General features: G+C 62.4%; 46 protein-coding genes and 4 pseudogenes (1 of these 50 only partly in view). 32 read left to right on the top strand and 18 right to left on the bottom strand.

All coding sequences use genetic code 11. From position 1 onward, the window contains the following. The 3 genes from CK218_RS15655 to rlxS form a co-directional block, all read left to right on the top strand. Window positions 1-419, top strand: partial view of a S26 family signal peptidase gene (locus CK218_RS15655; protein ID WP_095828269.1) — the 3' portion only. The gene continues 130 nt to the left of window position 1, outside the view; only the last 419 of its 549 coding nucleotides appear in the window; its start codon lies beyond the left edge, outside the window; its stop codon occupies window positions 417-419. Then, window positions 407-1,090, top strand: coding sequence for a lytic transglycosylase domain-containing protein (locus CK218_RS15660; protein ID WP_095828270.1), 684 nt, complete (start codon window positions 407-409; stop codon window positions 1,088-1,090). Before CK218_RS15655 ends, CK218_RS15660 begins: the two co-directional genes overlap by 13 nt. Window positions 1,091-1,282: 192 nt before the next feature. Continuing rightward, window positions 1,283-3,253: a relaxase/mobilization nuclease RlxS gene (gene rlxS, locus CK218_RS15665; RefSeq protein WP_095828336.1), complete on the top strand. Its 1,971-nt coding sequence runs from the start codon at window positions 1,283-1,285 to the stop codon at window positions 3,251-3,253. Between the two features lie 62 nt (window positions 3,254-3,315). Here rlxS and CK218_RS15670 read toward each other — a convergent pair whose 3' ends face one another. From CK218_RS15670 to CK218_RS15685, 4 genes are read right to left on the bottom strand one after another with little or no spacing between them, the layout of a single operon-like run. Next, window positions 3,316-4,875: an E2 ligase fold family C protein gene (locus tag CK218_RS15670; RefSeq protein WP_095828271.1), complete on the bottom strand. Its 1,560-nt coding sequence runs from the start codon at window positions 4,873-4,875 to the stop codon at window positions 3,316-3,318. 2 nt (window positions 4,876-4,877) lie between these two features. Beyond that, window positions 4,878-5,366 (bottom strand): Mov34/MPN/PAD-1 family protein, encoded by a 489-nt coding sequence (locus CK218_RS15675; protein ID WP_095825973.1) that lies wholly within the window; start codon window positions 5,364-5,366, stop codon window positions 4,878-4,880. Next, window positions 5,363-5,989: a putative metal-binding protein gene (locus CK218_RS15680; RefSeq protein ID WP_245418786.1), complete on the bottom strand. Its 627-nt coding sequence runs from the start codon at window positions 5,987-5,989 to the stop codon at window positions 5,363-5,365. The genes CK218_RS15675 and CK218_RS15680 overlap by 4 nt, the downstream gene beginning before the upstream one ends. Then, window positions 5,973-6,269 (bottom strand): DUF2604 domain-containing protein, encoded by a 297-nt coding sequence (locus CK218_RS15685; RefSeq protein WP_095825972.1) that lies wholly within the window; start codon window positions 6,267-6,269, stop codon window positions 5,973-5,975. Before CK218_RS15685 ends, CK218_RS15680 begins: the two co-directional genes overlap by 17 nt. Before the next feature lie 551 nt (window positions 6,270-6,820). Between CK218_RS15685 and CK218_RS15690 the strand changes: the two are divergent. Then, window positions 6,821-7,788 (top strand): annotated as a pseudogene (locus tag CK218_RS15690) (DUF1403 family protein). A gap of 2 nt (window positions 7,789-7,790) precedes the next feature. Next, window positions 7,791-8,489 carry an SMC-Scp complex subunit ScpB gene (locus CK218_RS15695; protein ID WP_095776579.1) on the top strand — a complete coding sequence of 233 codons (699 nt, stop codon included), beginning with the start codon at window positions 7,791-7,793 and terminating at the stop codon, window positions 8,487-8,489. Between the two features lie 239 nt (window positions 8,490-8,728). Here CK218_RS15695 and CK218_RS15700 read toward each other — a convergent pair whose 3' ends face one another. Further along, window positions 8,729-9,025, bottom strand: a complete 297-nt coding sequence (locus CK218_RS15700; RefSeq protein ID WP_095776578.1) for a hypothetical protein — start codon at window positions 9,023-9,025, stop codon at window positions 8,729-8,731. Next, window positions 9,024-9,406: pseudogene (locus CK218_RS15705) on the bottom strand (damage-inducible protein); the annotation flags it as partial. The pseudogene CK218_RS15705 and the gene CK218_RS15700, both read right to left, overlap by 2 nt. Before the next feature lie 246 nt (window positions 9,407-9,652). Between CK218_RS15705 and CK218_RS15710 the strand changes: the two are divergent. Further along, complete coding sequence (locus CK218_RS15710) at window positions 9,653-10,927, top strand: DUF4238 domain-containing protein (protein WP_095776577.1); 1,275 nt, start codon at window positions 9,653-9,655, stop codon at window positions 10,925-10,927. Window positions 10,928-10,929: 2 nt separating this feature from the next. Here the strand turns inward: CK218_RS15710 and CK218_RS15715 are convergent, their stop codons facing one another. Both CK218_RS15715 and CK218_RS15720 read right to left on the bottom strand, forming a co-directional pair. Then, a complete protein-coding gene (locus tag CK218_RS15715; RefSeq protein WP_141245928.1) occupies window positions 10,930-11,805 on the bottom strand; it encodes a hypothetical protein in 876 nt (291 codons plus the stop codon). 42 nt (window positions 11,806-11,847) lie between these two features. Then, on the bottom strand, window positions 11,848-12,576 hold the full coding sequence (locus tag CK218_RS15720) for a DUF2971 domain-containing protein (RefSeq protein WP_095776575.1): 729 nt from the start codon (window positions 12,574-12,576) through the stop codon (window positions 11,848-11,850). Between the two features lie 151 nt (window positions 12,577-12,727). Here CK218_RS15720 and CK218_RS15725 point away from each other — a divergent pair, with 151 nt between their 5' ends. The 3 genes from CK218_RS15725 to CK218_RS30165 all read left to right on the top strand — a co-directional run bounded on the left by CK218_RS15725 (window position 12,728) and on the right by CK218_RS30165 (window position 14,250). Then, window positions 12,728-12,979, top strand: a complete 252-nt coding sequence (locus CK218_RS15725; RefSeq protein WP_170954332.1) for a helix-turn-helix transcriptional regulator — start codon at window positions 12,728-12,730, stop codon at window positions 12,977-12,979. A 93-nt stretch (window positions 12,980-13,072) separates the two neighbouring features. Then, window positions 13,073-14,038, top strand: coding sequence for a HipA domain-containing protein (locus tag CK218_RS15735; protein WP_245420464.1), 966 nt, complete (start codon window positions 13,073-13,075; stop codon window positions 14,036-14,038). 74 nt (window positions 14,039-14,112) lie between these two features. After that, window positions 14,113-14,250 (top strand): type II toxin-antitoxin system HipA family toxin, encoded by a 138-nt coding sequence (locus tag CK218_RS30165; protein ID WP_141245929.1) that lies wholly within the window; start codon window positions 14,113-14,115, stop codon window positions 14,248-14,250. A gap of 1 nt (window position 14,251) precedes the next feature. Here CK218_RS30165 and CK218_RS31130 read toward each other — a convergent pair whose 3' ends face one another. Beyond that, window positions 14,252-14,494 (bottom strand): hypothetical protein, encoded by a 243-nt coding sequence (locus CK218_RS31130; RefSeq protein ID WP_245420466.1) that lies wholly within the window; start codon window positions 14,492-14,494, stop codon window positions 14,252-14,254. A 15-nt stretch (window positions 14,495-14,509) separates the two neighbouring features. On the opposite strand from CK218_RS31130, the gene CK218_RS31135 reads away from it, so the two are divergent. Further along, a complete protein-coding gene (locus CK218_RS31135; protein ID WP_245420468.1) occupies window positions 14,510-14,836 on the top strand; it encodes a hypothetical protein in 327 nt (108 codons plus the stop codon). Window positions 14,837-14,946: 110 nt separating this feature from the next. On the opposite strand, the gene CK218_RS15745 is transcribed toward CK218_RS31135, so the two are convergent. Continuing rightward, a complete protein-coding gene (locus CK218_RS15745) occupies window positions 14,947-16,128 on the bottom strand; it encodes a hypothetical protein (protein WP_095802356.1) in 1,182 nt (393 codons plus the stop codon). A 266-nt stretch (window positions 16,129-16,394) separates the two neighbouring features. Between CK218_RS15745 and CK218_RS15750 the strand changes: the two genes are divergently transcribed. From CK218_RS15750 to CK218_RS15770, 5 genes are all read left to right on the top strand, one after another. After that, complete coding sequence (locus tag CK218_RS15750) at window positions 16,395-17,450, top strand: hypothetical protein (RefSeq protein ID WP_095776570.1); 1,056 nt, start codon at window positions 16,395-16,397, stop codon at window positions 17,448-17,450. Window positions 17,451-17,523: 73 nt separating this feature from the next. Then, complete coding sequence (locus CK218_RS15755; RefSeq protein ID WP_095828272.1) at window positions 17,524-20,817, top strand: NERD domain-containing protein; 3,294 nt, start codon at window positions 17,524-17,526, stop codon at window positions 20,815-20,817. A 284-nt stretch (window positions 20,818-21,101) separates the two neighbouring features. Beyond that, window positions 21,102-22,019, top strand: a complete 918-nt coding sequence (locus CK218_RS15760; RefSeq protein ID WP_095776568.1) for a hypothetical protein — start codon at window positions 21,102-21,104, stop codon at window positions 22,017-22,019. 219 nt (window positions 22,020-22,238) lie between these two features. Further along, complete coding sequence (locus tag CK218_RS15765; protein WP_095776691.1) at window positions 22,239-25,529, top strand: AAA domain-containing protein; 3,291 nt, start codon at window positions 22,239-22,241, stop codon at window positions 25,527-25,529. Continuing rightward, the gene (locus CK218_RS15770; protein ID WP_095776567.1) at window positions 25,526-27,265 is read left to right on the top strand and encodes a phospholipase D-like domain-containing protein; all 1,740 of its coding nucleotides are present in this window, start codon (window positions 25,526-25,528) and stop codon (window positions 27,263-27,265) included. The genes CK218_RS15765 and CK218_RS15770 overlap by 4 nt, the downstream gene beginning before the upstream one ends. 18 nt (window positions 27,266-27,283) lie before the next feature. On the opposite strand, the gene CK218_RS15775 is transcribed toward CK218_RS15770, so the two are convergent. Continuing rightward, complete coding sequence (locus tag CK218_RS15775; RefSeq protein WP_245420472.1) at window positions 27,284-27,709, bottom strand: topoisomerase DNA-binding C4 zinc finger domain-containing protein; 426 nt, start codon at window positions 27,707-27,709, stop codon at window positions 27,284-27,286. A 4-nt stretch (window positions 27,710-27,713) separates the two neighbouring features. On the opposite strand from CK218_RS15775, the gene CK218_RS30620 reads away from it, so the two are divergent. Together CK218_RS30620 and CK218_RS15780 are read left to right on the top strand one after the other, a co-directional pair. Continuing rightward, window positions 27,714-27,884, top strand: coding sequence for a hypothetical protein (locus CK218_RS30620; RefSeq protein WP_179294521.1), 171 nt, complete (start codon window positions 27,714-27,716; stop codon window positions 27,882-27,884). 339 nt (window positions 27,885-28,223) lie between these two features. Continuing rightward, window positions 28,224-29,240 carry a restriction endonuclease gene (locus CK218_RS15780; RefSeq protein WP_170954334.1) on the top strand — a complete coding sequence of 339 codons (1,017 nt, stop codon included), beginning with the start codon at window positions 28,224-28,226 and terminating at the stop codon, window positions 29,238-29,240. 130 nt (window positions 29,241-29,370) lie between these two features. Here CK218_RS15780 and CK218_RS15785 read toward each other — a convergent pair whose 3' ends face one another. The 4 genes from CK218_RS15785 to CK218_RS15800 are packed head-to-tail and all read right to left on the bottom strand — an operon-like array spanning window position 29,371 to window position 36,424. Beyond that, window positions 29,371-32,679 (bottom strand): UvrD-helicase domain-containing protein, encoded by a 3,309-nt coding sequence (locus CK218_RS15785; protein ID WP_095802354.1) that lies wholly within the window; start codon window positions 32,677-32,679, stop codon window positions 29,371-29,373. Beyond that, window positions 32,676-35,321, bottom strand: coding sequence for a PD-(D/E)XK nuclease family protein (locus tag CK218_RS15790; RefSeq protein WP_210201064.1), 2,646 nt, complete (start codon window positions 35,319-35,321; stop codon window positions 32,676-32,678). The genes CK218_RS15785 and CK218_RS15790 overlap by 4 nt, the downstream gene beginning before the upstream one ends. 6 nt (window positions 35,322-35,327) lie before the next feature. After that, window positions 35,328-36,032: an RES family NAD+ phosphorylase gene (locus CK218_RS15795; RefSeq protein WP_095776562.1), complete on the bottom strand. Its 705-nt coding sequence runs from the start codon at window positions 36,030-36,032 to the stop codon at window positions 35,328-35,330. Between the two features lie 2 nt (window positions 36,033-36,034). Further along, the gene (locus CK218_RS15800; RefSeq protein ID WP_095776561.1) at window positions 36,035-36,424 is read right to left on the bottom strand and encodes an antitoxin Xre/MbcA/ParS toxin-binding domain-containing protein; all 390 of its coding nucleotides are present in this window, start codon (window positions 36,422-36,424) and stop codon (window positions 36,035-36,037) included. Window positions 36,425-36,580: 156 nt separating this feature from the next. On the opposite strand from CK218_RS15800, the gene CK218_RS15805 reads away from it, so the two are divergent. From CK218_RS15805 to fni, 14 genes and pseudogenes are all read left to right on the top strand, one after another. Then, on the top strand, window positions 36,581-37,288 hold the full coding sequence (locus CK218_RS15805; RefSeq protein WP_095776560.1) for a multiubiquitin domain-containing protein: 708 nt from the start codon (window positions 36,581-36,583) through the stop codon (window positions 37,286-37,288). Between the two features lie 112 nt (window positions 37,289-37,400). Then, window positions 37,401-37,607 carry a hypothetical protein gene (locus CK218_RS15810; RefSeq protein WP_095828275.1) on the top strand — a complete coding sequence of 69 codons (207 nt, stop codon included), beginning with the start codon at window positions 37,401-37,403 and terminating at the stop codon, window positions 37,605-37,607. After that, window positions 37,604-38,122: a hypothetical protein gene (locus CK218_RS15815; RefSeq protein ID WP_095776558.1), complete on the top strand. Its 519-nt coding sequence runs from the start codon at window positions 37,604-37,606 to the stop codon at window positions 38,120-38,122. The genes CK218_RS15810 and CK218_RS15815 overlap by 4 nt, the downstream gene beginning before the upstream one ends. Beyond that, entirely contained in the window at window positions 38,109-39,005 is an 897-nt protein-coding gene (locus tag CK218_RS15820; protein WP_095828276.1) for a ThiF family adenylyltransferase, read from the top strand. Before CK218_RS15815 ends, CK218_RS15820 begins: the two co-directional genes overlap by 14 nt. A gap of 1,438 nt (window positions 39,006-40,443) precedes the next feature. After that, window positions 40,444-40,797: a hypothetical protein gene (locus tag CK218_RS15830; RefSeq protein ID WP_141245930.1), complete on the top strand. Its 354-nt coding sequence runs from the start codon at window positions 40,444-40,446 to the stop codon at window positions 40,795-40,797. A 1,776-nt stretch (window positions 40,798-42,573) separates the two neighbouring features. After that, window positions 42,574-43,776 (top strand): cytochrome P450, encoded by a 1,203-nt coding sequence (locus tag CK218_RS15835; protein ID WP_095828277.1) that lies wholly within the window; start codon window positions 42,574-42,576, stop codon window positions 43,774-43,776. A gap of 91 nt (window positions 43,777-43,867) precedes the next feature. After that, complete coding sequence (locus tag CK218_RS15840) at window positions 43,868-45,157, top strand: cytochrome P450 (protein WP_095776553.1); 1,290 nt, start codon at window positions 43,868-43,870, stop codon at window positions 45,155-45,157. A gap of 1 nt (window position 45,158) precedes the next feature. Continuing rightward, window positions 45,159-45,467 carry a ferredoxin gene (locus CK218_RS15845; RefSeq protein WP_095776552.1) on the top strand — a complete coding sequence of 103 codons (309 nt, stop codon included), beginning with the start codon at window positions 45,159-45,161 and terminating at the stop codon, window positions 45,465-45,467. Continuing rightward, on the top strand, window positions 45,454-46,299 hold the full coding sequence (locus tag CK218_RS15850; protein ID WP_095776551.1) for an SDR family oxidoreductase: 846 nt from the start codon (window positions 45,454-45,456) through the stop codon (window positions 46,297-46,299). Before CK218_RS15845 ends, CK218_RS15850 begins: the two co-directional genes overlap by 14 nt. Then, complete coding sequence (locus CK218_RS15855; RefSeq protein ID WP_095776550.1) at window positions 46,299-47,642, top strand: cytochrome P450; 1,344 nt, start codon at window positions 46,299-46,301, stop codon at window positions 47,640-47,642. Before CK218_RS15850 ends, CK218_RS15855 begins: the two co-directional genes overlap by 1 nt. Before the next feature lie 136 nt (window positions 47,643-47,778). Beyond that, window positions 47,779-48,786 (top strand): polyprenyl synthetase family protein, encoded by a 1,008-nt coding sequence (locus CK218_RS15860; RefSeq protein ID WP_170954335.1) that lies wholly within the window; start codon window positions 47,779-47,781, stop codon window positions 48,784-48,786. Window positions 48,787-49,095: 309 nt separating this feature from the next. Further along, entirely contained in the window at window positions 49,096-50,646 is a 1,551-nt protein-coding gene (locus tag CK218_RS15865) for a hypothetical protein (protein ID WP_095776548.1), read from the top strand. Continuing rightward, a pseudogene (locus CK218_RS15870) lies at window positions 50,643-51,544 on the top strand (hypothetical protein). The gene CK218_RS15865 and the pseudogene CK218_RS15870 overlap by 4 nt, the downstream one beginning before the upstream one ends. An 85-nt stretch (window positions 51,545-51,629) precedes the next feature. Continuing rightward, window positions 51,630-52,679 (top strand): type 2 isopentenyl-diphosphate Delta-isomerase, encoded by a 1,050-nt coding sequence (gene fni, locus CK218_RS15875; protein WP_095776547.1) that lies wholly within the window; start codon window positions 51,630-51,632, stop codon window positions 52,677-52,679. 110 nt (window positions 52,680-52,789) lie between these two features. Here fni and CK218_RS15880 read toward each other — a convergent pair whose 3' ends face one another. Then, window positions 52,790-53,716, bottom strand: coding sequence for a dihydrodipicolinate synthase family protein (locus CK218_RS15880; protein WP_095802376.1), 927 nt, complete (start codon window positions 53,714-53,716; stop codon window positions 52,790-52,792). Window positions 53,717-53,734: 18 nt separating this feature from the next. Then, window positions 53,735-54,373: a LysE family translocator gene (locus CK218_RS15885; protein ID WP_095828278.1), complete on the bottom strand. Its 639-nt coding sequence runs from the start codon at window positions 54,371-54,373 to the stop codon at window positions 53,735-53,737. Window positions 54,374-55,120: 747 nt separating this feature from the next. Here CK218_RS15885 and glmS point away from each other — a divergent pair. Beyond that, the gene (gene glmS / locus CK218_RS15895; RefSeq protein WP_095828279.1) at window positions 55,121-56,944 is read left to right on the top strand and encodes a glutamine--fructose-6-phosphate transaminase (isomerizing); all 1,824 of its coding nucleotides are present in this window, start codon (window positions 55,121-55,123) and stop codon (window positions 56,942-56,944) included. A gap of 199 nt (window positions 56,945-57,143) precedes the next feature. Here glmS and CK218_RS15900 read toward each other — a convergent pair. Next, a pseudogene (locus tag CK218_RS15900) lies at window positions 57,144-57,416 on the bottom strand (coproporphyrinogen III oxidase); the annotation flags it as partial. Between the last annotated feature and the right edge of the window lie 255 nt (window positions 57,417-57,671).

Consider the following 57,671-nt stretch of genomic DNA (forward strand, 5'->3'; position numbering starts at 1 on the left):
GGCTGGTCTGGAACGCCTCGGCGAGCGCGCCGATCGGCCTCTATCGCATCGCTGCGGGCACGCCGGCGCTGGGCGATCTGGTGCTCGTCCGCCCGCCTGATTACGTGGCGTATCTGGCGGCCCAACGCGGCTATCTGCCTGTCAATGTGAAGCTCGTCAAACGCCTTGCCGCACTGCCCGGCGAGCATGTCTGCGCCTTCCATGACGCCATCATCATCGGCGGCGACATCGTCGCGCGCCGGCTCAAGATCGACGCCCAAGGCCGGCCCTTGCCATGGTGGAACGGCTGCCGGGCACTCACGAAGTCCGAGGTGTTCCTGCTCGGCAGCGAGACCAGTCGCTCCTTCGACAGCCGCTATTTCGGGCCGGTGCCGGCCGCCAATGTCATCGGGAGGCTCGTGCCGCTATGGACCGAGTGACCCTCCTGGTGTTAGGCATGATCGCCATTGCGCCATGCGCCTGTTCCGCCTCGACCGGCGCCGAGCCGGTCGCCATCTCCCTAAGTCCGCAGCTTCGAAACTGGCAACAGTTCGTAGCGGAAGCGAGCCGGCGTTTTCGTGTTCCGCAGGCCTGGATCTACGCCGTCATGGATGCCGAAAGCGGCGGCAACACCATGCGCGACGGCCGCCCCATCACCTCTCGCGCCGGCGCCATTGGCCTCATGCAGGTGATGCCCGCCACCTATGCGGAGATGCGCGTGGCCCATGGTCTCGGCCCAAATCCGCACGATCCGCGCGACAATATTCTCGCCGGCGCCGCCTATCTCCGGGCCATGTATGACCGCTTTGGATTCCCCGGCCTGTTCGCCGCCTACAACGCAGGCCCCGAGCGCTACAAAGGGCATTTGAAGCACGGCAAGCCATTGCCGAAAGAGACCGTCGATTACCTCGATCAGCTCAGGGCGGCGGGGATTTCGGCCACCGACATGAAACAATTCAAGGGCGAATCTGTCGCCCCGGAGAGGCGAAAGGCACCCTCGGGGCGCTCGCTGTTCTTCCTCCACGACCGTGTTCGCGCCGGCACGCAAAACGGCGATCTGCTCGTGCCGCTTCGCAAGGATGACATGCGGCCGAAGGAGCCGGATGGCTAGGAGTTTGGAGGCGGTGCGCGCTGACAAGGGCAGTGGCGTAAGGCAAGGCCGCGTAAGGCAAGATAAAGGCACCGCCTCCCGGAGGCGGCCAAGTGTCTGTCTGCACATCGTTTTTCGAGGAGGCAGCTGGCGGGGCCAGGAGGCTGCGGCGCCTAAACCGTTGATCTGGCTTTGGATTATCCGGAGGCCGACATGCAGGACGATGAATTCAGGCCGAAGCTCGGCAAGATCGGGTCGCGCGGATCGAAAGCAGGCAAACGCTTCGCCAGCCAGATCCGGACAGCGATCAACAGGGCCGGCGGCCGGCTGCAACGCGATGGTCGCTTCACCGGAAGCCGGGCAGGGCGGGGAGGGGCGGCCGCAGCACTCCTCAAATCCCGCGACCGGTATGCCGCCTTCCGCCAGCGGCGGGTCGTCGTCAAGGCCCGCTTCGTCAAGCTCGCCGGCAAGGGCGCGGACGGGGCGCGTGCGCATCTGCGCTATCTTCAGCGCGACGGCGTCACCCGCGAAGGCGAACCTGGCGACCTCTATGGCGCCGATAGCGACCGCATCGATGGTAAGGCGTTTGTCGATCGCACTGATGGCGACCGCCATCAGTTCCGCTTCATCGTCGCAGCCGAAGATGGCATCGAGTATGAGGACCTCAAGCCGCTGACTCGGCGCCTCATGGCTCAGATGGAAGAGGATCTCGGCACCAAGCTCGACTGGGTCGCCGTCGACCATTTCAACACCGGTCATCCGCACAGCCACATCATCGTGCGTGGCAAGGACGACCGCGGGGAGAACCTCGTCATCGCCCGTGAGTATATTTCGAGCGGCATCCGCGAGCGCGCTGCCGAGCTGGTCAGCCTCGATCTCGGTCCACTCACCGATCGCGAGATCGAGCAGCGCCTGCGCCAGGAAATGGAGCAGGAACGCTTCACCAGTATCGACCGGCAACTGCTGCGCACGCGTCACGATGACGGTCTTGTTTCGACAAACGGCCGCGACACCTTTCGCCAGACGCTGCATCAGGGCAGGCTTCGCAAGCTGGAGCGCATGGGTCTGGCCGTGGACGTCGGCGCTGGCTCCTGGCGACTCGACGGCGAGCTGGAAGCGACCCTGCGGCGTATCGGTGATCGCGCCGACATCATCAAGACCATGCATCGCGAGCTGGCCGGCAAGGGGCTCGCGCGCAGTGCCGCCGACTGCGTGATCCACGATCGATCCGGTGAGCCGGCCCAGCCCGTCGTCGGCCGCGTCGTCGCTCGCGGGCTCGCCGACGAAATCAATGACCGGCAATATCTTCTCGTCGACGGAGTTGACGGTAAAAGCCATTGGATCGACGTCGGCAACGGTGAGGCCACCGAACCGATGCCAGAAGGCTGCATCGTGCTTGCCACCCCGAGGAGCACCGAGCCGAGGCAGGTCGACCGTACTGTCGCCGAGATCGCCGCAGCCCATGGCGGCCGTTACGACGCTGATATCCACCTGAAGCATGAGCCATCCGCCACCCAGAGCTTTGCGCAAACGCATGTCCGGCGGCTGGAGGCGATCCGCCGCTCGACCGGCGGCATCGAGCGAGAGCCGAACGGCACCTGGCTGGTCGCGCCGGACCATCTCGATCGTGTCGTGGAATACGAGCGCCAGCGGGCCAGGGTCGAGCCTGTCGTTGTCGACAGGCTGTCAACAATGCCGCTGGAGCACCAAGTCAGCTTTGAAGGTGCCACCTGGCTCGACCGGGAACTGGTTGCCGACGGACCAGAGCGGTTGCGCAACTCAGGCTTCGGGCATGAGGTCCGGGAGGCGCAAGCCAGCAGGCGGCAGTGGCTGATCGCGCAAGGCCTCGCGCGCGTAGAGCAGGATCGGATCGTCTACCGCGCCAACATGCTTTCGATCCTGCGGCAGCGTGAGTTGAACCGTGTTGCCGGCCAACTGTCGGAGGAACTTCGTCTGCCCTATGCTGAAGCGCGATCCGGAGAACGAGTACAGGGTACGCTCCGCCGTTCCGTCGAGCTTGCCAGCGGCAAATATGGCGTGATCGAGAAGTCGCGCGAGTTCACACTGGTGCCATGGCGACCGGTGCTAGAGCGACACATCGGCAAGGAGGTGTCCGGGATCATACGCGGGGACGGGATTTCCTGGGCGATCGGCCGGCAAAGGAGTGGGCCAAGCGTGTCATAGTGGCGCCGACATCTCACGCGCACAAGCCGCCGCTCTGGGGCAAGGGAGACGTCCGCGTCTGCTTAGGAGCCGGAGACATAGCTTAGCTGCTCAACGTTCTTGCTATATTTGCGCCTGTAACCGGCGATGAAATCGCCGTCGCTACAGATGCAGCGGCCGCTGGAATCTTTGGCCTTCGGATCATGCAAATGAGAGCCAAGGGGGCGCAGAAGATTCACCCGAGTGCTCGTCGTAGCGCTCATGGGAAAACCCGCACTATGTTTGACCAGCTCCGCGGCAAGCATAATCCCGGCAAGCGCTGACTGAAAGGCCATCGGAACCACGGTTCGAACGAGGCGATTTCCATCGCTAAGGTCGAACACCAGACCGCCGCAGATCGCTTGCTGATAAAAGGAGCGCAAGGGCTGGCCAACAAACGGGGCTAGCGGTTCAAACGGCACAGCCATCGCAGTAGCCACCCGAACTACAAAGTCGTTGGGAACTCCGGCATTGGTCTGCAGCAGCGTTTTTACCTGCTCGTGTGCTTCCGGTATTCCGAGTTCCTCGGCAATCAGCTGGTGCTCGTCCTTGGATTTCCCGGACGGCATGTACATGCAACAAAGGCAAGCCTGGCCGTCATCGAAACCGTGCCGCGAGATTCCGAGATCGTGCTCCTGGGTCCAGGCATTCGCGATCCATCGGGGCAGAGCACCTTGGACAGCGAGACGGTCGGCGGCGGTGTCAAGCGCCACACCCACTTGGTCGAAGACCCAATTGCCCCTGCGCGCAACATATTCTGCCCACTTCACCGGGTGCGCCTCGACATCGAGGGCGGTCGATCGAAGGACGGTGGTTGCAAGGACCGCCTTGGACATGCCTATCTCCGCCTGGCCGGCTAATGCGTAGCGCTGCAGGTTTGAGAGTTCGATCGCTTCGGGATCGATTACATGCAGGCGACCCGAGAGGCCGGGGTGTCTCGCTAGCGTCCAAAGCGAGCCGTGGCCTATCGCGCCGAGCCCAACGAGGTGCGTTTCGCCAAGGTCGACAGGGAAATCGATCGGGCCGGCCTCGCCGGCTTTGCTCTTGTCGTAGCTGTATAACGAGAGGTCGATGGTTTCGTCCAACTCGGCGCCGGTCAGTTGGGCGGCGAAAATGGTTCGAAAGACATTGGCGGCGCCGAAGCAACCGGCGGCGCCAGCTCCATAGGGCAGCAAACTTGAGCCAGAGCCCACCGGGTCCGTAAGCGACAGCTTGGCCGACCAACCGTCCGATCCCATGAAAAAGGTTGGGCACCGGAGTGATGGGCGCGTTACCCCTGCAACTACGCAGACGGTGGCAGATTTGCCGGAACGCCGGATGCCGACTTTTGGATTGATCGACTTTGCCAAGCGCTCCAGCGCTTGGGTTTGACAGCTTGCCGCGCTGTCCAGCGGGAGTATCGCCAGAACTGGGTAGAGCCTGGCGAGCAATCTCACCGCAAGATCCAGCGTCGCCTCGCCTTCGGCGCAGGAAGCCGCCTGATTGTCGAACGCGACTGCCACGACCTGCTTTTCAAGAGCGGCTTTAAAGTCGCACAGATGAAAGTCGGCCAGCACCTGAGATGCCGCCGTGGCAGCGCGGTCGATGAAGTTTGCAAGGGCCATCGTCAGCTCGTTATCGTGATCATTCGCATCAGGGCCGTGGACGCGACCTCATTCCAGTTCGCCTTCGCGTCAAGTCGGTAGGCAGCGACGCGAGCAAGATCGAAAGGCTCCCGGGCGAAATTCGGCACTACCAGCGACAGACACCCAACCGTGCTAGCAACCGCATAAGCGTCGTCGGTCGTCGAATGGTAGGCGCGGCCCGGATGGCTGTGAATCTGGGCCAACAGTTTCAGGCCGCTTTTGTAGAGCCAGACATTGAGCCGGTGCAGTTCTTCGGCCGGAACTATCACGCAAACGCCATCGCTTGTCCGAATGTGACGCTGCGCCGGGATAACCGTCTCTGTTACGGCAAACTGCCGGTCTTGCTGAACGCCGACCCAGAGCGCCATCCCCTCATTGCCCTCGCGACCAACTGAGCGCAGATGCGCATGCGTGGTCGAGATGCAGCCGCGCGGGAGAGTCACGGTCGCTACATCTTTCAATTCAGTCATTCCGGTATCGCCTGAGGCGACACCGCCATTCCCACGACGGTCGGTTGGAGATGAATCTGCAACTGCTCTACAGGATTGATTCCGTATTTGATGATCTTGTCCAGAATGAAGGCCAAACAGCCTTCGCCAGAACCCCGATGAAGTAGCCATGGGTCACCTGAATGGGCTGGGTTATCGTGGTATTCGCGGATACCCGCCATGCACAGGAATGGGGGGTCTTCGGGGCCGTTGGCCTGGATGAAGTCCGTCAAGGCCACAGCATTCTGCTGGATCAGGGCTGGGATCATCCCCGGAGGAGTTCCCGGCAACGCAGGACGTCTCAGCATTCTAAGCATCAAATCCTTCCGGGCAACTGGCTGACGGGTAAACGGGTCTACGAAGACCACCGAAGGAGGTCGAAGGTCGAAGTTGGAGAAGTCGATCTCGACAGCTGCACCGATCATCTGTGGCTTTATCTTCGGCGGTGCAAATATGAAGAAGGCGCTCGGGAAGCTCGCCTCGATCAGGAAGCAGCCTTGAGCACGATAGGCATCTGCATATGGCCGGAACCGGCCCATCTCACGATCAAACTTCGCTCGGGAGACCTCCGGGTCCACAGTTTGGAGTTCAGGCACCTGCAACACCCGCCTTCAGGCTTAGGAACAGGGTCACAGGATTCGCGAAACCGAGATCGCCAACTTTTTTGTCGACGTCGAGCAAGTTGCCGGCCTCATCCTTGAATTCCCAATTCTCGGCCGGTTGGGCGACGTTCTGCGTGTTTTCAAGGGCTTTGGTACGAACGACGTGCAGCGGCTGGTTGGGATTGGCTTCGACCTGCGTGGGCTGGCCGTTCACGACCACCGTGATCTCGATCTTGCCTGGCCCGCCGCCGTGATTATCGGTCTTACCTGAATCCTTCGACATTGTCCTACTCCTGTGGCTTGCCAATCCCGCCCCCTCGTGCCCACCTGCTGGTGAGACCGTCGGTCTTCAATCGTCCACGCGGCGCCACGACCGCGAGTACGCGAAAGACAGGGGATAAGCTACCGAATCGGTGCTACCTCTTTTATCCGCGACTTGAGCAGCAAGTAAACGGGCTGAAATTGCTCTTCACAACTATAATCGATTAAAGCAATGCCAAAATATTGGAGCCCCCCGATTCATGTGCGCTTTCACTCGCCTGCTCCAGTTGCAGCGTGCAACGTTGGCCCACCCCGTGCAAGTACGCCGCCCGGTATGATTTCATGTTCGATTGGGCGGGCGCTGTGATGATTTGGCTGGGGCGGCTTCCGGCCGCTGTCATCTACGGACGTCCGGATGCGCCCGGAGAACGATGCTAACCTATTGCGAGTGGAAGAAGTAGAGTTAAACGACTGGTAAGGCAACATTATCATTCGTTTTGTCGCGCCGACAGGCTGTGCGTTTTGGTGCGAATTTCATGGCGCAAAGCGCACGAGCACTTTACCCTCGAACACATGATTGGCCTCGATCCCCTCGCTGCCAATCCCTTGCCCGCCAGCCCCATCGCGACGCCGACAGTCCCGGCCTGGGCGCTCGCTGGCGGCAGCGGCCCGAGCGACGCCGACGCCGCCTTCCTGGCCGGCGCCGCCTTGGCTTCGCTCGACCCGCTTGCCCGGGCGCGGCCCGCCTGGGCCGGCGCCTGGCGGCAGAGGCTGGCGCTAAAATGCGCGGCCGCCAGCATGCGGCTCGCCGGCCGCGCCGAGGACGAAGCCGCCTTGCGCGACGCCTGGCATCTGCGTCCCGCCGGCGCCGATCCCGGTCCGGCCGGCGCCGTCCTTGGGGCTTGGCGGCAGTTGGCCGTGCAGCCGGCCCTCGCCAGCGCCGGTCGGCTCGAAAAGATCGTCGACCTGCTTGGCCTCCATTGGGAAGGCGCGGCGCTCGCCGATCTTGGCACGGAGATCGAAAAACTGGCGGGCTCGCAGCGGCCGGCGCCATTCACCGCCGCGGCGATCGCGACCCACGTTGTCGCCATGCGCCCCGACGCCGAGCTGCTTGCCTGGTGGCTGGCCGACCTGGTGCTGGCGCAAAGCCTGCGCTGGCCGGAGCCGCCGCCGCTGCTGATGGCCCAGGCTTTTGCTCCAGCCTTCCGCACAGGGGCCGGTGGCGGGCGCGCCCGACCCGGCGAAAAGAGTTTTGAGCGCGCGGTCTACGTCGCGCTGGTTCAAGCGGCGGCGGATGCCTGCCGGCTGGCCGGCGAGGTTTCGCGGCGCGCGGAAAAACTCTTGTCGGTGGCGCCAAAATGCGCGCCAAGGGCGCCGGCGACGTGATTTTTTTGCTTCTGAATGAAGATGCTGTCGCCGGATCGCTGACAACGAAAAACATGTCGCGTTTTGCGGCGCGACGCCTGTTCGAGCGCTTGCAACAACTGGACGCCGTGCGCGAGCTCTCCGGCCGTCCCAGCTTCCGGCTGTTTGGGCTGTAGCGATGAGCGAAGCGTCCGCCCGCCGCAAGCCGAATGATCAGCCGACGCTGCTCGACACCGAGTTGGAGCATCTGCCGCCAGAGCTGCGCTGGCGTGAATGGATGGGCCGCGTCGAAGCCGTGGTCTTTGCGGCCAGCGAACCGGTGACGCGTAGTGTCCTCGCGCGGGTGGTGGGAAGAAACTGCAACATCGAGCTGATCATCGACGACATTCGCGCCGAGCTCGCCGGCCGCCCCTACGAGCTGGTCGCGGTCGCCGGCGGCTGGCAGCACCGGACCAGGAAGGCCTTTGGAGACACCATCCACGCCGCATTCGGCCAGCAAGGCGGCAGGGGCGAAAAAGAGCTGTCGCAATCCGAGGCGCTCGTGCTGATGTGTATTGCGTACTTCCAGCCGATCACCCGCGCGGAACTGTCTTCCTTCTTCGGCAAGGAGGTGTCGCGCGACCTGATCGGCGTGCTGCGCGCGCAGGAGCTGATCGCCTCGGGGCCGCGCAGCCCGCAACCGGGCGCGCCCTACACCTATGTGACGACGAAGAATTTTCTGTCGCGGTTCGGGCTCGACACGCTGCGCCAGCTGCCGGATTTCGAGGCACTGGAAGACGCTGGACTGCTGTCAAAAGAAAAGCTGCTCACAGGTAACGTCATGCCAGGATTTGCCGACGACAGCGATCTCGAAGCTGTCGCCGTCACGGACGAATAGCACACCCGCGCTAGGACAGATGATCGAGTTGCACGAATACGCGCGCGGGACGCTTCAATCGTGCGAGCTGTAGTCTCCGACGCGATGCCACAAAGGTGTCGACCTCGGACCGGCGACGTATGGCGCGATCATGGTTCTCTGGAAGTAACCAGCAAGGGGATGTGTCGAAATCTATGCTGACGTTCGACAACTGTGTGTCGGCGATCGGTAAAGTTGTTTCCTTGAAGCCGCAGGAACGTTCATAAATCTCCCGACGCCGACGCGTGGTTAGTGAGCCGGGCAAGGTTCGCATTTAATCGGTCCATTCCCTCGCAAACGCTTGCGGCGATTCGCTTTTGCCACTCAATTGACTCTCGATCAGCATTGAATAGCCGATGAATATCGGCGCGGACGCAGGATTTTCCGAAGGAGCCGAATACAGTCTCATGCAGGATGCCGACGAACTCTCGATTGCGTTCGTCATTGCTCATGCTGCCGAGCGCGGCGTCCAGGCCGGCAAGCAGTTCTTCGACATCAGCAGCGGTTGCCTCGAACATGGCGAAGCCCTTCCTCGAAGCAGGCGAGCACCGAGGCCTCGTCGCCGGCCTCGACATAAACGACGCGGCCGGGCAGCAGCCCGGCCTGGGCCAGCGCCGGCGCGAAGAGATCCTGCCGGGTGACGCACCAGAGCACCTTGCCCCTGGTGCGCGCGGCGATGCCGGCGGCAAAGAGCGCTGCGGCCGCCCCATCGATCGCCCCGTTGAGGCCGCCCGCCACCTAATGCAGCGCCCCGAGCGCCAGCCCGCCTCCCGGCAGGACCTTGTCGATGGAGGCCCCGCCGAACGGCAGTGTTGTACGATTGCGCGCCGACCCACCTTCGAGGCGTGCGATTCGCTCGCGAGCGCAGCGATGGCAGGGCTGGCGGCCGCCTGACCAATGGATAATCACTCTCAAACAGTCCCCAATGGATTTTCGGGTTGATATGTTCCCTATGTGTTCTATTCGATGGGAATGAGTCAATCGGATTCGCGGCGCGGCCCCAAACTTGATCGCGGCTGCCCGTTCCAGATGCGGCGTGACATTGCCGGTCATCGGCGGCAAAACGGAGTTTAGCGCTATTGAGGGCTTCCGAAGGCCTCTGAACGATCAATTGCGCTGAAGACCGCGCATCACGGCAGAGAACGATGAGTCGACCATCCAAAAAGCATCACTTCGTTCCGCAGGCCCAGCTTCGGCACTTTGCCGCCGATCCAGAACGGCGCTCCATCTATGTTTTCGCCAAGCGGTCCGACCGGTCGTTTCTGACCTCGATTGCCAATGCCGGTTCCGAGAACGACTTCAATACGGTGAGCCTGGGCGATACCAAATGGAACTTCGAGGACCTGTTCCAGGAGGTCGACGCGCGTTCGGCCCGCCTCGTCGCCGAAATGGTATCGCGACGCTCGCTGGCATGGATGACGGCGGATGATCGTATTGCCCTGGCTGATTTCTTCGCGACCCAGATGCTGCGGACGCATTTCAGCCGCACGGGACCAAAGCATTTGGCAGGCCAATTGCGGGAGATGACGCGCCAGGTCGGCTATGACCCGGATGCCGATCCGCACATGGCCATGCCCTCTGACGCGGCAGTGAGGCTTGGTGCCGTCAAGGCGTTCCTTGAACGAGAAGGTCACACCGTGGCGCTGCTTGGTCTTCATCCCGCCCTCTACGCGAGCGACGGAGAGCATCGCTTCATCATCTCGGACCATCCGGTCAGCCGCATCAACGCCTTCCCTTATGGAGATGTCGGGCTCAAGTCGCCGGGCGTTATGGTGATGCTGCCGGTTTCGCCTGGCCTGACGCTTGCCCTGCATTGCCCGACGATTGTCCAGCGTTACGAACTGGCTGCGAGCGCGGATCTCGAGCCCGAGCGCAGGGCAAGAATGATCCGCTATCGGGATGGCCTGCGGTCCGGTGAGCCGATCGCCATCGATGGCGACATGGTGCGCTACCTCAATGGCCTCCAGGTCTCGCAAAGCGCCGGCTATCTTTATGCCGACACCGATGCGTTCGACTTCGCACGCGAGATCCTAGGGAAGGATGAGGACCTGCGCAGCGTCGAGACCCATGTCGAGCTCGGCCAGATGGGGAACGCGCCTCCACCGCGATCGGGCATGCCCGCGGGGACGCACCTCGTCATCTTTGGTTCCCTCGATCACTGCACACTGGCGATTGAAGAGATCGACGAGAGCGGCGAAGGCCTGACGGCAAGAACCGGGCAGGTCGATCTGCTGGCCCAGGTCGCTGGCGACACCGGGATGTTGCGGGTCGAACTCTATGTTGATCGGCAGGTGAGGCGTGGGATGAGCCAAGTGATGGTGGAGCGCTTTGGCGAACGGTCATCCGGCTGGTTTCGGGTCGTCCATCGCGATCCGAGCCTGAGATCGCTCAGCGCTCAGCTTGATGCCAGGCGCGGCTGAGATTACCGGGCGCGGACAGAGCGCTTCAATATCCGGTCGAGATCGGCGTAGCTGAAGGCCGGCGCGCGGCCGACCAGGAAGGATGGCGCGAACACATCGATCACCTTCTGGCCTGGTTTGAGAGCTTCGCGTATCTCGCGCCGAGCCCGTTTCAGTTGCGCGCTGGAAGGGTTTGCGATGCCGTCACGTTGCAGAACGGCCGTGACCATGCGCTCCAGCCGATCCTGCCGCAGGCGCCCGATGCAGTAGGTTCGGATGTATCGCAACAGCGATTGCAGGAACAAACCCTGGCAATGGAACGACTGCATGCCCCCGCCGAGAGTTGCGGCGAATGCGGCCGTCACATTCGAGGTGCGGTTCATCTCCCGATAGAAGGCCAGGGTTTGCGCCTCGAGGAAGCCGACGCTGATTTCCTCAGCCGGCGCGCAGAAGAGATAGGCCGGCACGGGTCGCTTCAGGCTCACCTGCTTGTAGAGATGCAGGCCGAAGCACAGTGCGAAGATGGAGGTGAGATTGTTGGCTGTTGCAACGTTGAGGGCCCGCAGATCCTCGATGATCTCGCTCCAGCCAATACGATCGCCGCTCGGCGCAAGCAGGAGGCCGTCGGCAACCGTTCCGTGAGCATCGACGTGGAGCACGGGCCTCAACCCCTGCTCGGCCTCCGTCGTCAGCTGCCTGAACAGATCCTTCAGTTCGGCGCGGTCTCGGACGGCACACGCGATGACGGGGAAACCGCCGGCAATGGCGAGGCCCTCAAGGTCTTCGAGGATGCGCCGGCTTGGCCCCATCTCCTGTTCCGGCAGCGAGTGGATCCACACGATCGCGTTGGTCTGCAACGTTTCCGAGATCGTTAGAGCGGTGTCTGAATAGAATATCATTCTGGTGGGTCTCGCCTCGCCCCGACTCCCGTTCGCTGGGTTTCAGACATAGCGGGGTTTGCCCAGAAGGGTGGAAAGCTCAAGGCGATCGCTGAGCCCCGCGGCTGCCACATGTTGAGCGACGGTGGCGCGCTCGGTTTCGGTGATGGTCGAGCCGAGCACGATGCGGTCGATCAGGGTGGGAAGATCGACGTCGACAAGGATGCCGTGTTCGGGAACCCGGACGCCAAATTCCTCGGCCATGCGAACGGAGATTGCGAGCCGATACTCCCGCTCCCATTCAAAGGCCCTGTGCTTAAAAAAGAACCGGTCGAGCATAGCGACGCCGCGCATCCGAATCTGGGTCAGGTCGACATATTGGACCGGACCACTCCACAGATCTTCGACGCCATATTCCGGTTTGAGACGGAAGGGCTTGAAGGCGGCGCGCATGCGATCGGGCGTCGTGCAGATGGCGATACCCTTGTGCTCTCCGGCGTAGAGCTTCCACATCGCATCGCTCTCGTAGGCGGCGCGGTGCCAGCAGCTTATCTTGGTCAACCGCTTCAGTTGGAAGAAGGCGTGCTCCACGCTTTCCATTTCGGCATAGCGCGGATCAGGCGGCGGCACGTTCAACTGGACGGCGACGGCGCCTTCGAACGGATCGATGAACTGGTTGGCCGATGCGAAATAGAGCCGGCTCTCGGCGAGCGTTGAAAGGAAGCGCTCGAGACGGAAGTACTTCCAGAGCGTCTCGTTGCCCTCGACAGCAATGTCGCCAACCTTGCGCATGATTACCCCACAGCGACGTTCATAGCCCGGTTGGTGCGGAGAGATACCACCGAACGGTTATTTTTCCGCTCGTTGCCTTGAAATTTCACCAGTCGGTGATATTTGTTCGATACTAACCGCTTTATCACTGAGCGGTCATAGGATGTCAAACATGCACATTCGGAGCGTCGACGACGTTCGCCGTTTTCTGCGGGAGGAGCGCAAGCGTCGCGGCCTGACCCAAGGCCAGCTCGCTGACCTTACGGCGACCTCGCAGAAATGGGTCAGCGATTTCGAGCGTGGCCGCGTCGATCCGCCAATGTCGATCGTGCTCAAGGTGCTGGTGTTGCTGGGCGTGACGATCGCGTTCTCGCCGGCGACAATCTCGGCGAGTGACCCGGCAGACGCAGGATCCGAATTCTGATGCCCGCATCCATCCGCCTTTACGGTCTTCCTGTTGGCGTCCTCGACGTTGCCAGGGATGGCGATTTGTCCTTTCGCTACGAGCCGGGCTGGCTTGAGCGCACGCAATTGCCGCGCCATCCGCTTTCTCTGGCGCTACCTCTCTCGCCAGATCCCTACAACCATGATCGCGCCGGTCCGTTTTTCGATGGGCTGCTGCCGGACTCTCAGCAACGCGCGAGGCTCTGGCTATCTGCAGGTCGATGCCACCGACGACTACGCGCTGCTCTACCAGCTCGGCCGCGATTGCCCGGGCGCGGTCACCGTTATGCCGCTCGACGATGAGGTGATCGCCGACGAGAATGTCGAGACGAAGTGGGACGTGCTGGACGATGATCGGCTTGCCGAATACATCGAGGCCCTGCCGCGGCGGCCGCTGTTCATCGACGCCGACGGGGAGCTGCGGCTGTCCCTTGCCGGCGTCCATCACAAGGCGGGGGTCGGCGTCGTCGATCGCAGGATCGCGCTGCCGAGAGGGCGCACGCCGAGCACTCACATCCTAAAGGTCGACATTGACGGTTTGCCGGATTCGATCCGCGTCGAGCATTTTTGCCTGCGCGTAGCCGCGGCTGTCGGCATTCCGGTGCCGTTCTCGACCATCCGAGTGGTCAAGGACACGCCCTATATGGTGATCCGGCGATACGACCGTGTCGGCGTGAATGGGCAAGAGGTTTTCCGTCGCTTGCATCAGGAGGATTTCTGCCAGGCGCTCGGGCGGTTTCCACGGCAGAAGTACGAAAAGGATGGCGGGCCGGGCTGGCAGGAATGCTTCGAGCTGATGAAGAAGGTCACCGATGTCGTCACGGCCCGCACGCAACTTCTTGATCGCGCGATCTTCCAGTTCCTGGTTGGCAACCCGGACGCCCACGCCAAGAACTACTCACTGCTCTATCGGCTCGATCGCATCGAGCTCAGTCAGCTCTATGATGTCAACAACGCCGCCGCCTTCCGGTCCTTCTACAAGGAGCAGCGTCCGCGGCTGGCGAGTTCGTCGGGGGCAATCGTGATCCGCTCACGCTGACGCCGGAAAACTGGGAAGCCTTCGCCAAGGATACCGACTTCCGTCCCCGCTTCGTGCTTCGGCAATTGCTCGATATGGCCGAGCGCATGATCCCGGCAGCCGAGAAGGTGCTCGCGGAAATGAAAGGGACCGAGGCCGACAGCAAGCTGCTCGCGCTGGCAGTCGAGGACATCGTGCAGCGCTGCACCGCAGTGCGCGCCTGGAGCGCATAGTTCAAGGATTCCCAGCCGCGTCGCGGCTCGGCGTGGATTTCATAATGTCCGTCAGGAGCTGGTCGATGCTGCCAGCCGATGCAGCAAGCCTGCCGTCGACAACATGTGGAAGGTCGTTCTCTTCTTCATAGCAATAGCTGGCTGCGAATTCCTCAACGGCTTCCCCCGCCAGGGGGACGCCTCGATCCCTCAGGCGCTCATAGGCAGCGACGACAAAGTTGAACAGAGCGCGGTTGATGTTCACGACCGGACCATACCAATGGAACATCTGATGGCAGGCCTGCCGAGCCTCCTCATGATATCGCTTTGTCGTCTGTATCGCCGCGACGACGTTCCCGCGTGGGACGAGGCACATCGTCATCAGATCCGTCGTTATCGGGTAGCCGCCGATCGGAATGAGTCTGACGACGTGCCGCAGTTCCTGTTGATGGTGGAAGTAGTTGCGGAGGCACTTGAGGGCAGCAAATTCCTGGACGTCAAGAAATCGACGGCCGCTCCGACCTTCAGTCAATCATTGAGACTGTGTGCCGCCTCAAGGAGCGAGAACAGTGTGTCGCGGCTCGGCGAAACGCAATGCGTCCGGTAGAGCCGAAAGAACCTCTCGGACGCTGCGCCAACATTGGCCAGATCGACATCTTCTGTCACAGCGAACCTCCAATCCAATATGCGCGTGTCGAAGCCGTCATCTATGGCGTTCTAGCCCGAAGCCTGCGACGAACCGCGCTGCAATAGCTCGTTCAGGAAGGCATCCTGGTTTTCTGGAGGCGACGGTGAGGTTGCTGCGCCGATCAAGGCACACACGCATCGACGCGCAAGCCGTCGAGCGTCCAGTCGCACTTGGCTTGGTATGTCCTGCATCGCCTGGCCATGGAGGAAGTCGCTCCTCTCCTTGAAAAGCGCGAGGTATCGCTCGCCGGCGGAGGCGTCGTCCAGCAGCGCCGCCAAGCGCCATGCGACCCGGGCGGTCGCGCCCTGACGCCGTTGTCCGCTGATTTTCGGGCGCTTCCTGGAGTCATGATCGATTGGTTGTCCTAGCGCTGCCTCGATCACGGTGACATGCGCGAGAAATTCGTCGATCCCATCGCTCGCGAACGCCCGGATCACGAAGTGCTCGATCGGGCGATGAAAGAGCGGGGAACGTCGAGCTTCCGAGAGTTCAGTCCAGGCTGTATCATCCAGATAGGCTGTTTGGGGGATCGCAGCGTCGGTCAGGGGCAACCGCGCAGGTCGTTCAAGCTCCACCATGGCACCGTCCTCATCTTCGTAGAAGTCCGGTTCCCACGACAATGTGTCGGCATCGGGCGGCGTCGCTCGGCGCGCAAACAGGTCGTCCGACAGCGTATGGACCCATGGCACGCGAAAGGGACGCCAATCCAAGTCGGAATAGCTGGTGACTTCCTCCCAGGAGGCCGTCAGTAGCGCGAAGAGCGCGGCTTCGACCGGAGCGGGAAAGTGCCTTTTGTGCGGTCCGATCCGCCCGAAATCCTGTCGCAGATCGGCGAACAGTCCGGGGAGGACGCGGCCGCCAGATTTTCCGGGGAGGACCACGATCTCTTCGACGACAAGCCAGGCAAACCGGCTGAAGCGCTGGCTGTCGAAACGCCAGCCGGGCCGTTTTCGCGACAACCCATCGGTGTCGAGGAGATCGTCCAGCTCTTCTGCCGTGAAGTTTCGAATGGCATTGGGTCCAAAACGCAATTCGGGGACCTCGTCGCCGAGATCAAGCGGACAGAGATGGACCAGGCGCGCTTCGGTTTGCCTGAAGGCTTGGTCAAGGCGGGCCGCTGCGATAGCCGGGGAGACAGCAAAGCGAGCTGGTGCGCCATCGCTCCAGCGATAGCCGAGGCCGTGGAGGGCGTGGCTGAGGGCGAAGTTCACGGCGTCCTTCGATCCCGCTGACTGATAGAGCCGTTGGCAGGTTTCCCGAAGCCTCACAAAAGCGGGGGAGGCATATAGATTGCCTGCTACCGGACCATCGTGACGCCACAACGCGTCGACGGCGGATACTAGCTCAATTGGGAGCGGGTTGTTCAGGACGCGAACTCCTTTTGACTATCTGAAGCTGTCCGAATGCGACGGGTCAAATAATGTAAGGTGCGGCGAGCCGTAATGTCACGGTTGCGGGGCGCGTTAGGAGAAGATCCGTGCGATCGATCGTTCCCATTGCAGAACAACTGGACCGCGCACTTGCCGAACTGACAATTGATCACCCGCTCAATGAACGGATCGCACTGATCCTCGTCGACAATGGCGTTGAGCTGATGTGCCATCAAAAATGCGCTGACGTATTGTTCGAAGACCGGCACGGGAACTCCCACCGGCTCACGCCGGAACAGCGCAGCGACGCGCGTGGCCGCGCCTTCGACAGGAAGATCCAGTTTCTAAAAGAGCTCGGTCACATTCCGCCCGATCAGGTCCGGGCGATGGGAATCCTGCACGAGTATCGGAACCAGCTCTATCATGTCGGGCTCCGCGACGATCCGATCATCGGGCAGCTCGCACACGTCTATTTCCGCCTAGCTGCTGGGCTGCTCGAGTCGCTCCTCGGTGCACAGCGTCATCTGCGCTGGGAACCTGAAGTAGTCAGTGATGCGGCACGTCGACTTTTGCCTGAGTTGGTAACCACTAAGTACCGCAGAGCCAAGGTCGATATGGCTGGACTACGCGATCGGCTGCTCGCGGCTTGTCCGCAACCACCAATGTCGGTCGAGCGAGCGTTGAGCGCGCATTTGTTGTTTCGGGTCGAGCAGGCGGAATCGGCCTTCGAGATCATCGCCAGGGGACGCTCGGGAACAGACGACCCTGTCGATACGCTGCGGACGATCCAACTCGAAGCTGACACGATCGCCGAAATCGTTCGTTTTCGCCGCGATGGCGACAAGGCACTGAAGGCAAAGGGCCTCCCGCCCAAGCCGCTTGATGTGGACGCGCTTGGGATGGCGCGAGGGACGAAAGTGTTGGTCGATCTCAATGCGCGCCTGCTGCCTAAATGGAAGCCGAGATACCCGCAGTTGCCGTTCGAGAGCTGGAGAAAGCGGGCCGGCTCGCTTAGCGCCAAACGGGCGGCCCTGGCCGCACTGGAGATGTTTGATCAGATCAGGAAAGAGATAGACCAGCTGGAAGAAATCATGGCCGAACCCATCGAGAATATGCACGGGTGGCACCAGTACCTCGAAGATGTCGCCATGGACAGCCGATAGCATTCGGTCGGTGCGGTCATGATGGCCTGCATCGAGGAGTGCTTTTCAGCAATGAAGCTGTAGAATCCACATCATGAACCCGACACGCCCACTGACGATCTTCTGCGGGGGACCGCTGGAACATGACTCGGAACGTATCTTCCTGCGCGCCCTCGTCGACCATCTGGCGCGAGGCGCGGCGGCGGCAGTCGTCCTGTGCAATTTCCAGCTCAAGGGTCGACAGATCGACTTCGTCGTGGCGACGGAGGATGCCGTCGCCCTTATCGAAGCGAAAGCCACCAAGCTTCCGGTTCGCGGCGAGATCAATGGACCATGGGAGCGGCTGTCGCCGTCCGGCGAGTGGACGCCGTTCCGCAACCCCTATCAGCAGGCGCTCGACGCCAAGAACCGTTTGCGTGATGCCATGGCTCAGGCGGCGCCCATCGGCGATTTCTACCCGGATGGGTTGGTCGCGATGACCGGTGACCTCCCTGCTGGGTCAACCATCACTGCGGGCGACTTCAAGGTTCGGATCGGGTCGACTGCCGAGGTGCTGGCTGCCTTGGCAGCGAGGGGAGACAGTGTATGGTCACTGGCGGCCTGGCAGGGCTTTGCGCGGTCCTTGAAGTTGACCGCTACGACGGTGGACGCCGCGCTGGCAGCCGAAAGTTCCTGGACATTTAGCGAGTGGGCGGAACGCTATCGGCGGGCATTCGCTGCAGAATACCAGCCCGATGCCGATCTATGGATCCCGGAAGATGATGAGCAAGCAGAGGCTCTCATCGCATTCACCAATGAGCAGGCTGGCAGCTTTTTGTGGGGACCCTCCGGGTGCGGCAAGAGCCTGATGGCAAAGTGGCTGGGAGTCCAACTGACAGCGACGGGCGCCATATGCCTCTTCGTTTCGGCAAAGCTGTTTTCGGGCTCGTGGGCGGAGGCGGTTCAGCGCGAGATTTCTCTGCTTGTTGATTCCTATGATCCGCGATTCCTGCGCCGGGCTACGCAATTGGGGATACCGGTCATCCTGATCTTCGACGGATTGAACGAGCTGTCGGCCGACAATGCGCGACAAGCGCTGCGGGGACTCAAGGCTCTCGCAAGGCGGTATGAGGCGCGGGTCGTTGTGACGAGCCAGGAGTCCCGTCCAGAAGGTCTGGCTGGCCTGAGCAGTGTCAGGGTCGGGAAGCCCTCGGAGATTTTGAAGGCACGCATCGCCGAACGGGGACATGGAGTCTTGACCTCGGCGGCAAAGGATGTGCTGCGCGGCGTGCGGAGCGGGCTCGAGGCGGGCATCGTGGGTGAAATCGGCAACGAGCTGCGGCCGAACGTTACCCGCCTTGAACTCGTTGACCAATTCATTCGCACGCGACTGGGTCCACATGCGCGTTCGGGTTCGCTGGGCCTTCGACGGCTCGCGGCGCGCCTCACCGACGAAATGGCCTATTCCCTATCGGAGATTGCCTTCGATGAGTTCATGCTGGCACAGCGCCTGACGTTCGACGATTGCGAGGCAGTTCTGCGGGCCGGCGTTCTGGAAACTCGAAGCGGCAGGGTGTCGTTCAGTCACGAAATCTTTCAGAGCACGTGCGCCGCTCAAGAACTGGTCAGGCTGGCGCAGACGGATCCCGCGAAACTTGGCGTCCAGTTGGGCACGCCGCTCTTTCGTCCACTGGCCCGCGACATCATCGCCGCTCTCGACACGGAGCCCGCTTCCCGTGCGGTGCTGGATGAAATCACGGACGCAGACATCATTGCCGATGCCGCCGACGGTGAACTTGGTAGCGTGGCGACCGTGACCGCCTGGGCTATTCTTGAGACCAGCCACGCTAGTCTTCTCGCCCAGATCGCGCAGTCCACGCTGGTCCTGACGAATGGTGAGGCCTTCAAGCGCCTCGAATGGGAAGGGCACATCGAGCCTCCGCCGACGAGTCGAGCCCGCTATCAGGCCTTGGGCGTTCGCGCGGCCAAGGGCACGGGCATCGAGGAATACCTGGTTCTGTGCCGAGCAATGAACACAAAACTGCACGAGGAACGATCAAGGCTTGCCGAGGCGGCTCGTGAGGGCAACGTCGCCTTGCGTAGTGAAGCGTTCGCACTGGCCTATTATGGCTTCGGATCGCGCCACAACTTCACGCTCGCCGCGACACAGGCTGACGCAACGAGGTTCACCCATATCATCGGCAATCGGCCACCGAAGATCGCGATGCGATCTCTTGTCGGGTTGACCTCCGGCGAGCTCCTGTTCGTTCTCAAGCAGCGCCATGAGCTGTTTGGCAAAGCGGATGTCACGCGATTCACGCTTGAGCTGACCGAGGTATTGCGCACGCGGTGGAAATACGAGCCCTATCATGTTCGGCTCGAACTGCTGCATATCGTCGGGTTCGTCCGGGACGCCAAGGAGACGGCGAGAGCTGGTCTTGTCGAGGCGATCAACGCCCTCGAGATTCATCCTTCGAACTGGGCGTTGAATTCGAGCGTGATCGATGCCCTCAAGATACTGGGAGCGCTTGACGACGAGGGCGAAGGGCAGCGAGCTGCCATTCACGACGAGGTTGTGGCTGTGATTGGGGAAGCGGACAGCGACGAGATCCGCGAGCAGGCTCTCAGCGTCTACACGCGGATGTTCGATCACCCGTTTGACTGGATTTATGCCGAGGAGGTCTACGGGCTGCCGGAGGAGACACAGCGTCTGCTCTACCGTCGCGCCTTTCAGGCTGATGGAATCGGCGATTCCATGAGCGTGAGATACTTGGCGCAAAGGATCGCAGAATACGAAGAGCCTTCAGACGCTCCATTGTTCTCGAACCTGGCGCGACTTCCGTCGCAGACGAATCCGATGAGCCAGGACGAGTTGGCGGCCTTCGTCCTGGCGGTTCGCTTCCTCGCACGGCACGCCGCGCCGCTTCCGGTTGTGGAGGCTGAGAACGATGCACAACAATGCATGGTTCTCATCAGAACGTTGGTCTATGCGGCCGAGTCCGGCCGCGACGTCGACAGGGAACAGGCACGTGCGGCCTGGGAGAAACTGCACGCGCTCCCTGCGCAACGTGTTATCGGCTGTCTCGCAGAAATAAACGAGCCGCTGGCGGCAAGTCATGTGGCGGAACGACCACCTAACTATCTAGCTCTCAACCTGGTGGATGTGTTTCCGGTCGACCTGCTCGCGGTCAGCCGGAAGTTGGTTGATGAGGGCTTGCCCCCGACATCGTACCATCGGGTAGGCTTTCGTGATCGGGACCTGCATTTCGCCTTTGGCGTGATTGCGAAACACGGCGACCGCAGCGACCTTGGCAGGCTGCGGCGTGTAACTGCAGATCAGCCGTTTGCGCAAAAGGCCATTGAGGTCATCCGCGCAATCGAGACATCTGCAGCCGCCGTCAGCGGATAGCCCAGACTCGCGGACTCACGGTGCTCCACAACGGCCGCGACAATGCGCGGACCCGCCTCGTCGATTAGGGCGGCGCGCTGCTCCTCACCAAGATTGGTTGCCCGCGCCACCGGCGTAGCTTGCGGACAGGTTCGAATCGCCTATGCTGGAGCATGGCTGATCCGGCCATGCCGTCCACATTGGCGAAGCCCGCGGGCAGGAATGAACGATCACCCCGTATGAACCTCTCTCCAAGGTGCGCGGGCCAAGTGGACACGCCATTGAAGCACCGCCGGAGCGGTTCCATGCGAATGCATTTTCCCGATCTCACTCGGCCGAAACAGGCCGCAAAATATCTCGTTCGCGCGTCGACCGGACTGAAGCTCGCAACGGTGCACGAGGCGCTTGCGCGGGCACTCGGCTATCGAGACTGGCACGAGCTTTCGATCACTAGTCACCCAAACGCGCTCGCTGCTCATGATGGTCCAGATCTCGATGCCGCGCTTCTCACGATCCTCGATCTGGCTGATGCCCTTGGCCTTCCGGACGGCCATGTCCAATATGCCGTTTCGAGGGCCCGTCTACTGCGAGCGACGCCGTGGTCGATCGATGAGCATATGGTCCTGCGCGCCTCCATCTGGCGGCGACGTGTTTTCGGGCCGCCGGGCCGCGGCAAGCCTGGAACCGTCGTGAAATACAAAGCCTATGACTCCGCCGCCCTGGCCTACCTTCGCTATCCCGGCCGGCCCACCCACCTGCTCTTCGACACGGGATTTGGTATGCGGGCCGACTTCGAGGTCGCCACTCCGCGCACTGCGCTTCCGGACTTCGTGCCATCGCGCATCTGGTTGCCCTACGGGCTCTGGCAATTGACGGACGGATTGGAAGTCGCCTTCTCGCGCGACTATCTTCCAATGTGGCGCATATCGAACGATGGAACTGAGCGCCTTGCTCCCTGGCTATGGATCAAGGACATCGCGGAAGAAAAACACTTCGCCAGTGGTGGAACCGCCATCTGGGCCTCCGGCGCTGCTCGGGACAGTGCCGTCGCCTACCTTCAGCAACATCGCATTTCCGAGTTGCCGATGCTGACCGACATCATGCCTCACCTGTTCGAGCCCCAGGTCGAGTCCCTGCAGGACGGCGTTGCCCGCCTCTGTGGCTCCCGAGGCGATGCAGGAGCCCCGCCCTACGCTAAACTGAACGATCGTGTGTTGGCATGATCCCCAGCTTGTTGCCATCTCCCACGGCAAGTCGCCCCCGAATCTGCTAAGCGGTAAGTATTGATGGGCTCGGACTATATGGCTGCAGTCAAGAAGAAGACTTATCCGCCACTAGATACACGTTTCAGATTTGCGGAAGACTCGTTTGCCCGATTGGCGGGCGGGTGGGACTCTCACCTGCGCCCTGCTGTGGGGGTGGCGGACGGCGAGCCGTATCTCCTGCGCTTGTTCAAGAAGACTGGCACCCCGCTCGACGACGATCTGAGGGCGATCGTCGGACGTGGACTGAGGCGTATTCGGCGTGTGCTTTCTTCCCGTCGCGCAAGAGACGTCCTGGTCGAGGTCCTCGAAACCGCGGAAGACCAGCACGAGCTGGCCATCGTCATGGTGGACCCCGGAAGTCCGATCTCGGGGGCGTCACAGCGCCGGAGGACGAGGGAGGGGCGTTTTCTTACGAGCGCAAGTCGTGGTGTCTTCTGGCGGAATATGGTCCGCGTGGCAGAAGCGCTCGCACTGTGTCACGACGCCGGTATCGTGCACGGCGGCGTCAGCCTGCATTCGATATTCTCACAGCGAGACGATAGCGCCGACTATCGGCTCGGTGGGGTCGAGGCCTGCGTCCACATTGCGGACGGCGATCTCAAAGAGTCGGGGCATCTGCTTCGCGCCTCCGCTGTGATCTCGTTCCGGCAAGACTGGATCGACCTGGCTGCGGTCGCCGGCGCGCTGCTCGGCCTCGATGGTGACAACCCGCCCGCGCTTCTTTCGGTCGAACGTCGAATGCTGGAACGACTGGCGAGTCCCCCGCAGTTTCAACTGTTCGACGGTGCGGTTGTCCTCGACGAGCTAAGAAGCGTCGTGACCGAGCTCGACAGGGTTGGCTCCAGCTCGGAGGGGGAGCTCGTTCTTTATCCCTCTCGGGACGTGGTTCAGAGCGATTTGCCGGCCCTCTCTTCGGGCACGATACCCGCAGCGGATGGCGCCGCGATCCTGCAGTTTGTTGCGGACGATCTGTTGTCGCCCGGCGTCCGCCTTGTCCCGGCCGACCAGGACACCGTCCGTCTCATGACGGACCTCGCAGTCTATCATGTTCGCGTCATGAGCGACTCTGTCGGGATGATCGTAGCGGCACACCAGCGTCGGCCAAACGAATGGATGCACGGCGCCGTCGACATCGTTCATCGATTGCATCTCTCCCGAAATCGAGCGAGCTCGGAAGAGCGGGTCCAGAACCTCGGGCCAGGCGCCAAGGTCTGGCGTGATCTCCTGGAACCCATCCAGACTGCCGACGGGACGAACGACGTTCCAATATGGTTTGCTCTTATCCTCCTCGAGGCCTTCACTCTGCTCCGAGAGCAGTTTCGCCTTTATCCGGTGCATGTACTCCCGACAGTCAATACCGACGTCAACGTCGTTTGGCTGGCCCCCGCCGAGGACGCTCCGCGGGATGCGCAGCGCGAAACAATGGGGCTGCGCCCCGCTGCCGAGGCGCTGAAGCGAGAGCTGAAGCAGGACGACGGAAAGGCAAACTGGACGCTGTCACAAACGGCGCGTCTGGCCGTGGGCCGCGAGCGCGTTCCGGAACTCAGCTATGAGGGCAGTGGGCTGATCAACGGGAAGGTCGCGTTCGCATTCGGGACCAACCTCGCGATGCAGGCCGGGCAGCGGCTTTTCCTGCGCCCCCGCAAAGACACCGGTACCGAGCGGGCCATTCGGCGACGACTGCAGAACATCGTCGCCGCCAGGTCCAATGTCGAGCTTCTCAGGGCTTTGGACGATCCCGCGCAGGTGCGAATCGATGACGTGCTGCGCGACATCGCAGCACCCGGCCCACCGCCGGCCGACGCCGACATGGAAAAATCCAAGGTCGAGGCATGGCAGTCCATCGTCGAGGGCAGATCGATCAATGTCGTTGTCGGCCCGCCCGGAGTGGGCAAGACCTTTTTGATCTCGCACCTCGTGAAGAGTATCCTGCATGAAACGCCCGACGCTCGGATCCTCGTATCCTCCCAAAACCACGAGACGCTCGTTCACATGGAGGACGAGCTCCGCAAGTTTCTGCCCGCGTCCTCAACCATCGTCGTTCGCGTCGAGCGATCTCGATCGAGCGAGAAAGAGAGCACGCTGAGGCGTAGCTCGCAGTCTCTGCTGCGTTCCGTGTCCAAGCCGGATCCGGCCAGCGCCGCGATAATGACGAACCAGCTCAACCAGATCATCCATGCCCTCAAACCAGTAGATATGTCCGAGCAATCGATCGCTGACCGCGCTCTCCGAGACACCGATAATCTGATGCTGCGCTCGTCGGACGTGACGCTGGCGACCACGTCGTCGCACATTCTCGAGGAGATGATTGCCGACGGCGAGCAGTTCGACTGGGTCTTCATCGAGGAGGCGGCGCGGGCCAATGGCGCCGAACTGATCGGTGCGCTGCTCTTGGGGAACCGTCGAGTGATCATCGGCGATCACAACCAGCTCTCGCCCTTCGATGCGGCGGATCGGCAGAAATTCTACGACCCGAGTCGGGCCGGTGAGCTCCTGCGTGATGCCAAGGAGAAGCTCGCCGCGATCTCCGACTTGCCGAGCGAGGTGGAATTGGCGCTCGAGGCGTTGAAGGCAGATCAGTTCCTGCTCGGGGACGTTCTCGCGGTCGCGTCTCGCCTCGAAGAGCCGTTCCGATCCATTGCCGAGCGGGAAGAGACAAGAACGATGGACACCGGCCGCCCCAGCTCGATCGCCACCACGTTGCGCGAACAGAGCAGAATGCATCGGGCCATCTGCGAGCTCGTCTCCAACACGTTCTACAAGCGACAGTTGGTTTCGTCCGGCCGGGTCAAGACACGTGGCCAGGTCGTGGAGAGCGTAGGCGGATTCCCGGCCTCTCCGGTCGTCATCCTTGACGTGCCCTCGCTGAGCACGGTCAAAAGACGTGCATTCGAGCAACCGGTGAAACGATCGATCCGCAACGAGGTTGAGGCCAATGCGTTGCTGGCTGCGTTGCGGAAGTTGCGGCCGGTCATCAGCGAGGATGAGCGGGTCCCCACGCTGGTGGTGCTGTCGCCATATCTCGCACAGGTTAATCACCTCGAGCGGCTGCTCAAGCCCGAGATCGATGTGTCCGCGGGAACGCTGTTCGGCTTCGCCAGCCCGCGAGGCGACGGCAAGTTCGTCTATACGAGCGACAGCTTTCAGGGCGGTGAGGCCGATCTCGTCCTCGCCAGCCTCGTCCGCAATAACGTCCTCGTGGGCTCAAGAGCCGTTGGCTTCATGAGAAACCCCCAGCGCCTGAACGTGCTGCTCAGCCGCGCCAAGCATAAGCTCGTCCTCACCACCAGCCGGAAGTTCGTCCGCAACGCGGTTGATGGCATCGATCCCGATGCGGTCAACGATGAGCTGGGCTTTCTGCGAACCATGCTCGATGAACTGACCCGGCTGTCCGAGGCCGACTTTCCGTCGGTTGGCAAAGGCGCCTCCATCATCCCGGTGGATGATCAGGGGAGGTTGCCCCGGTGAACAACATCTATATCCCGGCCTGGCACTATCGCGCACCCGGCATTGTCCAGCGGACCTGGGGCTGGAGCCCTGTCGAGGAAATGATCCTGCTGTCGCTGGACCGAAGCCCGGGAACGATCAATGACGTCTCCGACACGCTCAAGATTCCCCGACAGGTGGTCGGCTCCACTGTGGCCCGCCTTATGCAGTTCGGACTTGTGGAAGTTCGGCTATCGCCGCACCCGGTCCTCGTCACCAGCAGTATTGGTCACGACTTCATCCGCACGGGGCGCGCCCTTCCCGAACGCTCGGCCGATCGCGAGATCGGCATCAGCGTGGTCTACGAGAAGGTCGGCTTATCAGTCTTCAGGACGAGGGACGTCGACACGATCTCCGTCACCAAGCTTCCCGGCAAGGGTGCAATCATCCGGTTTCCGGACGGCGAGCCGCCAGAGACGCACTATTCGATGATGCAACGCGTCAACGAGTTCATGGTCGGCATGCTAAGGCCCGGAGAATGGCTGCGCGGCGTGCAGGCCAATAGCTCGTTCCTGGAGCCGAAATTCCTCGTGCTTGATCTCGATGAGACCGGAGCTGGCGTGTTTCCGCAAGGCGCGAGCGACCAGCTCGTCGAGGCCCTCAAAGTAACGATCAAGACCGGCGTTCTACCCAAGACCACCGCACCGCCGCCGGAGCGTCCGGTATCCATCGAAACCCGATTCAGCGCCAGCGACATCGTCGTCGGCGCCGAGCAGCACTTGAAACGCTTCGAACAGATCGTCGGCGCTGCGAAATCCAACATATTCGTCCTGTCCACGTTCGTTGCTTCTCAGTCCGATGAACAGGGCCGGGATCGTCGGGAACGCATCGTGCGAGCCCTGGAGGATGCGTGTAAGCGCGGCGTGAGATGCCACCTCTTTTTCGGCACTTCGCTCGATCGCGCCAAGCATGCCGCAGCCATGCAGGAACTCTATCTGCGCCTGTCTGCGGCGCGGCAAACCAGAGGATATCTCTTGGTGCAGAGGGATCCCGTCGAGAGCCATGCAAAGTTCCTCGTTGCCGACGACGGCCACGACGGTGCGGTGGTGCTGATGGGATCGTGCAATTGGCTTCACTCTCCCTTCTCGGCCGTTGAAGTCTCGGCCGAACTCAGAGAGGCCAACGCGGCCGCAGAAGGGCTGGATCTGCTCCGCGAGATTGTCTCCAGGCTTTCAAGTGCCAGCCGATCCGTGGAGGTACTGCAGTTCATGGCGTCCGAGCTGCGGCGCCAGCGAAACATGCTGTCGACCTCTGAAGAGGCGCAAGCGCCGGCCGCGACGCTGACGATCCTGCATGCCGCTGACCACGAGCGCTTGTTGCGCGCTGCGGCCCACGATGCGCAACAGCGCTTCATCTGCTGTACCAACAAGGTGGGCGCGAACATGGTGCCGGCGCTGTTCGATCCCGCCGAGGTCGCCGGCCGGCGGCTCAGCCACGTGCGCATCTATTATTCGCGCCGAACCGGACCGGTGAAGCGCAGCCACGTCACAAAGCATCGAGAACGGCTCCACGGCATCGTGGACCTCACAGGTGTGCCCGAACCGCAGTTGCATGCGAAGTTTCTGGCCTGGGACTCCGACCACGTCGTCGTCAGCAGTCTGAATTGGGGGTCCCAGTCAGGACTCGAGGACAATCCGCTCGATGAAATCGGCCTCTATCTCGAGGGACCCAAGTTGGCCACGTCCTTGCTTGAGACCTTCGAGCGTGAACTCGAATGAGATGGGCGCGGCGCTCTGCTATTTCAGCGGTGCCGTATGCTCGCAGTTGGGGAACTGGCTGCAGCCCAGGAAACGGCGATTGGCAGGTCCAGTTCGCTCGACCAAGTGACCGGCGCGACATGCTGGGCATTGACGCAGAAGCTCGCCGTCTATCGTCTCAAAGCGGAGGTCGTTGCCGGCAATCTCGGAGAGCTCACGGATGTAGCGGGATGGTTCCCGAACGTTGGCGAGCAGGAAGACGCCGCGGCTGGCGCGAGTCAGGGCCACATAGAACAAGCGCCGCTCCTCCGCATATTCGAACGCTTCGGGTCGCGGCATCACGAGATTGAGCAGCTCATCGTCCTCGATCCGGCTCGGTACCCCATAGTCGCCTTCGCTGACATCGAGCAGAATCGTGTAGTCCGCCTCCAGCCCCTTTGCCCGATGGAACGACAGGCCCGACACCTCGATGTTGTCGGACGATGAGGCCAAGAAGCTTTTTGGAGATGGCGCCGCGCGTATCGTCAGGCAAGCTGTTGATGGCAAGCTCGATGGGCGCCCGCCGCTGATCTATTGCCGGGACGAACGCACTTTTCTGGCTGCACTCGGTGTGCTGCAATGGATAGCGCAAACGCTTTGACGGGGTTTCATCGACTCCTTCTGAGTGGCTTGTTGGATAGTTCCTTGATCTTATGACTACGTTACGATGCGGTTCATGCAGCGGGCACCATGCCTTCCACGAGGTGCCATGACGATCAGGCAGGCGATTTGCGCTTCCGTCTACAACTAGATTCGCTGGTAGCTTATGTTTCTTCATACTTTGCGGGTAGCGAATGATCGTCAGGATCTTCGGTTGAACTCGGACGTCTAGATGCGCGCGCTAGTCGAGCAGTGGAACCATCTCGAACCTCCGCCTACAATCGGGCGTGAGAGGGAGCGTGCCAGGCTTCTCGAGGCACTGCGGCAACCGGGACAAATCGTGGAACTCGTGGCATCAGTCGGCATGGGAAAGACCACGCTGCTGAAGCGAGTTTCCCTCGATGCGCAGGAGACTTTCGGGGGAGTGGTGGAGTACTTCGCGGGTAGCGATGCCTTCCCTTTGAGCGCAGCGGTCGATGTGATCGCCCAAAACCTTCGCGAGGCGCGCGGGCACAGTGTCCTTGTGATCGATGCAGCCGATCCGTTGGATCCAACTGATACGCTCAAAGCGATCGATCGCCTCTCCTCGGGGCCGTGGTCCTTCTCAACGGTTATCGCCTCCCACAAGGGACTAGGGCTCAGCGGTCCCATCGTCGAACTTTCTCCGCTTGGTGGTTCGGCATTTCGGGAACTGCTTGAGTCTCAGTTCGACGGAGCCTTGGACGCGGCCGGCATGGAACGGTTATGGGAGGCGACGCGGGGCAACCCGCTGCTTGCCCGGCTGCTGGGAGAGCATTGGCGAGCTGGGAAGATCAGAGAGGTTGGTGAATTCACGCGGCTCTTCGATCCCTGGAACAGGTCTGGGCTGCTCGGTCCAGATGGTCGGCCGTTGCAGCAAGGCAGCAAATCGGAGCAACGCATCATCACCGATGTGCGTGAGGTCAGCGACGCCCTGCTCCTCCAAGTTGCGAGCAATCCGCGGCTTCTATACGAGATGCCGCCGCGCCGGTTCGAGGAACTAGTAGCCGAGCTCCTGGAGCGTGCCGGCTACTCCGTCACCCTGACGCCCCAGACGCGAGATGGCGGCAAGGATATGTACGCGGCTCGTAGCGACCAGTTTGGCGCGTTCCTTTATGTCGTTGAGTGCAAGCGGCACTCGCCTGACCGACCTGTTGGCGTCGGGGTCGTTCGGGCACTGTACGGCGTTGCGCAACGCGAGCGCGCAACCGCTGCAATGCTGATGACGACATCCTACTTCACTGGCCCCGCGCGTGAGTTCGCCGAAGACCTCCAATATCAGATTGCACTCAACGACTATTTCAATCTACGCCACTGGCTCGATCAGTACGGCCAGTGACGGAAGCCGTTCGAACGTAATCACCCGAATTTCGACTAGGCGACACCATTGCCAAAGCAGCACATCACCTTTCGGAGCGCCGCCAATGCAATCACCTCGGTGCAAGATGCCTCCTGCCAGTCGCTCGTTCTCAGCCCGGACGGTCAACTTGACTCCGGCTGGCGCTTTCCACCTGAACAATTTCGCTGAGAGTTAGGAAAACCAGCATCCCTTGGTCAGCACCCGTTGCGGCTAGATAGTCTCTCAGCTGACCGGCATAAGCGCTTCGAACGGCGGGGGAGGGGTTGATGTCTGACTTCCAATCAATCACCACCTCGACCTTTCCAGTTCTGATTGCGAGCGCATCAGCGCGGCCTGCGAGGAGGAAACCCTCGCCTGACGCCCAAATCGCCACTTCGGGCACCAGCCAGGGACGAAGCGCTGCGACCTCCGGCAAAGCGATCGCCCGCAAGGCACAACCCGCCATTTCTGATGGGTCAGGTCGCGGTTCTTCGTCGGTCTCCGTTACGAGTTGGCCTAGCAAAGCGCGCGCTCGGGCAACTACTGCCTCACCTTCAGTCGGAAGCTCGCCAGTGAGGAACTCCTCCATGAGCTTATGCAGGACAATTCCACGCAATGCGCCCGCACCCGCGACCTCTACAGTTTGACCCGGTGCGTCGGTGACGATGACAGTATTGAGCGGATCATCTGGGCGATCCTGATCATGGTCGCTCGGGCGACGCCAGACGATCGACGGAGCGCTCTCTTTGACCTTGCGCTGTTCCAAGGCGAAGACATCTGCCGTCTGCTCATTGCCGCTGGTGCTTTCTGGGCGGACGTCGGCGGCCACGAAGTCCGAAACGTTCAGTTCCGGGAGATCCACCTGCCGCAGATCGATCGAACTGAACCACGAGCCTTTCGAAGCCTGCGGGATGTGCGGAAGGATCAGCAGGTCGCGCGCCCGAGTACATGCGACGTACCAAATTCTCTCGCGCTGATTGGCGTCTTCCTGACTTTCTTCGGCGCGCGCCGCTGCCAGGTCCAGTGGAGACACGCCTCCAAGCATCCAGTGCAAGCTGTCGTCCGACTGCCGGTGAACAAACCGGTCTGGCCGATAGAGCTCTGTCGTCGAATTGATGGGGATCACGATGGGCCACTCCAACCCCTTCGCGCTGTGTATCGTGACAACCTCGATTGCATGCTCGGCTGCGTCGATGCGTCCTTCGGGTGCCCTTGCCTTACGCTGCCAATCGGCCTGGAGATCGCGCACAAACGCGCCCAACCCTGAAACTCCATAGCTTCGCGCACGCTCGATCAATGCATCGAGGTTCGCGATCGCACGCGCGTTCCGGTTCCGGTGCCGGGCGGCCACGATCACCCGGGCGTTCAGACGTTCGATAGCCTCCGCAAGAATCAAACTCGGCGTCGAGATCGACACTCGGCGTCTTAGGTGCTGCAGCTGCTCCAGGATCGATCTTGCGAGCGGATGCCGCACGAGGGTCGCATCGGTTCTCGCATTGAAGAAGCTGGGCCGACCTTCGATGGGAGGAAGGGCAGCGGTGATATCGAGAAGCTCTTGTTCGGCCAGCCCGACCAGTGGTCCGCGCATGAGCGCACCGAAAGCGAGGGTGTCGGATGAGTCCGCCAATACACGGAGCAGTGCAAGGATGTCTTGCGTTTCCTGACGCCGCATAAGGCTTTGGCCTGCCTGAGAAGAGACGGAGAGGTCACGCTTCTCCAGTGCACGCTCGTAGCGCCAGAGCTCGGTATGACCCGGAGAAAGAAGCGCAATATCCCCAGCGCGAAGCGGAGAGAGGGAGCCATCCGCACGTGGAATCATAACATTGCCGATCAGGCGCTCGCAGATGTCGGCAACCCGCTCCGCCTCCGCCTCCCGGAACATGTCCGCGTAGACGCGCCCCTCGGTCTCCACATGAATCGTGAATCTCGTCACGCAAGGCACGGGATAAGCACCATCCGGTATCGTCGGAGCCAAAGCGACATATCTGGGCTGCGAGCCCATGCCAAAGATCCCCTCGAAGCACGTGTTCACATGCTTGATGATGGCGCTCTGAGATCTGAAGTTCGCTGTGACGTCGATGACGGCACCGTCATCTTGTGCGCTGATCAGCCGACGAGAGAGTTCATAGGCCTCGATATCGGCGCCGCGGAAACGATAGATGGCCTGCTTCGGGTCGCCGACGAGAAACAGCGATCCCGGCCGCAATCGACTGTCTTCCCAACGCTTCAGACGATCTTCGTTTGCAGCAATTGAGAACAAAATCTCGTTCTGGATGCGGTCGGTGTCCTGAAATTCGTCGACCAGGATATACCTGTAGCGCTGCCCAATGGCGCGGCGCACCGCTTCGTGGTCACGGACCAATGTACGCACATGGAGGAGCAGGTCATCGAAATCGAGCACCGCAGCAGCCCGCTTCTGTCGCTCATAGTTATCGAGAAGCAGATCCAGTGACGATGACAGTTCACAAACCAATCTGCTCGCGATGTGACCGATCAGCTCGTTCCAGGCGTCACTGACGACTTGGTAGCGTTGAAGAGTAAGATCGCTGGCCGTCTCTTCGCGATAGGCACCGAGGACCTCGGCGGCTTCGCCATAGGCCTTGAGTTGAAGGCCTTTGCTGGTGAATAGCCGTGAGTGACCTGCGTCGCAGAGCTTCCAAAGCGTTGCGAAATCCGGTGGCCGCTCAAATGCGTTCTTGTATCGAGCAGCCAGTCGCTGCAGTTCCAGAGCGATTTCTCGCGGCCAACGGTGATCACCAATACTCGCCTGCCACTTGTCGAAGTCATCGACGGCCTGGAGGAATACGATGTCTGGACGCCGGTCCGCCGGTGGCGCGATCGGCGTCGCGTCGGGGTGTTTCCTGCGGAGCAGGGCGAGCTCTCGGATCAGATCTAAAACCTGAAGCGGGATTTGCTCGGCGAGGACGACAATAGGGTCCTCGTCGACCGCATGCTCGCCGAGGCGCCGCGAGAACCAAGCGGAAAGTTCGCCAAGGAAGAGCCAGTCCGCGACGGTCGCATCAACGATGCGCGCACCTGGGTCCAGTCCGGCCTGAACGCCATGGCTATGAATGATGGCTTGACAGAAGCCGTGGATGGTCGTTGCCGTAAGTTCGTCAAGCCGAGGGGCTGCGGCCGCGAGTGCTGCGCGCTGGGCGGATGTCAGTCGATCCGGCAGCACCGGTTCGAGGAATGCGGGTATCGCATCCGCCAAGAGCGCGTCGACTGTTTCCCTGATGCGACGATTGAGCTGGCTTGCAGCGAGTTCTGTGAAGGTGATCGCCGCTATATCCCCAGGCAGATGACCGCTGGCGAGCATCATCGCGACACGCCCCGCCATAAGCGAGGTCTTGCCGGTTCCAGCGGCGGCCTCGACCAGGAGGATAGAGCTGAAATCGGTCATCGCCCGCCGACGGTTCTCCTGATCGACCAGCGTCATGTGGTGGAATTCCAGAGCTTGCCGAGCTTCTGGTTGGCCGCGCGGAATTCGGAGCTTTTGCGGCGAAGGTAGCTCTCCCGGTCCGCCGGCAGCGCCAGGCGCATGTCGTCATAGTGAACGTCCTGCTCCCACCGAGGCGCGATCTGTCCGCTGCGAACAATCCCGACCGCCGCGACGAGATAGCTCGTCGCTTCAGCGATGGCGCTATCGAGCTCGTCACCTCTCAATTCGAATTTGGCAGGATCGTCAGCGAGATAGATCAGCCTGGCGACGATCGTCCTAATTTCAGGAAGAAGTGTTCGGACCGCCATCGCGTATAGGACCCGCTGCAGCTCGCGTCCCTGGCCGAGGGCGATGCGCTGGGTCTTCGGAGGCGGTTTGGCGCTCTTGTAGTCGGTGATCTGAGCGCCGTCGCCAGACGCCCGGATATCGAGCCGATCCATTCGGCCACCATAGACTAGACCTGCCTCCGCAATTGGGATCTTGACCGTCGCATCCCATGGCAGTTGGACCGCCACAGGCTGTTCCTGGCCGAACGGTATTTCACTCCAGCTACGTGTGTCGGCCCTGGTGGGATCATCCGAAGCAAGTCCCCTGGATGTCCGTCGAGCCGCCTCTTTCACCGTATGACGCCAGAGAACGGGTGGCGGGACCGAGCGTTGCAAGGGCCACGACGTCATGATTGTCGCCGATGCGGCCGCGATGGCGGCCTCGATTTCCTCTAGAGTTGCACGCGCAAACCCGGGTTTCGGCTCAAGGCTGGAGATTGCACCGCTAATCAGCTCGTGTACGAGCTCGCCAAAGGCGATCGGGTCGAGCTGGAGCGGTTCGGGCTCCAGGCGGATCGAACGCCAGTCAAGCGCGTAGCGCCACACGAAGCCGAGGGGATCCCGCAGCAGACGCTGGAGCGATGTTGTCGATTGCGTTCGAGACAGAGCGGTCACGATTGCCGGATGATCTGGTGCGACCAAGCCGTCATGGGGTGTCAACCCAGAGTTCCATTGCCAATCTCGCCAGCAGAGCTGGCTCTGTCGGACGTGCTCGACTTGCGCTGCGTCCCGCGGCCGGGCCAAGAGGCGGTCCGCCTCGCTGAATGCATGCCCGGGAATGCGATCTCGCTTATGAAGTATCTCGTCCGCGGGCCATAGTGAGCTTGGTGACAGGAGGCTGCCTTTCGCACTCCGCTCCGGCCGCGACAGGACTAAAGCCTCGCGCGTTCCAGCCCGAATGACTTCGAAGTGTTGCCGATCACGTTCGGCCATCGTGACCGGATGAAGCCTGCGCCGGTCGAGAAGATGGTCCGGCATAAGGGGATCGTCGTTCTCGAAGCGTGGCCATGATCGGCTGGTCAGGCCGAGCAAACGGGTGAACGGTCGCGGGCACGCCGCCAGATGGGACGCAGGGCACCACACGACGCTGTTGGCCGGCTCGCGACCGTCGCTCACCCGCAAAGCCTGCAAAGAAAGCGCGACAGCGTGGGGCGGTGTGCTTCTCAACGCCTCGTTCCACATAGCTAAACTCGCACCTGAGAGCAGCAGGAGGCCGGCTTCCCGGCCCGAATCAGGCCCGCGCGCGAGAAGTTCAAGAAGCGGGAGAAGAATGCGTTCAGTGAGGTCGTTCGTCTGGCGCTGCGGCCGGGCCGCCGCCAGAGCTTCACGCCATTGGTCGAGGGTCTTGAGACCAGCGCGGCGCGGTATCGCCGTGAACCAATCGTCCGGAAGAGAGCTCACGAAGGGCCGAGCCGGCAGGCGCCTGAAAAGCCTCCACACGCGCTCCTGACTAAGGCCGCTGATCAGGATGTCGGCTAACGCCGCACACGCTTGCCCGTCCGGCGTGCTGAGCGCGGGAACGCCGTGCGAGAAATGGAGCGGGAGAGCAGCATCGCGTGCGTAGGCAAGGAAATGCTCATCCCAATCTGGCGTCGCCGTTGCAGCGATGGCAATTTCCTCGGCCTTCACCTCGCCCGATGCCAGAAGCTCACGCACCCATCGCAATGCTTCTACAACTTCGGATTTGGGGTCGGCGCTCACCTCCGCGGTCGAGCGCGATGGGCTGGACGGTACTCGGCTGCGCACCTTGCCGTCGAACCATCCGTTTTCGACTTTGCCCGGCATATCCCACGCCACGTCGGTGAAACGCGCAATCGCATTCAGCAAGGGACGCCATATGGGGTCGACGTCGACGATCCCAGCGAGTGTTACCGGTCCAAGCAGGACGTTCGCCAGGGAAACACGCGCGAGCGCTTCGTCGCGCAGGTCGCGGGGTAGCAGTCGAGATGGAGGGAGACGGCCGCGTATGCGCTTCTCGACCAGATGCAGATCGGCGAAGCGGCCGACCTCTTGAGGAAGAGACGATAGGTCAATATCGGCCCGCCATGCTGCGTCGAGAGACTGAAGGAGCGCTCGCGGCATACCTGGCAGGCTCGCAACGCGACTGATGTCGCGAAAGCCGCCAGCCGCCAATGCCGCCTGAATGGCTGGATAGAGAACATCCGTGCCCGCAGGAGTTATGAACCCGCCGGCGAGGCGGGCTGCAAGGAACGGAAGTGTCAGGATATCACGAACAAGCCTGCGCTCGCGCGCCGCCGTGGCACGCTGACTACGAAATGCTAACGGGCCATCGACAACCAGCGTCTCCCGCATCAACATCTACGCGGCCGCCATCGGCTGCGGGATGATTTCGCTACGCTCTATGTCTCGATCGGCACCGAAATCATAGAGGCGACCAATCCGCTGGCCGTCCCAACGGAACCGGTAATGGGCGCCTTGCACGCCCTTCTCCAAAAGAACGTCATCGTTGAAAATACTGATGAATGCGCTGCCGGGCAATTCGGCCATGTTGAAGATGACGCCATCGACACCATCCTCATACAGGCGCTGGCCGATTTTCCATCTGGCGGCCTGAGAAGTGTCTGGCGTCACTCCCCGCAGGTCGACGAAGCTTCCCATGACTTTGTTGGTTATCATCCGCATGTCAACGCCGCAGGCCGGCTCGTCAGTGCGAGAAAGAAACTCCTCACGTCTGATGATCGCTCTGGCGAGAGCGCCGCGCTCGTCGGATGCCAGCTCCATGACTGAATACGGGGGAGGCAGGAAGTGCGTCCCTTCCGGCATGGGATACGAGAAGGGTGCGTGATTCCAGTTCTGAAGTTTCGGCGAACTGGAATCCGCAGATATGTTCCCACCGGTAATCCGAGACTTGGCGGCAAGACGCGGGTTCGTGATCGTCTCGAGCTCGGCGGCAAGCGCCTGCATCTCCCGAGAGCCGAATTTCTCGTAGATGTCGATCGTAGGATATTTTGAAGGGATCAGTCGGCGATAGTGCCCGTCGACTGCGATCTGCGGATGTTCCAAACTTACCCTCCGCGTTGGGCATCGACATATTGTCGTACCCTAATAATGTCGCTCAAATTCCCGTTCAGCATGATGTCCAGGGCGGACGTTCCCTCGAAATATCGATTTGGTCGGCGAATCCACTTCACGGCAGCATCAGGTGAGTCGAGCAGGATAGTAAGGGCCTTATAGATAGAGCCCAAGTGTGAGATCCGCTCCAGCGTATCCACAGAAACGTCGCCGCCATCTTTACGCCAACGGAAGTATGTCGAGCGGGCCGGCGATCCCAGCAGCTTGATCTGCTGATCGGTGCTCAAGTCCCAGATTTCCGCGAGTTTGAAGAAGAAGTCGAGGGGGGTGGGCTGTGCCCTGTGAGGCTGGTCTGTGGGTGCTGTCCATTTTTTCGTATCCATCGGGGCTCCTCGATGAGCGTCAAATCGGACTTGATTTGCAAAATCAGTCCGATTATACACAGTCTCATAACGGACTGAATCGAGACTATCTGTCCCTTCCGGGATTTCGTCAAGGTCTGGAGCGTTTGTCCGTGCGCTCCGAAATGGAGAGAGAATATGGAAACGATTCTGATGAAGGCCGATGGCGACCGGAAGCATGGCAACGGTACCTTTCAAGTCGAGGTCGGCGATAAGAACTTCGATTTCGCCGCGGTCACGTTCGACGACGCCAAGATCACAGGCGCACAGGTCGCCATGTCGATCGGCAAGCATCCCGTCGAAGACTTCGTCGTGTTGCGGCATCTGAAGACGGGCGAGTTGGAAACCTTGCGCCCGACCGAAACGTCTGAGCTGGATAAGAGCAAGGTCAACCGCTTCTTCGTGGTGGAAGGCGGCGTCACGCACCGCTTCTTCATAGAAGGCCTGGCGATGGAGTGGCCGCGCAAGAAGCTGATCGCCTCGCAGATCAAGTTTCTTGCCGGCGCCGGCGACGAGCTGGCGCTGATCCTTGAGCGCCCGGGCCTCGACCAGATTTTCGACGATGATGACGAGGTCAACATCGGCGGCGACGAGGTCGAGCGCTTCAAGCTGCGCAAGCGCAAGAAGACGGTGACGGTAATCTACGGCGGCGATGTCGAGTTCGAACTCGAGCGCCGCGTTTACACCACCGAAGAGCTGATGAGCGTCTTCGGAGTTCCCCCTGGCTACAAGCTCGACATCATTGGCTCGGATGGCGTCTTCCGTGAGATGGCTCCGGGCGAGCGCCTGAAGGTGAAGGACGGGATGGAATTCGCCTCCCATCCGCCGGTGGGGCAGTCGTCATGACGGCCCAGCTCCAACTTGCGGCATTGCGGCGGATTAATCGCCTGGCAGAACTGTGGGACGAGGGGGGCCAACCCCTCGTCTTTCTCCCGAGGTCCTGCACAACGGGGGTACCGTGACGATAGACGGTCTGCTCTGTCCGCGCAGCCATTCGAGCTACACGACGCGCCTCTTCCTGTCGAAGCCCTTCCCGAACCGCGGTCAGAACTGGACGGTCCACCAGATCATGGGCCGCGCGTGGCACGCGATGTCCTTCAACAATGTGCCTGCCTCGTTGCCCTGGACAGAAATCCTCGCAAACCACCTGGGGCAGCTCAAATGAGAGTAAGCCTCAAGATCGCCGGTCCGCTGCTCGACCAGGTTCGGTGCGACCTAGCAAGGCCGCACGTCTTCGCGCACGAGCGTGTCGGCTTCCTGACGGCAGGCGCAGCCATAGAGCCAGATGGCCTGTTGCTGTTGGTTCGCGGCTACGTGCCGGTCGACGACGAAGACTACGAAGTCGCTCCCGGTGTCGGCGCAAGGATTGGCTCTAACGCCATGCGCAAAGCCGCGCAGGCGGCCTATCGGCCGGCCTCGACCCTCCTCCATGTCCATACCCACGGTGGTCGCGGCCTTCCGCGTTTCAGCGGCGTAGATCTTGAGAGTGGCAACACGTTCGTGCCCGGGTTTTTCCAGTCGTGCCCGAAAATGCCGCACGGACTGCTGGTTTTGAGCAACGACGGCGCAACTGGCTTGCTGTGGCTTGAGCCCGGCAAGCGCTCCGTTCCGATCGACCGTTTCATCCGCGTTGACCAACCGGTCGTCGCGCAATGGAGTGCGAAATATGAGCTGGCTTGATCGTCAGAGCTTTTTGGGCCCGCACAGCGAACGGCCATTGGGTGAAGTGACCGTCGGCTTGGTGGGCCTCGGCGGAGGCAACTCGCATGTTGCTCAGCAACTGGCCCATGTCGGCATCGGCAACTTCGTGCTGGTGGACGAGGACCGCATTTCGTTGACCAATCTCAACAGGCTGATCGGCGGCACCTGGTGGTACGTGCTGAAGCGCGCAGTCAAGGTCGAGGTCATGAGGCGAATGATCGAGGCCATCAATCCGAGGGCCCAGGTCGAAATCCATCGCCAGCAGTGGCAACTCGTGGGTGACGCGCTCAAGTGCTGCGACGTCATCGTGGGCGGCCTCGACAACGTGCGGAGCAAAGACGAGCTCGACGCCTTCTGCCGACGCTTCCTCATCCCATACATCGACCAGGGCATGGACGTACACAAGCTTGAACCTGGGCACGGACATCTTGTTGCAGGTCAGGTTGTCCTGTCCCAGCCGGGTAGTCCGTGCCTACGCTGCCTTGGCATTGTCACCGAGGAGGCGTTGGCCGAGGAAGCCCGTAAATATGGCGCTGCCGGCGGGCGTCCGCAGGTCGTGTGGTCCAACGGTGTGCTCGCCTCGCTGGCGGTAGGACTGGTCGTTCAGATGGTCACGCCATGGAACCGACGGGCCAGGGCAGGTGCCTATCTCTCGTATGACGGCAATACCGGCCTGGTCTCCGAGGCCGACCGGTTCCGGCGTTGGTCGGCGCCTTCTTGCCCGCACTATCCGCCGGCGGCGGTCGGCGACCTGAGCTTCGACATTCGCAGGTATGTAGAAAAGAATCCGAAAGCCAAACGGCCTACAGGTTGGATTCGCTGGGTGCCTAGTTGGATTCCAAGGTGTATGCGCAACGGTTGAATTTGGCCCAATGTCGCCCCGCATAGCAGTTTGCAGCTGACGGCCCGAGGCGAGGGGTACATTGCCGCCCGTAGATGTTTCTCCTCGGACGATTGCGGCACCTTCGGCGTTCACCATCTGTGCTCGAAAAGTCGCATAAAGGGCATTATGTTATGATGTCCGGAATTATTTGGCATTTCATGGGGTTTACCCAGTCCGGAATTATGGCCGCGGGTGTTCCGCCTATACCATTGAAAACAAGAGAGTCTTCAGGTCGTGCATAGGGACTCCCGATCTAAACACCGGGTTTACCAATGGCCCCCATCACAGCTAATTCTGGATTGGCGTTAAGTCGTTGGATTGGCGTAGAATCTGAGCGCCTTTATTGGTCAACCCGCTTGCGGTAGGCAACGGATTGGTCAACCCAAAAACCCAGGATTGGTAAACCGAAGTAGCAGCCCTATCGACCAAGATTCAGCTCTGTACTTCCCCGCGAGCGCGGCGGCACATTGGGCGAACAGCACAGTGCCAGAACTCGACAAACAGACAAGGGCCTACCAAAGGTCGTCCGATCGTCTGGAAAGGATGCTCTCTCGATTGTAGCTGGATACGTCGGGGGAGGTAAGATATTGTTCCCTAGCCCAGCTAGTGACCAGTAGTAGGCCTATGACTTTTTCTTCGTTAGTTCTAGAATGCCGCCGACTATGACTGCGACGCTAAAAGCTCCCAACAATGCCAGAGAAGCCACCCGCCAGAAGTCGAGGATGCCTCTGCCCGAGTTAGCTCGGTCGCGCCATATACAGACACGTCCGTATTCATCGTTTCTCCTTCTAGCACATGAAGATCAGTCAATGTCGACTGCCGGAAGGCAGAATCGCCGCCGTGCAATGAGAACATCAAGACTCGTGCCAACCGCGCAAGGAAGCTTCGCGGAGGTTCTAATGCTTCCGAATGGCGCCGCTTCTGAGGCGAACTCCATTGTGGCCGCCATGAACATGTGCGCAAACACCCTCAGGATACTGCCCGTCCACGCATGAGCCGGGTCGGCAATTGAATGGGGTCCGAAGCGGGTCGCTCACAACCATTCGAATTGAGCTGCCTTGGCTGATGGTTCCATCATCGTCATCGGCGGCAGCTCTTCCGGAATCGCCATCGCCTGGAGTTGCTCCGCGCCCGACGCAGGGCTGCGGCGAACCGTTTGCCAGCAACGTTGTCAGCGGCAGCATCCCAACCGCATGTAGATGGTGATATGCGATTGACCATGGCGATCCTGTCGCCATACTCAGCGGTCTTAGCGTTGGAGCCAGCCTCGGCGATCATGGCTTCGGTGGTGACGAGCAGGCCGGCGACCGGGGCGGGGTCCTGGAGAGCAGTGCGCACGACCTTGACCGGGTCGACCGGTGGTGGCCAGCGAAGCGCGCAGCAGCGCGACGCCGCCGCCGTGCGGAAGCCTCGATCGTTGGCACGCGCCTACCGGCATCGCCGACAGGCGCCGAATGGTGAGATGGTCATCCTGCGAACGGACGAGATCTCGCTGACCCGCCCGGTGTGCCTGCTTCGAGGTCGCGCCCTTTGTTCTCAAGGATCTTGCCGGCAAGTCAGCGGCGCCAACTCCGACCAGACCTGCCTGCACGACCAGTTGCGCGGGATGGTCCAGGCGACCGTTCGTGATCTCGACCGGATCGACGCCGTCCTGGGACAGGAAAGCAGGCGCGCCAGCTACGAGGAAATGGCCGACCACATCCGGCGCGCAGCCATCTCGACCGGCGAACTGGAGGTGACCCCCGGCTACAAGGAACTTTTCGCAAACTGACCAGCTTATGGCGCCGTACCGACCCACGCTTTGCGGGCGCGTTCCGGTTCACGCTCCGGGTCGATGCCACATGACGAGTCTAACAACCCTTGTTAAGTTGTCCTTTGCGCCTTTCGTGTTTCCGGACTTGACATCCTGACTTCTGGGACGGACGGCTGTCGAGATCGGTCGCGAAGGCTAACGAGGTCATCGGGCGGGTCGCGACAGACGAGCTCCCGTATCCTGGCCAGTGGTCAGCCACCGACCTTGCGTTCCTCGCGGACTGCAGACGCTTCAACGCGGAAGTGCGAACGCGGTTCGAAGGGGATTACCCGGACGTACGTCAGCCGACACGCGCAATCGAGGCGTTCGTCGACTCAATTGACCGCTATTCATGTTCAGTGCTGCAAGTTCCGGCTGCGCCGAAGGTGAAGGAGGCGCTTGCCCGGACTGCGGCCCGCGCTGTGACCTTCGCGCTCGTCGGACTCTCTGTCGCGACTTACCCCGTCGTACCTGATTTCGCCATTTCCATCGCAAGGAGTCTGGGCTAGGGCTTCGCAAGCTCAGCTGGTTCGACCGCAACTGGATGGCCGAGCCAGTCCGTCTCTCTGCAAGCCATGACCCGGGCGGCCGTTGAATAGCCGATCAAAGACTTCGCGCGTTCACCGCGGTTTCGAGAATCAACCCAAGGACGCGAGCAAGCCGGGTGCATCGTGGGCTTCGTCTTTGATCAGCCTTGTCACCGAAACGACGCCGATGTCGTCCGGCTCGGCGAAGTCTGAAGTGTTGATGGCCTTCCAAAAGCGCGGCTAAACGACAACAAGAGTTGGTTGTGTTGCAAAATTTTTTCTGTGTCATGAAGGTCAGTCGGGACCGGCCGCTTTCATGCCGCGAGTACGGCCATGAACGGAGGCTGACGCGACTCAGAAAGAGGCCTACGGGTGCGTACGTGGGGTGCTTTTTGCGCTACAGCCGCGCCTCCACGCGCCCGAAGGCAGCGGACGGTAGATCCGCTTCCGAGCGATTGGTAGTGGATCAAAAGCTCCGGAGATCTGCGCCGCTGACCATCGAATTCCGATGGTTCTTCCGCGCCGCCCCACATGATTTGAGCGCCAACATCAGCAATCGCTGGTGCCCTGATGTGCCGGTCAGGCTTCAATGACGGGGAAGTGGGAGGATGGCGCGTTTGCGGGGTGTGTCGCCGGTCTGGGGTGGGATGATCGTATACTATCCGACACTGTTCTGTCGCTTTTGTTGGGTCCCTGCCACCGGTCTTTTTCGCCGAGCTCTTGTCTGGCCTCACGATAATCCGCTCAAAAGCAATCACAATGTTTTTTCTTCTGCCGGGTCGGCCAAGTTGGCACGAATTTTGAAACTCCTTCGTTGGGAGCCGAGGCCGCCGGCCGACCTTCATTTCGTGGATGACACCGCGATCGATGGAACGAAGAAAGAAAAGCAAATGTCAATCCGCATCAAGATATCATTCTATGGCAAGGCGGCCTCGGCGAGGCCGCCCCGTACTGAAACAGGCGCCGCCCTTGTCGACCCTTGCGCCGGAAAATCTTGATGGCCGGCTGCGACTCAAAGGCCGGCCCACCACACTCGCTCAATCCTGCCTTCAAAGGCGCAGGATAAGTTCTGCATCTCGCCCCGCGCGGTATGGCTGGACAGTTATACGTTGGCCAATCTTGATAATCGAGCCGGCTACGCCGCGGAGGACGTCTACATGCCGTCTTACGTCATTCGCTCCCCGCAGCGCCTTCCGCCCTTCCATCGCTTAGAGAGTGAAGTGCCACCATGTCCGAACACCCCTTGCCGACACTGCCGATGTGGCGCGTCGATCACATCGAGCCCTCGCCCGAGATGCTGGCGCTACGCGCCAACGGTCCGATCCACCGCGTGCGCTTCCCGTCCGGGCACGAAGGCTGGTGGGTGACAGGCTACGACGAGGCCAAGGCGGCGCTGTCCGACGCGGCGTTCCGGCCCGCGGGAATGCCGCCGGCGGCATTCACCCCGGATTCGGTGATTCTCGGTTCGCCGGGGTGGCTGGTCTCGCACGAGGGGGGCGAGCACGATCGGTTACGTACGATCGTGGCGCCGGCCTTCAGCAACCGCAGGGTGAAGCTGCTCGCGCAGCAGGTCGAGGCGATCGCCGCGGAGTTGTTCGACACGTTAGCTGTCCAGCCCCAGCCCGCCGACCTGAGGCGCCACTTCTCCTTTCCGCTTCCGGCCATGGTCATCAGTGCGCTGATTGGCGTGCTCTATGAGGATCACGCCTTTTTCGCCGGGCTGTCCGACGAGGTGATGACGCACCAGCATGAAAGCGGCCCGCGCAGCGCATCGCGTGTGGCCTGGGAAGAACTGCGCGCCTACATTCGCGGCAAGATGTGGGACAAGCGCCAGGATCCGGGCGCCAACCTGCTGACGGATCTGCTCTCGGCGGTCGACCAGGGCAAGGCGACCGAGGAAGAGGCGATCGGCCTGGCGGCGGGCATGCTGGTGGCGGGGCACGAGAGCACCGTGGCGCAGATCGAATTCGGCCTGCTGGCCATGTTCCGCCATCCGCGACAGCGCGAACGCCTGGTCAGCGATCCATCCCTGGTGGACAAGGCGGTGGAGGAAATCCTGCGCATGTACCCGCCGGGCGCGGGCTGGGACGGCATCATGCGCTATCCGAGGACCGACGTGACTATCGCGGGCGTGCATATCCCCGCGGAGAGCAAGGTGCTCGTCGGCCTGCCGGCGACGTCGTTCGATCCGCGCCATTTCGACGACCCGGAAATCTTCGATATCGGACGCGACGAAAATCCGCACCTGACGTTCTCGCACGGGCCGCACTACTGCATCGGCATGGCGCTGGCCAGGCTGGAACTCAAGGTGGTGTTCGGTTCGATCTTCCAGCGCTTTCCCGCGCTGCGCCTGGCCGTGGCGCCCGAAGCGCTGAAGTTGCGCAAGGAGATCATCACTGGCGGGTTCGAGGAGTTCCCGGTGCTCTGGTAATTCACGGACGCCGCCGGGAATCGCAATCTCTCCGCAACTTGCCGGCGCCCCTGGCGCGCCGGTCAGATCAGCCAGCCAATAGGTAACCAAGATGGACGTGCAAGAAACCATGGCAGCATGCCGGGACGCCTTCGCCGAACTCGCCTCGCCAGCGTGCATCCACGACCCGTATCCATTCATGCGGTGGTTGCGCGAGCACGATCCGGTGCATCGCGCGGCGTCAGGCCTCTTTCTGTTGAGCCGCCACGCCGACATCTACTGGGCGCTCAAGGCCACAGGCGATGCGTTTCGGGGACCGGCTCCGGGCGAACTGGCGCGCTATTTCCCGCGTGCGGCGACCAGCCTTTCGCTCAGTCTGCTGGCGTCCACGCTAGCGATGAAGGAACCACCGACGCATACGCGTCTGCGCCGGCTGATTTCGCGCGATTTCACCATGCGCGAGATCGACAACCTGCGGCCGAGCATCGCGCGCATCGTCGCAGCGCGCCTGGACGCCATGGCGCCCGCGCTGGAGCGCGGGGAGGCGGTGGACCTGCATCGGGAATTCGCGCTGGCCTTGCCTATGCTGGTGTTCGCCGAACTGTTCGGCATGCCCGAGGACGACATGTTCGGGCTCGCCGCCGGCATCGGCGCCATTCTGGAAGGCCTGAGCCCGCACGCCGGCGATCCCCAACTCGCCGCGGCGGATGCGGCCAGCGCCAAGGTGCAAGCCTACTTCGGTGAGCTCATCCGGCGCAAACGCACCGATCCCCGCCACGACATCGTCTCGATGCTGGTCGGCGCACACGACGACGATGCCGACACGCTGTCAGATGCGGAGTTGATCAGCATGCTGTGGGGCATGCTGCTGGGCGGCTTCGCCACCACTGCTTCGAGTATCGACCATGCGGTCTTGGCCATGTTGGCGTTTCCCGAACAGCGGCACTGGCTGCAGGGGGACGCCGTGGGGGTGAAGGCATTCGTCGAAGAAGTCCTGCGCTGCGACGCGCCCGCCATGTTCAGCTCCATTCCGCGTATCGCCCAGCGCGACATCGAACTGGGCGGCGCGGTAATCCCAAAGAACGCGGACGTGCGCGTGCTGATCGCGGCCGGCAATCGCGACCCCGAAGCCTTCGCCGATCCCGACCGCTTCGATCCCGCGCGGTTCTACGGCACCAGTCCTGGCATGTCGAGCGATGGGAAGATCATGCTGAGCTTCGGCCACGGCATCCACTTCTGCCTCGGTGCGCAACTCGCCCGGGTGCAGTTGGCCGAGAGCCTGCCGCCGATCCAGGCGCGCTTCCCCACGCTGGCATTGGCCGAGCAGCCGACCCGGGAGCCCTCCGCGTTCCTTAGGACGTTTCGCGCGCTGCCGGTGCGGCTGCAAGCGCAGGTGGGCTGAGATGCGCGTGGTGGTCGACCAGGACCTGTGCGGAACCACCGGGCAGTGCGCGCTGACGCTGCCGGGCACCTTTCGCCAGCGCGAACCGGACGGAGTGGCCGAACTGTGCGTGGCAACGATTCCGCAGGCGCTGCACGCCGCCGTGCGGCTCGCAGCCAGCCAGTGCCCAGTCGCCGCCATTCTGGTCATCGAAAGCGACGCTGGCGATGAGGAGCTCGCCAGCGCCGACCCTGCGCCTTCTCCGGTGGAGGTCGAGCGGCATGCCGCGAAAGACCAACGCAATCCAGGAGGACACGATGGGACGGTTTGAAGGCAAGGTGGCGGTGGTGACCGGCGCCGGCGCCGGCATCGGCAAGGCATGCGCCCTCGCCATCGCGCGCGAGGGCGGCAGAGTGGTGGTGGCCGACATTGATGCCTCGGCGGCCATCTCCTGCACCACGCAGATCGCGGCCGAAGCAGACCACACGCTGGCCCTGGCCATGGACATCGCCGACGCGCAGGCGGTGGCAGCGCTGTTCGAGGCGGCGCAGCGGCACTTCGGTGGGGTCGACCTGCTGGTGAACAACGCGAGCGCCATGCATCTGACCCCGCGCGACTGCGCGATCCTCGACCTGGACCTGGCGGTCTGGGATCAGACGATGGCGACCAATCTGCGCGGCACGCTGCTCTGCTGCCGACAGGCCATCCCACTGATGATCGCCCGCGGCGGTGGCGCGATCGTCAACATGTCGTCATGCCAGGGGCTCAGCGGTGACAGCGCGCAGACGTCCTACGCCGCGTCGAAGGCGGCGCTGAACATGTTGTCGGCCTCGCTCGCCACGCAGTATGGTCATGCGCAGATCCGCTGCAACGCCGTTGCGCCGGGTCTCATCATGACCGAGCGTCTCCTCGCCAAGCTTGACGAATGCATGCAACGGCATCTGCGCCGGCACCAGCTCCTGCCGCGTGTCGGCCGCCCCGAGGACGTGGCCGCGCTGGTGGCGTTCCTGCTCTCCGACGATGCTGCCTTCATTACCGGGCAGGTCGTGTGCATCGACGGCGGCATGCTGGCGCATGTGCCGACATACGCCGACGGAGGCAACAGCCCCGCCGCGCGGCCTACCGGGGGCATCGCCGAAGCGGCCGCGGAGCAGCACTGCTGATGGACATGCTGCTCAACCCCCTGGACCGTCGGCACCGGCTGCGGCATGACATCCCGGTCATGCCCGGCGCTTTCCCGCTGATCGGGCATCTTCCCGCCATCGTCTGCGACCTGCCGCGCCTGCTGCGGCGCGCGGAACGGACGCTGGGCAGCTACTTCTGGCTGGATTTCGGCCCTGCCGGCCACCTGATGACCTGCATGGATCTGGATGCGTTCGCACTGCTCCGACACAAGGACGTGTCCTCGGCGCTGATCGAAGAGATCGCGCCCGAATTGCTTGGCGGAACGTTGGTCGCCCAGGACGGCGGCGCGCACCGGCAGGCGCGCGATGCGATCAAGGCAGCGTTCCTGCCGAAGGGGCTGACCCAGGCCGGGATCGGCGACCTGTTCGCGCCCGTCATCCGAGCGCGGGTGCAGGCGTGGCGCGACCGCGGCGACGTAACCATCCTGCGCGAAACCGGCGACCTGATGCTCAAGCTAATCTTCAGCCTCATGGGAATCCCCGCGCAGGACCTGCCGAGGTGGCATCGCAAGTACCGGCAACTGCTGCAGTTGATCGTCGCGCCCCCAGTCGACCTGCCCGGACTGCCCTTCCGGCGCGGCCGCGCCGCCCGCGACTGGATCGACGCGCAGTTGCACCAGTTCGTCCGCGACGCGCGCGCGAATGCCGCGCGCACCGGGTTGATCAACGACATGGTGAGCGCCTTCGATCGCAGCGACGATGCGCTCTCCGATGACGTACTGGTCGCCAACATCCGCTTGCTGCTGCTCGCCGGTCACGACACCACCGCCTCGACGATGGCCTGGATGGTGATCGAGCTGGCGCGGCAGCCTGTGCTGTGGGACGTCCTGGTCGAGGAAGCGCAGCGCGTAGGCGCGGTGCCGACCCGGCACGCGGACCTGGCGCAGTGTCCGGTCGCCGAGGCGCTGTTCCGCGAGACGCTGCGAGTGCATCCGGCGACCACGCTCCTGCCGCGTCGCGCGCTGCAGGAATTGCAGCTCGGCCAGCGGCGCATTCCCACGGGCACCCACCTGTGCATCCCGCTGCTGCATTTCTCGACCTCGGCGCTGCTGCACGAGGCGCCTGATCAGTTCCGCCTGGCGCGGTGGCTGCAACGCACGGAGCCGATCCGGCCGGTGGACATGCTGCAGTTCGGTACCGGCCCACACGTCTGCATCGGCTACCACTTGGTATGGCTGGAAATGGTGCAGTTCTGCATCGCCTTGGCGCAGACCATGCACGAGGCCGGGGTGCGGCCGCGTTTGCTGAGCGGCGTCGAAAAAGGCCGGCGCTATTACCCGACCGCACATCCGTCCATGACAGTCCGCATCGGTTTCTCATGACCTGGCATGGCATGCCCCGTGTGGCGAGGCAGCGGCGCCGGCGACGGGCAGCATTGCAGCACTCGGCGCAACCGCTCGGCGCCGGCAAAACTGCGGCGGCTCGGCGCTCGCAGTGGCCGTGTCAGGTACAAGGACTATGAACAACATGCAGACCGGTTCCACGCTACACGACGACCGAACTGGCGTTTCCGCGCTCGGCGGATTGGCCGCGCAGGCGCGCGGCGCATCCGGCGCGCTACCGCCGGAGATCTGGATGCAGGACGGCGCAAAGCGGGTCGAACAGGCGCTTGCGCGTCTTCTCTGCGCCGAAGATGACGGTGAGACCGAGCTGATGGCGGCCATGCGCTACGCCACCTTGCACGGCGGGAAGCGCACCCGCGCCTTGCTCTGTCTGGCTGCCGGCGCACTGGCCGATACGCCGGCGCACATGCTCGACGACGTCGGAGCCGCCATCGAGATGATGCACGCCTGTACCCTGGTCCACGACGACCTGCCCGCGATGGACAACGACGTGCTTCGCCGCGGCCTTCCGACCGTGCACGTCAAGTTCGGCGAAGCCACTGCGATCCTGGTCGGTGATGCGCTGCAGGCGCACGCCTTCCTGACCTTGGCGACGCTGGATGCGCCGGGTAACAACCGTATAGCGCTCGTGCGCGAACTGGCGCAGGCGGTGTCCGCCGAGGGTGCCGCAGGCGGGCAAGCCTTGGATCTGTCGCTAGTCGGAAAGCACGTCGAGCTGGACAGGATCATGGCGATGCACCGGATGAAGAGCGGGGCGCTAGTACGCGCGTCCGTCCGCATGGGCACGCTATGTGCCATTGCGGAGGATACGGTGCACGCTGCGCTGTACCGTGCGCTCGATCGCTACAGCGCCTGTTTCGGGCTCGCCTTACAGGTGGTCGACGACATTCTCGACGCGACAGCCGACGCCGCGACGCTGGGCAAGACCCCCGGCAAGGACGCGGCGGCGCAGAAGCCGACTTGCGCGTCGATCATGGGGCTGCAGGCAGCGCGCCAGTTCGCGCTGGATTTGTTGCGCGACGCCGGGGAGGCCATCGCCCCGCTGGGGCCGCGTGCGGAACCGTTGGCGCAGATGCTGCAGCGGGCCAAAGCGTATCTCTGCAAGCACGCGCCATGCGCATGAGCGCGCCCGTCCGAATGAAGTCGCCCATGTGCCGCTGCGATCGGCCGGGGCCAGCGGTGCATGCTGCGCTGCGTCCGAGTCCGCGGCGATGGTCAGCGATTGCCCAGCACGGCCGCGGCACACCGGCGCGCCGCGCGCAAGCCTATGCAGCGCACCGGCGCCAGCATCGGGGCGCGTCGCCGCGCCGCAGCAGGGCGGCCGCCCGGCGTTGCACATGCGCCGGGCCGCGACGCGACGGGCCTGCGGCGAGGCGCGCGGCGTCTGCCCGATCCTGATTCTCGTCAACCGTCTGCCGAAGGAACATCCCGCGTGAACGCGCTGTCCGAACAGGTCCTTTCCGAACTGCGCCACCTGCTGAGCGAGATGAGCGATGGCGGCGCCGTCGGTCCGTCCGTGTACGACACGGCGCGAGCTCTGCATTTCCACGGCAACGTCACCGGACGGCAGGACGCCTACGCGTGGCTCATCGCGCAGCAACAGGCCGATGGCGGATGGGGAAACGCGGACTTCCCGCTGTTCCGCCATGCGCCCACGTGGGCGGCGTTGCTCGCACTGCAACGTGCCGATCCTATTCCCGGCGCTGCCGACGCAGTCCAGGCTGCAACCCGATTCCTCAAGCGTCAGCCCGATCCCTACGCGGATGCGGTGCCGGAAGACGCGCCGATCGGCGCGGAGCTGATTCTGCCGCAGTTATGCAGCGAGGCTTCATCCCTGCTGGGCGGCGTGGCGCTTCCGCACCACCCGGCGCTGTTGCCGTTGCGGCAAGCGTGCCTGGTCAAGCTGGGGGCGGTGGCGACGTTGCCGAGCGGCCATCCGTTGCTGCACTCCTGGGAAGCCTGGGGGACATCGCCGACCACGGCATGCCCGGATGCTGACGGCAGCATCGGCATCAGTCCGGCGGCCACCGCCGCGTGGCGTGCGCAGGCCGTGAGACAGGGGAGCACGCCGCAGGTTGGGCGCGCCGACGCGTATCTGCAAACGGCATCGCGGGCGACGCGCAGCGGCATCGAAGGTGTCGTTCCCAACGTCTGGCCGATCAATGTGTTCGAGCCATGCTGGTCGCTGTACACCCTGCATCTGGCCGGGCTGTTCGCGCATCCCGCGCTCGCTGAGATGGTGCGCGTGATCGTCGCGCAGCTCGAGGCCCGCCTGGGCGTGCGCGGTCTGGGCCCGGCCCTGCACTTCGCGGCCGATGCGGACGACACCGCCGTTGCGTTGTGCGTCCTACGCCTTGCAGGCCGCGACCCGGCGGTCGATACGTTGCGCCGTTTCGAAATCGGCGAGCTATTCGTGACCTTCCCCGGCGAGCGCAATGCTTCGGTTTCGACCAACATCCATGCCCTGCATGCGTTGCGACTATCGGGCAAGCCCGCCGCCGGCGCCAGCGCCTACGTCGAGGCCAATCGCAACCCGCACGGTCTATGGGACAACGAAAAATGGCATGTCTCTTGGCTGTATCCCACCGCGCATGCGGTCGCTGCGCTGGCTCAAGGCAAGCCCCACTGGCGCGACGAGCGCGCGCTGGCGGCGCTGCTGCAGGCGCAGCGCGACGACGGCGGCTGGGGCGCCGGTCGCGCGTCCACATTCGAGGAAACCGCCTATGCGCTGTTCGCGTTGCACGTGATGGACGGAAGCGAAGAGCCGATAGGGCGCCGACGCATCGCGCAGGCCGTGGCGCGTGCGCTGGAGTGGATGCTCGCCCGCTATACGGCGCATGCATTGCGGCAGATGCCGCTGTGGATCGGCAAAGAACTGTATTGCCCCACCCGGGTAGTGCGCGTGGCCGAACTCGCCGGGTTGTGGCTGGCGCTTGGTTGGGGGCAGCGCGTGCTGGCCGAGGGAGCAGGAGCGGCGCCATGACCCAGACCGAACGCGCGCTGCAGCAGGTGCTGGAGTGGGGGCGTTCCCTGACCGGGTTCGCCGACGAGCATGCCGTGGAAGCGGTCAGGGGCGGCCAGTACATCCTGCAGCGCATCGACCAGAGCCTGCGCGACACCAGCGCCCGCACTGGCCGCGATCCGCAGGATGAAACGCTGATCGTGACGTTCTATCGCGAACTGGCGCTGCTGTTTTGGCTCGACGATTGCAATGACCTTGGGCTGATCGCCCCGGAGCAGCTCGCCGCGGTGGAGCAGGCGCTGGGGCAGGGCGTACCGTGCGCACTCCCCGGATTCGAGGGCTGCGCTGTGCTAAGCGCTTCGCTGGCCGGGCTCGCCTACGATCGTCGCGACTATGCTCAGCTTCTCGACGATACCCGGTGCTACTGCGCGGCGCTGCGCGGCGGAGACGCGCAGGCAGCAGGGGCGGAACGCTGGTCCTACGCCGAGTACCTGCACAACGGCGTCCATTCGATCGCCTACAGGAACGTGTTGTGTTGCCTGTCGTTGTTGTGGGGGCTGGACATGGCGACTTTGCGCGCGCGTCCGGCGTTTCGCCAGGTCCTGCGGCTCATCTCCGCGATAGGGCGCCTGCAGAACGATCTGCATGGACGCGACAAGGACAGGTCGGCCGGCGAGGCCGACAACGCGGCGATTCTGCTGCTGCAGCGCTATCCGGCTATGCCTGTGGTGAAGTTCCTCAACGACGAGCTGGCCGGCCATACGCGCATGCTGCACCGAGTGATGGCGGAAGCACGCTTTCCCGCGCCGTGGGGACCGTTGATCGAGGCCATGGCAGCCATCCGCACACAGTATTACCAGACCTCGGCCAGCCGCTACCGCAGGGACACTGCGGGGGAGGCCAGCGTGGGCCGGCCTGAAGGCGCGGGAGGCGGCGACGTGCGCGCGCTGCCGTCAGTGCGATCCGACGCAACGCCGTCGCCCGATGCGACCGATGGAGCGAGCATGAACGACTCCGCCCTGAGCCGGCGCAAGGACGACCATCTTGGCATCGTGCTGGATCGGCGAACGGCGCCGGCCACGGTCGCCGCCGGCTGGGAGTATATCCGTTTCGAACACTGCGCATTGCCGGAGTTGGACCTGACGCAGATCGACCTGCGCGCCTCGCTGCTAGGCAAGACTATGCGCGCGCCGCTGCTGATCAGCTCCATGACCGGCGGCACGCCTCGCGCCGAGGCCATCAACCGGCATCTGAGCGAGGCAGCTCAAGCCTTGGGGATCGCGATGTGCGTCGGTTCGCAGCGCGTGAGCCTGCAATCCCGCAACTCCCAGGGGCTGACGCGCGCGCTGCGACACCTGGCCCCAGACATCCCCCTGTTGGCCAATATCGGCGCCGCGCAACTGCGCGAGGCCGACGGCCTAGACTTGGCGCGCCGGGCGGTTGATGCGCTGGAGGCCGATGGACTGATTGTCCATCTCAATCCGCTGCAGGAAGCGCTACAGCCGGAGGGCGACCGCGACTGGCGCAGCGTCCTGGCGCAGATCGCTCGTGCCGCGCGCAGTGTGGGCGTGCCGATCGTGGCCAAGGAAGTGGGCTCGGGCCTGTCCGCCTCGGTGGCCTCTGCGCTCGTCGAGGCGGGCGTGGCGGTGATCGATGTCGCCGGCGCCGGAGGCACCAGTTGGGCCGCGGTGGAGGGCGAGCGGGCCCGCGATGCCGCGGACCGTGCAGTGGCGATGGCGTTCGCCGACTGGGGGATTCCGACCCCGGGCGGGGTGCAGGCGGTACGTCGGGCGCTGCCAACGGTGAAGTTGATCGCTTCGGGCGGAATCCGCGACGGCGGCGACGTGGCCAAGGCCATCCGCCTGGGCGCGGACTTCGCCGGCCAGGCGGCCGGCGTGCTGCCCGCGGCGACGGTGTCCACCGAGGCGGTTGTCGCGCATTTCGAGATCGTCATCCGCCAGTTGGCAGTCGCCTGCTTCTGCACCGGCTCGGCTGATCTGGCGGCGTTGCGTCAGGCGCGCTTGTTGCCCTCGGCGCATCTGCCCGCCGGTTAATGCCGGCATCGTCCGCACGTGGTCAAAACGCCAGTTGAGCAGGGATCTAATTCTGCGCCGCCCAAACTTTCATCTCTCGAACGCTCGCGGAACGCCCACGCGCCGGCTGCCTAATCTAGCAGTTGCACTGGGCATGCTCTGTGCTCGGCTATCTCGAGCTTCTCCAGTGCCTGCCTGATGTCGTCTCCGGCGTCCTCCGGCAACGGCAAAATGGGGCGCGGTGGCTGGACGTGCGCCAGACCGAGGTATTCGGCGACGACGAACATAACGCGGAAGCTGCCGTAGCGCTTGAACACCGTCCAGAGCGGCTCGAAAGCGCGATTCAACCGAGTGGACTCCACCGCGTCGCCGGACTGCGCCGCACGCGTCAGCGCAAGCGCCGGGACCGCCAGCAGACCTGCCGCAACGCTGTACCAGGTGTCACATCCGGCGAGTAGGGCATCCGCCGCGCCCCAATCGCCGCTGTATCCGATTGTGAACGTGTCAGGCGTCATCGACCGCAAGCGTGCCAGTTCTCCCGTGTAATCCTCATTCACCGCCAGAGGCATTTTCACGGCGACGATGTTGGACACCTCTGACAGCCGGGCGATCAATGCGTCGCTGAATGTGAAGCGCGTGGTGCTTGGATTGTTGTATATGCACAAAGGCAGTTCCCCCGCCTCGGCAACCGCGACGAAGTGCTGGAAGACTTCATCCTCGTTCAGGGGAACGTAGGACATGGGTGCCAGGAGCAGGCCGTCAGCGCCAGCGCATTTTGCATCGCGCGCCAGAGCCTGAGCTTCGTCGGTACGCAATGCACCCACCCCCACGACAAGAGGCGTTTTGCCGCCGATGCATTCCACGGCAGCCTGAACGGCACGCTTGCGCTCTTCCCTCGTGAGGTAAGCATAACCGCCCGTGCTCCCCAAAAGGCCGATGGAGTCTGCTCCCGCTCGTTGAATACGCTCGAGAAAACGAGCCAATGCCTCGGTCTCGACATGCCCTTCCGCATCGGTTGGCGTGAGGGGGAACGCCGACATGCCGCGAAACAAAGTCATCATCCATTCCTTTCGAAGCTACATAGGGGAAAGCAGCATGCGCACCCCGGCGAACACGAAGAACATCGCCAGCAGACTTTCGATCCAACGGCGACAGCGGCGATACAGAGCCACCATCGGCGGTGTGGAGAAGACAATGGCGTAGCCGCAGAATATCGTGACACTTAGGACGGCGCAGCCACCCAATATGGCCGCCATGGTCTGCCACGACGAATTCGGGCCGATCCCCAGTGTGACGAGCGCGATCCATGCCAGCACGGATTTAGGGTTCGCCAAATGCATCAAGAGACCCCTTCCATAGAGCTCACCCCGTGAAAAAGCGACTCCGTCGGTCGAGGCGTGCACCGCCAGCTTCTCGTTCGACGTAAGCGCCGACCGTCCCGCCCTGAAGGCGAGGAATAGCAAGTAAAGGCCCCCGAAAACCTGCAGGACGAGCAGTGCCTGGGCGTACCTGGCCAAGAGGGCGGAGATGCCGGTCGAGGCCATAAAACCCCAGAAGATCGAGCCGCTGACGACGCCAGAGGCGAGTATGAGCGCGGCACCCCTGCCGCGCGACATGGCAACCCCCATGATGCGCATGTTGCTCGGGCCGGGGCTCCCTGCGGCAATGACATAAGCAGCAAAGACGATGAGCAACTGATGGAGATCGACATTCATTCTCTCAGCCCTTGATAATCTCAATCGGATCGATCGCACCGGATTGCCACGGCCATGGATCCGTCGACCGGAAACGTCATCCGGGGGCGATGGCAATTTCTTGGCTCGCAATTTTGCATCAAGGCATTCAATCTTCCGACCAGGGCATTCGTCGCCTCCGTCAATGCGTCGTCCGGCACGGTCTCCAACGCAGGTGACGCAAATGTCGTCGCGCCATCGTTGACTGCCTCCCCGTTCATCATTGTGTCGGGCATTCCACTCCCGTCAGAAGTGGCATCGACGTGGACGCTCGCGGCTCTAAATCCCCATGCAATATTCTCTATTCGACGTCGATGATGGGACCCTCAAATATCCAGGCAACTCCATCAATTCGAGCGCAAGCACCAAGAACGGCGCGACCGGTCCCAATCGCTTCCCTGACTGCAAGCCAATATTGCAGCTCACTGGCTCAAGATAAACTGCCACTTTCTGAGATTTTCAGCGGTCCAGTATAGGAGGATTCTCGCAGTACGGGAGCGACGGGTCGAATTTGCTCAAGAAGGCACGGCCGCAGGTCGCAGGTTGAACAGCTCCATCACCCGCAGCGGCCCCGGTTTCGTCCATCCATAGCGTGAATGATAGATATCCTAATAATCAATTTTACTGATCTTACTGGATTTCATTAGAAGATTCTAACTGAGCGGGCCGGGCGCGTGTTCGGCCTCGTCTGCGTCGGCTGAAGCTGCCGGGAAGAATTCGGAGAAAAACATGTGCGGGATTGTTGGCATCGTTGGGCAACAGCCGGTGTCGGAGCGCCTGGTCGACGCGTTGAAGCGTCTGGAATACCGCGGCTATGATTCGGCCGGCATTGCGACGATCACCGAGGGCACCTTGCACCGCCGGCGCGCCGAGGGCAAGCTCGTCAATCTCGAGACGAGGCTGCAGGAAGAGCCGCTGAGTGGCACCATCGGCATCGCCCACACCCGCTGGGCAACCCACGGGCCACCGACGGAACGCAATGCACACCCGCACTTCACGGACGGTGTAGCCGTCGTCCATAACGGTATCATCGAGAATTTCGCCGAGCTGAAGGACGAATTGGCGGCGACGGGAACCGAGTTCCAGACCGACACAGACACCGAGGTCCTTGCGCATCTTTTGGCAGGACACCGCCGGGCGGGCATGGGGCGCGGTGAGGCGGTGCATGCCATGCTGAAAAGCGTAAGGGGTGCCTACGCGCTTGCCATCCTCTTTGAAGATGATCCGTCGACCATCATTGCGGCGCGCAATGGACCACCGCTGGCGATCGGTCATGGCGCTGGCGAGATGTTCCTGGGCTCCGACGCGATCGCGCTTGCTCCATTCACGAATGAAATCACCTATCTCGTCGACGGCGACTGGGCCGTAGTCAGCAGGACGGGCGCCGACATCTTTGATAACGACGGCCTCCCCGTCGCGCGTCCGCGCCAGACCTCCATGGCCGCGGCCACTCTGGCCAACAAGGGCAATCATCGCCACTTCATGGAGAAGGAAATCCTCGAGCAGCCCGAGGTCATCGCCGATGCGCTCGGTCAGTATACCAACATCATAGAAAATGGCGCCGATGCGGTATTTGGCATCGACTTCGCCAGGATCCCGAGCTTGGCGATCTCTGCCTGCGGCACCGCGTATCTCGCCGGACTGATCGGAAAATACTGGTTCGAGCGCTATGCGCGCCTACCGGTCGAAATAGATGTTGCATCCGAATTCCGCTATCGCGAGATCCCGCTGTCGCCGCAGTCTGCGGCTCTTTTCATTTCCCAGTCGGGCGAAACCGCCGATACGCTGGCATCGCTGAGGTACTGCAAGCAGCTTGGGCTGAAAATTGGCGCCGTTGTCAATGCGTGCGAATCGACCATCGCTCGGGAGGCTGATGTGGTCTTCCCGATCCTTGCCGGCCCGGAGATCGGCGTCGCCTCCACCAAGGCCTTCACCTGCCAGCTCACCGCTCTTGCAGCACTCGCCATCCACGCAGCCAAGGCCCGCGGAACAGTGACGGAAGCTGAGGTGCAGGCGCTCGTCGGGAGCCTCACGGAAATGCCGCGCCTCATGAGGCAGGTACTGGACAGCGTCCAGCCGGAGATTGAGCTTCTGTCGCGCGAACTGTCAAAGTTTCATCATGTCCTGTATCTCGGCCGTGGCACAAATTTCCCACTGGCGATGGAAGGTGCGCTGAAGGTCAAGGAGATTTCCTACATCCACGCCGAGGGCTATGCGGCAGGTGAATTGAAGCACGGTCCTATCGCATTGATAGACTCGAACATGCCAGTGATCGTCATCGCGCCACATGATCGCTTTTTCGACAAGACCCTCTCCAACATGCAGGAAGTGGCCGCCCGCGGAGGGCGCATTATCCTCATCACCGATGGCAAAGGGGCAGCCGCATCGAAACTCGATACGATGCACACGATCGTGCTGCCGGCCACCGACGAGATTGTCGCGCCGATGATCTTCTCGCTGCCGATACAGCTTCTTGCGTATCACACGGCAGTCTGCGTGGGCACAGATCTCGACCAGCCACGCAACCTGGCGAAATCAGTCACCGTCGAATGATTGGGAAGCTTTCATAGGTACGCTCGCACCATTGGCAAAACTCCAAGCCCCTTCAACCGGTGCAGGCGCGCACCGCCTGGGTGGAACATGCCGGTTAGCAACGATTGGTTATCCCTTTGGCCGCCCCTCACGCTGCTTGGGCTGGGCCTACGGGCAAACCCGGTCGAGAAGAGCATCGAATACGCAGCAATGGCGCTAATCACCGATGCTCCTGCCGCACGCGGATAAACCCCTCCGATGTCCACTATCACGTCCTCGGCCAGGATCGCCGAGCGTCTAGCTGAACTAAGAGAACGGATCGGATCAGACCCGTGGGCCGCACAGATTGCCGGCACGTCAGCGGCTCGATGATTGCGGCTCGCGCGTGGTCTTCGTCGGTGAGACGGTAGCCCCTTGACTTCGCCAGGCGGCCAGCTGCGATGTGCCGGCTGTAGCCATCCCGTGTAACCTCCTTCTGGGCATAACGCTCGCCGGTACCCCCGGCCAGTCGCAAGAGGATCGAGCGATGATCGGACGCTTCCAGGAACCGCTCGAAGGTTCGGTCGAGCGGACGACCGAAATAGCGGCCGCACAGCACGAGATTGGGCGAGACAAAGACAGGGACGATCAGCGACTTGAAGGGCGCCTTGACGTAAGTGATCGGCCTGTTAGAAGGATCCTGCGCGGCGAGCGCGGGCACGCCGGCGGCGGTCAGCGCGTCGAGGTCTTTGGACGCCAGGTTGGATTC

Source organism: Mesorhizobium sp. WSM3879 (assembly GCF_002294915.1).
Taxonomy (GTDB): Bacteria; Pseudomonadota; Alphaproteobacteria; order Rhizobiales; family Rhizobiaceae; genus Mesorhizobium.

What these genes read in the sequence shown, in the direction of transcription:
- CK218_RS15660 (WP_095828270.1), top strand. Translation starts at nt 407, where the DNA reads ATGGACCGAGTGACCCTCCTGGTGTTAGGCATGATCGCCATTGCGCCA.
- rlxS (WP_095828336.1), top strand. Translation starts at nt 1,283, where the DNA reads ATGCAGGACGATGAATTCAGGCCGAAGCTCGGCAAGATCGGGTCGCGC.
- CK218_RS15670 (WP_095828271.1), bottom strand. Translation starts at nt 4,875, where the DNA reads ATGGCCCTTGCAAACTTCATCGACCGCGCTGCCACGGCGGCATCTCAG.
- CK218_RS15675 (WP_095825973.1), bottom strand. Translation starts at nt 5,366, where the DNA reads ATGACTGAATTGAAAGATGTAGCGACCGTGACTCTCCCGCGCGGCTGC.
- CK218_RS15685 (WP_095825972.1), bottom strand. Translation starts at nt 6,269, where the DNA reads ATGTCGAAGGATTCAGGTAAGACCGATAATCACGGCGGCGGGCCAGGC.
- CK218_RS15695 (WP_095776579.1), top strand. Translation starts at nt 7,791, where the DNA reads ATGAGCGAAGCGTCCGCCCGCCGCAAGCCGAATGATCAGCCGACGCTG.
- CK218_RS15700 (WP_095776578.1), bottom strand. Translation starts at nt 9,025, where the DNA reads ATGTTCGAGGCAACCGCTGCTGATGTCGAAGAACTGCTTGCCGGCCTG.
- CK218_RS15710 (WP_095776577.1), top strand. Translation starts at nt 9,653, where the DNA reads ATGAGTCGACCATCCAAAAAGCATCACTTCGTTCCGCAGGCCCAGCTT.
- CK218_RS15715 (WP_141245928.1), bottom strand. Translation starts at nt 11,805, where the DNA reads ATGATATTCTATTCAGACACCGCTCTAACGATCTCGGAAACGTTGCAG.
- CK218_RS15720 (WP_095776575.1), bottom strand. Translation starts at nt 12,576, where the DNA reads ATGCGCAAGGTTGGCGACATTGCTGTCGAGGGCAACGAGACGCTCTGG.
- CK218_RS15725 (WP_170954332.1), top strand. Translation starts at nt 12,728, where the DNA reads ATGCACATTCGGAGCGTCGACGACGTTCGCCGTTTTCTGCGGGAGGAG.
- CK218_RS30165 (WP_141245929.1), top strand. Translation starts at nt 14,113, where the DNA reads ATGGCCGAGCGCATGATCCCGGCAGCCGAGAAGGTGCTCGCGGAAATG.
- CK218_RS31135 (WP_245420468.1), top strand. Translation starts at nt 14,510, where the DNA reads ATGGAACATCTGATGGCAGGCCTGCCGAGCCTCCTCATGATATCGCTT.
- CK218_RS15755 (WP_095828272.1), top strand. Translation starts at nt 17,524, where the DNA reads ATGAACCCGACACGCCCACTGACGATCTTCTGCGGGGGACCGCTGGAA.
- CK218_RS15760 (WP_095776568.1), top strand. Translation starts at nt 21,102, where the DNA reads ATGCGAATGCATTTTCCCGATCTCACTCGGCCGAAACAGGCCGCAAAA.
- CK218_RS30620 (WP_179294521.1), top strand. Translation starts at nt 27,714, where the DNA reads ATGTTGTCGGACGATGAGGCCAAGAAGCTTTTTGGAGATGGCGCCGCG.
- CK218_RS15785 (WP_095802354.1), bottom strand. Translation starts at nt 32,679, where the DNA reads ATGACGCTGGTCGATCAGGAGAACCGTCGGCGGGCGATGACCGATTTC.
- CK218_RS15790 (WP_210201064.1), bottom strand. Translation starts at nt 35,321, where the DNA reads ATGCGGGAGACGCTGGTTGTCGATGGCCCGTTAGCATTTCGTAGTCAG.
- CK218_RS15800 (WP_095776561.1), bottom strand. Translation starts at nt 36,424, where the DNA reads ATGGATACGAAAAAATGGACAGCACCCACAGACCAGCCTCACAGGGCA.
- CK218_RS15805 (WP_095776560.1), top strand. Translation starts at nt 36,581, where the DNA reads ATGGAAACGATTCTGATGAAGGCCGATGGCGACCGGAAGCATGGCAAC.
- CK218_RS15815 (WP_095776558.1), top strand. Translation starts at nt 37,604, where the DNA reads ATGAGAGTAAGCCTCAAGATCGCCGGTCCGCTGCTCGACCAGGTTCGG.
- CK218_RS15820 (WP_095828276.1), top strand. Translation starts at nt 38,109, where the DNA reads ATGAGCTGGCTTGATCGTCAGAGCTTTTTGGGCCCGCACAGCGAACGG.
- CK218_RS15835 (WP_095828277.1), top strand. Translation starts at nt 42,574, where the DNA reads ATGTCCGAACACCCCTTGCCGACACTGCCGATGTGGCGCGTCGATCAC.
- CK218_RS15840 (WP_095776553.1), top strand. Translation starts at nt 43,868, where the DNA reads ATGGACGTGCAAGAAACCATGGCAGCATGCCGGGACGCCTTCGCCGAA.
- CK218_RS15845 (WP_095776552.1), top strand. Translation starts at nt 45,159, where the DNA reads ATGCGCGTGGTGGTCGACCAGGACCTGTGCGGAACCACCGGGCAGTGC.
- CK218_RS15850 (WP_095776551.1), top strand. Translation starts at nt 45,454, where the DNA reads ATGGGACGGTTTGAAGGCAAGGTGGCGGTGGTGACCGGCGCCGGCGCC.
- CK218_RS15855 (WP_095776550.1), top strand. Translation starts at nt 46,299, where the DNA reads ATGGACATGCTGCTCAACCCCCTGGACCGTCGGCACCGGCTGCGGCAT.
- CK218_RS15860 (WP_170954335.1), top strand. Translation starts at nt 47,779, where the DNA reads ATGAACAACATGCAGACCGGTTCCACGCTACACGACGACCGAACTGGC.
- fni (WP_095776547.1), top strand. Translation starts at nt 51,630, where the DNA reads ATGAACGACTCCGCCCTGAGCCGGCGCAAGGACGACCATCTTGGCATC.
- CK218_RS15880 (WP_095802376.1), bottom strand. Translation starts at nt 53,716, where the DNA reads ATGACTTTGTTTCGCGGCATGTCGGCGTTCCCCCTCACGCCAACCGAT.
- CK218_RS15885 (WP_095828278.1), bottom strand. Translation starts at nt 54,373, where the DNA reads ATGAATGTCGATCTCCATCAGTTGCTCATCGTCTTTGCTGCTTATGTC.
- glmS (WP_095828279.1), top strand. Translation starts at nt 55,121, where the DNA reads ATGTGCGGGATTGTTGGCATCGTTGGGCAACAGCCGGTGTCGGAGCGC.